Genomic DNA, 57671 nt, shown 5'->3' with positions numbered 1-57671 from the left:
TACAAGATTTACCTTATTTAAAAGAAGAATTTCAGTTTCCTAGCATAAAAGTTTTTTGACAAAGAATTAAAACGCTAGAAACTAAATTAACTGCGGAACAAAAAGAAACTAAAAAATTGAGGTCTGAAGTTCAAAAAGAAAGACATAAAAATGAAGAGGAAAAAGCCAAACTAGAACAAAAAATTAAAGATGCAAAATTCCAAGAGCGAGAAAAGCACCTCACCGAAATAAATGATTTACAAAAAAGAGTGAAAGAACTAGAATACAGTTTGAAAATTGGCATTCAAACTTCTGAAAAAACTATCCAAACAGAATTTAGTTGAAACGAAGAATTAAGACAAAGAGATTTGAAAATAGAAAGGTTTCAACAACAATTAAACAAGCAAAACAGATCATCCATTAAAACTATTCCTCAACTAATAATTTCTAATCCAGGAGATGCAAGTTGAGCAAACTTATCGACAGAAACCGGAAATAAACCTTTAAGCCCTTCACAAATTAGAGCCAGAGAAAAGCAAAAAAGGCAGAGTCAGGAGCAAGTAGTTCAGATTCAAACTAGTTTCCCACCGAAAATTTCTAAATAGGAACATAAAAATAATTACTATGACGACCTTACAAGAATATTTAGATGAAAAGTATTTTACTCGGAAAGAAAAAGTTAGAGAGATTGATATTACTAAAATCAACGAAAAAATACATATTAATTATAAACTAGACGGGGGAGAATTAGATTTGAGGGAATATGTGAATGTGGAGCGTGTAAATGTGATAATGGGGCAGTTTGTTAATGAACTTTATCTACATTGTTTAAAATCCCCTTTGACTAAACTAATCTTGGGAGAGTTGCCACAATTGGAGATGCTCCGTTGCCAAAATAATCAACTCACTTCCTTAGATTTGTCAGGTTGTAATAATTTGGAATGAATTTTCTGCTATAATAATCCTCTAGCCAATCTAGAATATCCCCCAAACTGAATTTGAAAAACCTGAACCAAAATCCGAGACGACACCAAACCCCAAATACCAGGACTAGAAAAATTAATTGATATTTCTGACTTAGATAACTGAGTAGGAAATTATGACGAAAGTAAAGTTGGTGATGTTGAGTATCATAAAATTTGTGGTAGCAAAAGTGAATTTATCCTTATTGATTATTATTCTATCAGCAACCTCAGCAAAAAAGTTATTGCTCGCAAATTGATTATCCTTGCTCGTTTACTAAACAGCCGAAGAGTCTTTAGAACTCGAAAATTCAAAGAATATGAGGAAAAAACGAACCAATTAGCCGAAGAGGAAGGAATGTTTTGCTCCATGCGTTCCTGAGAATTTTGAACCAATGAAGAACAACAAGAAGCAGCAGTTAATGAAGCCCTAAATGGAGACATAGAATTATTAAGCAGATTACAAGATTTACCTTATTTAAATCCTAAATTTAATTTTAGCAAAAATCCCCAGCTAGTCCTCAAAGAAATTCTAAACTTGCGGCAACAACTAAAAGCAGTAGAAACTGACCGCGACACAACAATAAATGAAATTGTAGAAACTGGAAAAAAATGACGAGAACAACAATTAAAAGAATTAAGAGAAGAAAAAGATAAAGAGATAACTGAATTAAAAAAACAAGTATCCCAATTAGAAATTCAACAAAAACCACAAACCGAAACTAGAATTGAAAATTTTCTTAGGAAATATTGAACTGATAAAAAATGATAAAAAAGAATATACTAACTTTTCATTTATCAACTCAATAATAAACCTTATTTCTCGCATTTTTTGGTAACTTGGCTCTCTCTCTCTCTCTCTCTCTCTCTCTCTCTCTCTCTCTCTCTCTCTCCGTATTATTCTATAGCATAAAAGTATTAAAAATATAATATAACACAAAAATATGAATGATTATGAAATAATAAAAATAAGAAAAGAAAAATCAAAAAACGGATTTGAAGTTCTTGAATTTGAATTTACAGACAGTGATGGTAATTCCAAAAAGCCCAGTGGAATAATTTTTTTTTCAAATCTAGAAGGAAAATTGCGACAACAAGCAGAAAATGAAGCAGGAAGCAAAGAAAGAGAGAAAATAAAAACAGAAATTGAAAAATTAGACAAAGAAATAGAGAAGAAAGAGTTAGAATTAAATACTCTTAATGAAAAAAATCTCGAAGGACAATTGGAACAAAAACAAGCAGATTTAAAAAAATTAAAAGAACCCAAAAAAGAAAAAGAAGAAAAAAAAGGTTGAAGAAAGAAGATTGCTGCTGTTTCTTCTTTTTCTTTATGGGGAAGTAAAAAAGAGAATAGTGGTGATAATGAGGAAAATATAAAAAATAAAATTGAAAATCTCGAAGCAGAAATTAAAGGAAAAAATGAGCTCAATGATTCGATAAAAAAAGACCAAGAATTAAAAACTCAGTTAAATTCTCAGTATAATGACCTTAGTCCAATAGACATATCATTTTCTCCAAATGAACAGGCTAAATTGGAAATGTTGAAAACTTTTGAAAAAGGAGAAGTTGGTCAAAAATTCAAAATTAGTTTTAAGGGCAGATCTACAAAATTCAATTCTGAGACTAATGCTTTAACGATAGAAGAAATTGAAAAACTTGAAACGATAGAACTGGCTGAATGAGAGAAAAAATTGATAAAATCAACTTTAGTAATTGAAGAAGAGAAAAGAAAATTAAAAGTAGACAAAACTAAGAAGGAAATAAAAGAATTATTAAAAGAAAGAAAAGCAGAAAAAGAGCCTGCTGTTTCCATTGAAGACTTGGATAATAAAGACTTCTGAGAAGGTTGAGAAAAAAGTTTAGAAAAATTAACCATCCCAGAAATCAATAATTTTTATCAAGATGCTAAAACGCAAATTAAAGCAAAGAAAGAAGAATTAAAAATCTTAGCAAAACCACCAAAAATAATAGGAGTTATAAAGTTAAGTAGTGAAGGAAAAAAAACCGTTGAGTCAATAAAAAAAAACCAAATAAAAGTTAAATTTTCATTAAACATAGAAGAAAAAATTAAAGAACTAAAACAGCAAAAATCAAGAGAAAATAATGAAATAAAAAAAGAGTCATTAAAAACACAATTAGATGAATTAGAAAGAGATTTAGAAAACGGAACAAAAGAAAAAGAAGTAGAAAAAGAAATTCAACTTGAACGCGGTTATATCTATTACCAAGTTGATACTAGAATTATTTTAAATTTTAAAGATTATGGAGAAGAGAAAAAGGTAAAAGAGTTAGAGAAAGTTCACTATATAGCTTTACCAGAAGAAAGTAAGTTTGTTAATGAAGAAAACGAAGACTTTATTGATAAACACAAAGAAGAGACAAAACTAAGTTTTAAATTTAGACTAGCAGAATGTAAAGTTGTAAAAAAGATCCCCCCTTGATAAAAGTAATTTTTCTAAGAATTTTTTATTTTTTGAAGAAGTTGGAGATTTAGAGATAAATAAAGTAGATGATTTGGAATCCTTAAAAAGTGACCCTCTCCAAAATGCCCGAGAAGCAGCTATTAAAGCCGTTAAAGACCATTGAGAGAAGCAAGCCGACTCCGATGGTAAAATCAATAATAAACCAATATCGACATTTCTAGGTCCAATTTGGGAAAAAAGAATTAAAAATTCTGGGAACGCCGAAAAAATTAATGAGGAAAGAGATGATTTAATAGAAATGATTGATGATGAAATTAAATTAACCAGCCCAACCATCAACGACACAAATGCTTCGGTAAACAGCAGCACGCCAGCAACTTCATCGTCTGATGATGTTCCACCTCCGCCGCCTCCTCCTCCATCAAAAGGAAATTTACCTCCTCCACCTCCGCCGCCTCCTCCTCCATCAAAAGGAACTCCACTTCCTTCGCCTAATAATTTAAAACCTAAGCTAAAACAACCACCACAGAGAACAGATAATAGCAACAAAAAAGTTAGTGAAGAGAAGTCTTCTCTTTTCAAGGAAATGGCAATAACTTCGCCTTTTGTAGTCGAAAAACTTGATAAAAAAGCAACTGATTCAGAAAGGAAATTAGGATTTAGTCCTAATTCTAACTTTGATTACTTCAAAATTACTAATGCGGAAATAGGAGGAAAAGGAGTAAATTGAGTGGCTTTCAAAAAAAGCCGCGAACTTGAAGATGAAGTTAAGAAATTTTCAGAAGCCAATAAAGGTTCAACAATCGAAATTAACGATATTAGCCCAGAAGTCGAATTTGCCGGTTTAAAAGAACTTTATGATCAAGTTATTGAAGAAATAAACGACTTTTGAAGTTTGAGTGAAGACAAAAAGATTAAAGAGCTAGTAGACAATAAAAAAGGTTTAGAAGCCAATGATAATTTTTTTATAAACAGGGTTAAGTTAGAACTAATAAAAAAAGAAATTAAAAAATTGAGAGATGGTAAATTAAGAGAAAAGAATAATGAAATATTAAAATTACAAATAACAATCAAAAATTATGAAAAAAAATTAGAAAAGTTAAAAGATTCATTAAGCGAAGATGCCGACTTAAACGACAGAATTGACTCCTTGGAAACCAAAATAAGCGAAAATAATAAAAAAATTAAAGATTTAAGAGCCAAAACCATTACTCTAAATGATAACGAAATAGATGGAATTATTTCCTTAAATGAGGAAAAGTTAGCAAAGGCAATACAAATTGCTAGAGAGACAGAACCCAATTCAATTATTTTTAAAAATGAAAGCGAACTGGAAGATAAAGAATTAAAAGCAGCATTAACAAAAGAATTAAAAGAATTTAATAATTTCAATATAGAAAACCTCCAAGAAAAATCTTTTGGCAAAGATTGAAAAGAAGAATTAGGAAAGAAAAATTGGAAAAGTGAAATTGACAATTATAAACAAGAATTAATTGGAAAAATTGACCATTCAAAAAGTGGTAGTTTAACAGAGGATAATAAAAACAGGCTTTATTGTAAAATGTTTCGTAAACAACCCGAACATATTTTATACTTAAATGAGTATAGTTTCAATGTAATTTCAACTAGTTCAAGGAAAAAGAAAAAAAAAATTGATGTTAACACTGAAAAATTAATTACTTCATTAGCCAAACTCATTAGAGAAAGCAGGCTTAATATACAAGAAATGACCAACCAAGGACAAGCAGATGGTTATTGAGGAAGTGATTTTGATTGAAAAAATTGTTTAAGGGGAAACATTAAAATCACTAATGAAAAAACTCAAAAAGTTAACACGATTGAAGACCGACGCACCGCAGCCATTGCCGCAGTGAACCAGCACTGAGATAACAACCAAACGGGCGGACAATTAAACAGCAAAGATAAAGCCGCCATTTTGGGTAACGCTTGAGAAGCGAAAATTAACACTCTCACCGAGCAAGAAACCATTAACACTGAAAAAGTTAATTTAATTGGCTTGATTGACAATGAAAAAGTTTTAGATAACGCTGTTAAAAAAAGAAGATTCTTTTTACTCTTGACTAATTCTCTACTTACTAAATTAACAACTCCGCCTAAAAATAGAGAATTCACACGAGAAGAATTAATTGATTTGTCTAATAAAATTTTAACTTATCAACAAGCATATAAACCTGAACTAAATGAATTTTTAAATATAACTATAACTAATGTTATTGAAAAAATAGCAAATAAATTAGAAAAAAGAGAAGAAACGGTTGAAAGTTCTAGTCTTTTTGAAACTCCTCTATCAATAGACTTAGATATTTACGATAAAGAAGAGACTGTTCATAAATCAATTGAAGAAGGAAGCACTGAACAAACTAGTAGGACAGAACCAAGTGGACCAGAACCGACCCCGCTCGGTGAGGAAGAAATTAACAAAGAAAATTCAAAAACAAATGATGATGCTAGAACTCGGTCTAACTGACAAAACATAGCCATTAAAGCAGTAAACCAGCACTGAATTGACAACGAAACTGATGGACTAAGAGACAAAAACACTGTGCTGGGCGGTAATAACTGGCAAGACGCCTTTAACACTCTCATCACCCAAACCGACATTAACCGTGAACGAGACCGCTTAAAAGGCTCAATCGACAATGAATTGAATAATTGAAAAAGGAACAAAGAAATTGAGTTAGATAGAAAAAAAGCCAAATTTAGTTTCGTATTTGAAAAAGTAAGGAAATTAGGAAAATCTGAGAAAGATAATTTAAAACTTGAAGACGAAAATTTTATAGATGAATTAGAGGAAAGCGATGTATTTGAAGTTAAAGTTATTTATGAGTCAGGAAGAGTTTCCTCAGCTTTTATATCTTTAAAAAGACCAGATGAAGATGGGTGAGATGACGATAATGAGAATTTAATCAAAAATAATAAACTGATAAATGAAGTTCAAGAAGGTAAAAGGTTATTTTTTGCTAGTCAATTTTACCTAGACGAAAGAAAGGAAACAAGAGAAAGTGAAGTTGTAAAGTTTGAAGATAAGATAAAAAATGATGAACAAAATCGTTCTTTGTTTTTTATATATGAAAGTCATGGAACAGTTTTACTTAATTATTGAGAAAACATTTATGATATTTTACTGAATGATATCAATCAAGCAACCGAAAAAGCCATTAATACTTTTGATGACCGGATAAACAAATTAGACTATACAAATTTACCAAAGAGTAAAACTCGCTTAGTTTTAGAAAATGCTTGAAAAAGTCGTCAAGAAGAATTAGTTAAAACCAATGAAGGAAGCTTCACATCTCTTTTACAGTCAAGTCAACAAGAAAATAGTAAAACAATTTCTATAAACAGTGAACCAGAATCAAGCAGTTCAAATTCTTTTACTTCTCCTAGTAGTTCATCAGGCTCTTATGATTGAAAAGACATTAATTCTAACTTTACCACTCAGTCAGCCGAAGCCTGACAAAAAAATGGCTTCACTTATGAACAAACTCGTGATTGAAACAATATTCATGCTTCTAATGACCAAGAACAAGCCATCAAAGAACCTGAATTTTATGCTTATTTGCGCGATGAGATAGTACTATCTCCCGAACAAGTTTTAAATGATAATAGCATTAGTTTAGCTGATTTAAAAGATAAATTTAGAGAATATACTGCTAATGAGAATAATAGATGATTAATGGGTGATGACATAAAAAAAGCCTATGATTCCTTCAAGGAAAACAGAGAATTAAGAAATGTATTTTTATTGGATCCACTTTATTTAGGAGATTTAGCAAGTGGAAATAGTCGAGAGGAGAAAGAACGAAAAATCGATACTTTAATCAACAAAAGATTAAATGAAAATGAGTTAGTTTTTCTTCCTGCCAATAAAGAGAATAATCATTGGTCTTTGTTTGTTTATGAAAAGAGTAAAAAGACTCTTCACTATTATGATTCATATGGTAATTCCAGTTTTCCCTATTTTAAACCTCTTTGTAAAGAAATATTTGCTAAACTGGGCATTTCAGCTGGAGAAATTGAAAATCATCTTAAAGTAGAAAAGATGCCTCAGCAAAATAATGGTTATGATTGTGGAGTTTATGTAATAGCCGCTACCCGTGCTTTGTTAGAAAGATACCGGCAAGATAAAGAATTTAATGATTGAAGTCTAGACGACAAAGAAGACTTTAAATTTTCTATCGAAGAAGAAAGAGAATTATTAAAAACTCAAAATACTTTTAGTAACTTTTCTGATGAGACTAACAAAAACAAAAACAAAGCAAATAAGGGAAATAGAGAAACGGAACAACAAGAAGAACGGGTTAGAGAACAAAACGAAAAAGTCGCAGAAACCAACACTGTTAACGGTTGACGCAACGCAGCCATTGCCGCTGTAAACCGGCACTGAGATGACAACAAAACGGGTGAAGAAGTGAACGGCCGAAACAAAGCCGACGTTCTGGGTAACACTTGAGAAAACACTATTCGGGCTTTAACCACCGAAAACACTATTAACGCTCAACGGGAACACCTAAAAGGCTTAATCGATGATGAAAAACTTTTAGAAGAGGGTGCAACAGAAGGAATGGCTGGAGATTTCTTTGCTTGAACTGAAGCCGAAGCTGAACAGGACGAAAAGAAACGAAAAATTGCCCTTAAAATCCTGTCAATGGCTAGACTCCGTTGATGAAAGACTGCTATTGCGGCGGTGAATACTTACTGAATTGCTAATCAAAACAATAATCACATTAATGGTCAAACATTAATTGAAATCTTGGGTGTTAATTGGCAAAACAGAATTCAAACTAAAACTACTGCAACTGAGATTAATCAAGAACGTAATCATTTAATTGATTTGTTGAATAGAGCAAAGATGAACGAAATTTCTCGTCAGGAAGCTGAAAGACTAGCCCGAGAAGCAACAGAGAAAGAAAAACAAACAGCCGAACGGTTAAACAGAGAAAAAGCCGAGCAGGAAACCCGTAAAAAACAAGAACAAGAAGAAAAAGATAGACATGAAAAAGAATTAGCACAACGCGAGCAAACCTATGATGATTTATTAAAAGAAATTGAACTTAGTGATAACCCTGAAAAAGTTTCCTTAGACCAGTTAAATTATCAAGATTTGCGTGATGGTCGCACACGGGAAAAACTAGAAACTGCCAAAAGAAATCGCCAAGCAAAGTTAGAAAACGAAAAATTAGCCAGGGAAGAAGCACAGAAAGAATACTATGAGAAAATTAGCGACTTGCAGGAAACAGCAGTTAAACAAATTGAAACTGAATGGAAAAACAAGAAAATCAATGGTAAATCTCTAGACCAAATAATTCCAACTGATTGACAAGAAAGAATTCTCTTTGAAACTGATGAAGAAGAAATTAATAGATTGTTAGAATTTTACTTAAAAGCTATCGTTAAGGAAGAAGAAAAAATTCCCGAAACACAAAATCAAGAAGTTTCCGGAGATGACTTAGAAAAAGTTAAAAAAGAAGCACAGAATATTCTTGAAAAACCAGTTGAAGAAGAATTAAAAACTAAAATCAACGAACTAAATAATTTGGCTAATTCAAATAAACAAGAATGGATAAAACAAGAAAAAGAAAATGAACAACTGCTTCTCACCATGGTTTGCGAATTAATCAAGAAAAGCCCTTCTTTAACCCAAAGCAAACAAGTTTCCAAGGAATTTATTCAAAAACTTTGTCAACGAAATAATTTAAAATTACCTGATGATAATTGAAAAGAATTAGAACAAATAACTTTACAACAAGAAGTAGTCGCTTACACACAAAAAATGCAAAGCCTTATTCTTAATAAACAAATTGAAGAAACAAAAGCATCATCTACTTCTCACTTAGAAAAAAGCAATCATGCGTTTATATGAGGAGGGCTAGGAATCGCTGCTTTAGGAGGAATTATTGCTATTTCTGTAATAAAAATAAAAAATTATAAAAAAGTTAGTTAAAAGCCTTATTTCTTTTTTAACCTATAGCTGGGAAGCAAAGAACACTCAAAGAACGGAACAACTTTTTCTTATAAAATAGCCCGAATGAGGCTGTGTAACTGAGAAAAATGTTCAACTTGTCATTCGGAATCAGAATTAGAGATATTTTAAAAACCCAATAACCAAAATAATTTCATTAAAAATCTCTATTATGATAAGAAATGTGAGAAAAAGCAAAAAGCAGCATGAATTTCCCTCAGAAAAAGAAATTGAAAGGATTAGTAACTACTTTTCAGACCCTAATTGCCAAGAAATAAATATCGGCTTAATGCCTGATGCTAGTGAAACCGACAAGGCTAAATATAATGTTTGTCAAAGTATTTCACGTTATAAGAGAATAAATAACCTTACTCCTTCTCAACTAGCCAAAAAAATAGGCATTAATCAAACTAAAACTAATGATGTTTTATTTGGTCGGTTGGCTAATCTTAATTTAGAGGAACTTATTTCTTATACGGAAAAACTAGCAGGACATTGTGAAGTAAAAGTTTGTTATGATAACGAAAAAATTGGTTTCCAAGTCCGATAAAATAAGCCGTTTTTATAAAATCAATGCTACAATCAAGGAAATAAAAAGAAGTGAACTTCAAATTAGTTATCATTACCAAAAAAGAAATAAAGAATATTTAAAAGGTTGTAAAAAAAGAAGAGTTAAACCTGATAAAAATAGATTATTTAACAATAAAGTAATTTGTGACATGGTTCAACAACTCCATGAAAAAGAATTAGAAAGCCGAGGAACCCATCCTAAAAAAAAGCACTGAAAATATTATGCTTATGAGCCAGTTATTGATAAAAGAAGCAACTTAACTTATAAGATAATTATTTTTTTGGATGATTATGAACCTAATTTTGTTGGTTTTATCAATTTACTTTATCGTGATAAAAAAGAGAAAAAAACTAATTAAAAAGTAAAAACAGGATGAGACTTAACGAGAAAAGCATTTTTAGAAACTTGACATTATAAATGAGTGTTTGCTTATTTAGGAATGGCCAAAGGTTATAATGCCATTTGTTGAGCCAAGAAACCATAGAATAATTTAAATAAAATATGGAACCAAAGAAAGATAACGGTTTTTGAATAGAATTAACCGAAACAAAAGGAGGATTGGAAAAACTTTCTTGTCAAATCAATGGTCAACATTACATTGGCTTTTTGGGAAGCAAAGAACACTCAAAGAACGGAACAACTTTTTCTTATAAAATAGCCCGAATGAGGCTGTGTAACTGAGAAAAATGTTCAACTTGTCATTCGGAATCAGAATTAGAGGAGATATTTTAATTTAGTGCAAAAATTAACTATCATGATTATGGAAAAAAAACAAACAAAAATCTTAAATATTGTGCCTCTTTCTTTGGCTAAATACTTTTATGAAAAAGGAATTGAGGATATTGGCGTTATTCAAGACTTAATTTATTTAACTTATTTAGAAGTATTAAAGAAAGAAAATATTTTGTTATTTAGTGAAGAATGACAGGCATGGAATAGTGGTCCAGTTATCGAAAGTGTTTTCTATGCCATGAATGAGAACTGAAAAGATAAAGACAGGAAAAAATTATTCCAGAAAACTCTTCCTTTGACTCAAAAAAACATTATTAAGCATTGTGAAAAACAAATAAAAGATTATCAAATTATCGAACAAGAAAAAGACCAATATAAACTTTTAGGAGCAGTGCAAACTGAACCTTGAAAACTGGCTCGTCGTAATCTTGATAATGAATTAGAAAAGAATAAGATTGAAACTGCTGATATTATTAGATTTGCCCAACAACAAATAAGAATATAAAATGAAGTTTAGTTTTGGTTATCTTTATCTTCATTGTATTCATGAAACAGATTTCACCAATTCCATACAGCAGGATAGTTCTTTTCAATTGGCTTTTCTTCAAATGTTAAATGATTATTCAAATAAATCTTGACCAGAAATCAAAAAAATAAGTGGTCATTGACACTTGGTTAAAGAAAATGACCGGCGAAGACTTGGCAAATACATGCAAATGAGTGAGAGAAAAATTAACAACTTGGTGAAATTATACAGTGTTTATCAAATAGCCATTGAGGAAGAAGGAACTGGGAGAGTTTATGGAGTTTTGAAAGAATTTGGCAATGACCATTTATTTGAATTTCTTTTTCTTGACCCTAATCATTTGTTTCATTATAATTTTAAAAAGAGCAATTATCCTAGTGGAGCCGAAGCCAAGTGTTTTCTAAAAACTGTTACTTGTAATAAAGTTTGGACGGTTAAATGAAAAAAACAAAACAAAAAACTAATTAAAAAGTAAAATAATAATTATAAAACTGAATGCTTGGTTTACCAAATTATGACAACAGCACAGCAATCAGTTATTGACCCTTTTCAGTTATTAAATACTTATAATACTTATAAAGAAGACACTTTTTTTGCTTTTGATGATTATTGCCGAATAGTAAAAGACCAATTTTTAAATTATTATATTGGCATCTCTGATTTACGCTGTGAAGGCAAATTTAAAGAAAGAAAAGATAAAATAGAGTAAAATTAGTTATATGTTTGACCAGTTATGAAAAAAAACTATTCTTCGCAAATTTGGTCGTTTGCAAAAGGAAATTTTAACTCGTCAAAAGAAAACCAGTCTTTTAACTAATGAAGAATTACAAAAAAAAGTTGTGATTCTGCAAGAAAAAATTCGTAAAAGCAAAGACCTGAACAAATATTTAGTGCCAGTTTTTGCCTTGGTGAGAGAAGTTATTCACCGAAAAATTGGTCTTTTGCTTTTTCCTACGCAAGTCTTTGGGGGAATTGTGCTTCATTATGGTAATATTGCCCAAATGAACACCGGGGAAGGAAAAACCCTTACTGCTCTTTTGCCAATCTGCTTAAATGCTCTGTCTGGTAAGCCGGTTTATGTAATCACGGTTAATGAATATCTAGCTAATCGTGATTGAAATTTAGGTAAACTAATTTTCGATTTTTTTGGTATTACTTCCGGATTTAATTCTAATACTCACAGTTCCGAAGAAAAAAAAGAACTTTATGATAATTGTAAAATTATTTACACTACGGGCAGTGAACTAGGCTTTGATTATCTGCGAAATAATTTGATAACCCGAATTGAAGATAAAAATAACTTACGCTTTTCCTATGCCCTGTTAGACGAAGTAGATTCTATTTTAATTGATGAATCCCAAAATCCTTTAATCATTTCACAGAGATGAGGGGGTGATGAATCAGAAGTCAAGGAAAAACACCAAAAATCTACTTATCTGGCTCAGCAATTAGTCGAAAAAATAGATTACAAAACTGACAATAAAGAAAAAGAACTTTGATTAACCACTAAAGGAATCAAAAGAACCGAAACGTTTTACGGAATTGATAACCTTTTTTCTTTTAAGCACCACGAAACTAATTTTCTACTCCATAATTCTCTAAAAGCAAAGCATTTCTATCAAAATGGAGTAGAATATATTGTTGATTACGAAAGAAAAAAAATTGTCATTATTGATGCTTTAACGGGACGGTTAGTGCCAAACCGAGTGTACAGTGCAGGTATTCAACAAGCGGTCGAAAGCAAAGAAGGAATTCCTATTAGTCCGCCTAGTAAATCATCAGCAGTAATTACTTACCAGAATTTTTTTCGTCTTTTTGATAAAGTGGCCGGCATGACTGGGACGGCAATGACCGAAGCCGAAGAATTTCGTCAAGTTTACGGAATGGAAGTAATTGCTATTCGCCCTTACAGAAAACTAATCCGCAAAGACCGTGATGATTTAATTTTTTTAAATAAAAAAAGCAAGTATCAAGCAATTATTCAAAGAATTAAAAAAAACGAACAGACCAAAAAACGACCAATTTTAGTGGGCTCTCCCAGTGTGGATGTTTCGGAGTACATTTCAACCTTGCTTACCAAAGAAGGAATTTTTCACCATAAGTTAAACGCTGTTAACCATTGAGAAGAAGCCCAAATTATTAAACGAGCTGGAGAATTAGGAGCCGTAACTATTTCAACTAATATGGCCGGACGGGGAACTGATATTGTTTTAACCGAAGAAAGCCGCAAAGCGGGTGGTCTATTAGTAATTGGAGTAGAACGAAACTTTAGCCGTCGAATTGATAATCAATTGCGAGGAAGAGCTGGAAGGCAAGGGGATCCTGGAGAGAGCCAATTTTACGTTTCCTTAGAAGATGAATTAATTAAAAACTACAAAGTAAAAGAACAAATTGCTAGAATTTTTCAGGGCAGTAGTTTACGAGAACTTTTTCGCAAACCTTTAAGCGGCAAATGATTTAATATGATGGTGTCTGAACCACAGGAGATGCTTCGTAATGCCCATGCTTCTGGACGCCAATACACCTTAAATTATGACCTTTTAATTAATCACCAAAGACAAACAATTTACAGTTATCGTCAAAAAGTGCTGACTAGTCCCAATATCTTTGCCACGGTTTTGCAGCAAAAGTTGACAACTAATCAGTCAGAATCTCAACAATACTTAAAGTCGCAATTGGTGCGGGAAATCGACTTTTCCTGAGCTAATTATTTAGAAAGTTTGGAAAAAGTTCGCTTCTTAGTATATGTCAGGCAATGGCTTCCCCAAGACCCTCAAGAAGCCTTTTTTTGAGAAACTTCGGAACTTTTCCAAGTTACCCGTCGCCATATTCACAAAAAAATGCGACAAATTCTGCTAAATAGTTTGCCTAAATCTCCTGCGAGTTAGCAATAAAATAAAACAAGAAAAAAACCAGGCAATTAAATTAATCTTTAAAAACTTCAAAAAAACAATACACAATCAGGAAAGATTTACTAATGCTGAATAATCAACAACCAAAAAACTACCTGACAAACAGGAAACTTCCGCTTTTTCCCTACTCTTCAACCTGAACTTCCTTTTTAGGTTCGATTTTCATTGCTACCTTTTGTTGATTTTGCTTGGTTAAAATACGAGCAATTTCTTTTCTGATTTTTTTAATTTGGTGAGTTTTTAACAACCGACCAGCTTTCTGTTCTAATTTAAGAACAAATAAGGCTTGTTGCAATTCGTTTAGACTAGGTAATCCTAGTTTTTTTTTGTCTTTTGATTTACTTACTTTCATTTTTTTCAACAATTTTGTAATGATATTTAATATTTTTGTCCCTTTTTTTATTTTTAGGTAATTTGTAAGTGATAGCTTTTAAGGCTTGATTAGCTACTTCTTTGCTTACTTCTTTCAATTCAAACATAATAGTCCCATTTTTTGCTACTGCTACTCAGTTATCAATGGAGCCTTTTCCGGAACCCATTCTGACTTCCAAAGGCTTTTTAGTACGGGAGAGATGGGGGAAAATATTAATTCGCATTTTTCCTTCCTTACGAAGGAAACGGACGATTACTTTCCGTGCTGCTTCAATTTGGTTATTCTTAATTCACGCTCCTACTTGAATTTGGAGACCGTATTCCCCTCATGTGAGTTCTTTGTTTCCTTTAACTTTTCCCTCATAAGAGATTTTGTGGGGAAAGCGATATTTAGTTTTTTTAGGTATTAACATATTTTAATTTTTTCTTTTTTCCTTTGTAAGTTTTAACCTTAATTCCGATTTGACCATGAAGAGTATGAGCTTCAGCTTTCGCTTCTTCAACTAAACCAATTAAAGTGCTGGAAGGCATTCTCCCTTGACTGGTTTTCTTACGTTGGGCTATTCCTCCTTTTTCTAAACAGCCCTTTATTTGAATTTTAATGCCTTTTATTTCTTTTTCATAAGCAATTTTTCTGAGGAGATCATGGCGAAGCGAGTTTCAAGCAATCCGACTTTCCAGTTTGCGAGCTAAATCATTAGCAATGGCTTGTGCTAAGTCTTTTTCTTCTGTTAAGTGCAACTTAATAATATTTTTTTTATCGTTAACAATGTTGACAATTTTAGTTAAAATTTGGTCTGAATTGTCATTACTTTCACCAGTAATTAAACTAACATTCGGAGAATGAACAAAAATAAATAATTCAACTTCGGTCCGTTCAATTCTAATTTTAGTGATTTCTGGAAAACGAAAAAAAAGATACTTACGAATTAATCAGTCTTGTTGCAATAAATAGGCTTGTTTTTTCTTGACCGGAAAATAATTGCTCTGCCAGGGCTGATTGAGTCCTAAACGCAAGGCGTAAGCACTAGCCTTTTGTCCCATTATTTACCTTCCTCCTTTGGACTTAAGCATAGAAATAAGTGAGAAGTGGCTTGTCGGAGAGTATTAGCACTTCCCTTAGCACGGATTATTAATTTTTTGCGAATGCTTCCTTGGTCAACTCTAATTTGGCTAATGTAAAAGATTTTTTTTTCTTTTTCCGGCTTTTTGCCTACTTGTTTAGACGCACCTTGAAGAATTTTATGAAGTATCCGTGCTCCTTTCTGAGGTAAAAAATGCAAAGTGTTTAAAGAATAATCAATTTCTTTTTTTCTGACTAAATTTACTATTGGGCGCATTTTTTGGGGAGAAATTGCTAAAGAATGACAACGAATAATTAAACTTTCAGGAGAAGACGAATTTTTTCTCATACTTTATTTTTAGTGAGTTCCTGCCTTTCCATGCTTGCCAACTTTTCGAGTAGGAGCAAACTCACCAAAATGAAAACCAATATGTTCATTAGTAATTTCAAGGGTAAAGAAAGTTTTACCATTATGAATACGAAACTTGTGACCAACCATCTTATCACTAATCACACTTCCTCTTTTGCGAGTTTCTAAGATAACTACTTTCCCGGCTCGATTAGCTTCTTCGCACTTTTTTTCTAATTCTGGATCAACATTTAGCAATTTTCAAGAAGAACGTGTCATATATTATTATTTTACTTTGCTTTGTGTCGAGAACGCACAACAAATTTATTGGATGGTTTATTTTTCCGACGAGTTTTTTTGCCCAAAGTCTTTTTGCCTCAGGGGCTAAGGGGAGATTTTCGACCAATAGGAGCCTTTCCTTCTCCACCACCATGGGGGTGGTCAACCGGATTCATAGCCGAACCTCGTACAGTAGGGCGAATGCCTCGTCAACGATTCCTGCCAGCTTTTCCTTTTTTCACTAAGTTATTTTCCGCATTACTCATTTTTCCAATAGTTGCTCGACACTCACCAAGAACTTTTCTAACTTCTCCGGAAGGCAATTTAACTTGGATATATCTTTTATCCTCATCAGAACCACGAACAACCGCGTAGTTTCCGGCACTTCTCGCTAATTGACCGCCTTTTTTGGGTTTTAATTCAATGTTATGAATAAAAGTGCCAGCAGGAATATATTTTAAAAGCAAATTATTTCCGGTCTGAATAGGAATATTTTCACTATTACCACTTAAAATTTTATCACCTATTTTTAATCCTTCAGGAGCAAGAATAAGAGCATTACTGCCATCACGATAACTAATAAAGCAAAGAAAAGAAGTATGATAAGGGCTATATTTAAACCCTTTGATTGTTCCTTCAATGTTGTCTTTTGAATAACGTTTGAAATCAACAGTGGGGTATTTTCTTTTGTGTCCGCCTCCACGATGGCGAGTAGTAATTATGCCTTGGTTATTTCTTCCGGCATGCGAAGGAAGTTTTTTAAATAAGTTGCGAGGGTATTTTTTAACCTCCGAATGAAGTTTTTGCCGATAATCAATTAAAATAGTGTTTCTTTGAGCGTTGTTAGTTGGCTTTAGAGTTTTCATTAGAGTATAAATATATTTTTAATGCAAACACAACCATCAGTTTAAAAAATCATTATGAATTCTCATTAACTAAAATAAAACAAGTATCTAAAACGAAAACCTCCAATTTAAATGTTGATGAATGAATTGTTTAATTAAGTATAATTTTACTAATGACGCTTCTTCTTGTTCTACAAAAATGTGTTAATGCATGAAAATAAGCATAATTAGAAAAGAGAAGTGTAAAATATAATATGTATGAAACGAACATATCAACCCAGTAAAATTAAAAGGGCAAGAAAATGCGGTTTTCGCAAAAGAATGAAAAAAAACTATTGTGTAATTGTTAGACGTCGCCAAAAAGGTCGCTGACAATTAACAGTTTAATTTATATATGGGTAAAGAAGAAAATCAACAAGGCGAAGAATTGAAAAAGAAAAAATTAGCCTTTGAGGAAATAAGAGATAAATTTAATAGTTGACGATTTAACATGTATTTATGTTTAGGTCTTTATGTTGTCTTTTTCATTCTTATTCGAGGAATTGACAGTCTCCTTAAAGAAAAGATGAGTAGTTGGCTAAGTGCTAAAGAATATTGAGTGGTTGCCATTGCAGCAACCGTCTTAGGAATTTGTTTTATCGCTGATAGCATTGTTACTTCTTATTTAAAAACTCCTCTCCAACGTTTAGCTCTAAAAATAGATGATTCACCAATGAAAGACAAACAAAAAAGCGAAATGATGAGACTTACCCAAGAAACAAATGAACTTTTTAAAGAAACCTTAAAAAAATTTGGTATTTTGGTTATTCCACTTATAATTTACAATGTAATTGATAGTCCAACAACATATAAAATAGTTGATATAAATAATAATGAAAGCAAGAAATGAAAAATAGAAAAAATAGAAGGACAAAAACGTAGTGAATGACTTTTATTTTACATTTGTTATTTAATTCCAGTTCTTTTTGCTACTTGACGGGTGGTACAGTTTATTCAAAAACTAAACAAAATTGAAAAAAAAATCTTAAATGAACAAAAAAAACATCTCAGTAATTAGAACCCGCTTTGCTCCTAGCCCTACCGGAGAATTACATTTGGGTGGAGCCCGAACTGCTTTATTTAATTATCTTTTAGCCAAAAAAAGTCAAGGGAAATTTATTTTGCGAATTGAGGATACCGACCAAGAAAGAAGCAAAGAAGAATATATTAATAACCAATACAATGATTTGTTATGACTAGGACTAAAACCAGATGAATCTCCTTTTTTTGAAAGCAAACATGGACCATACCAACAAACTAAGAGACTCGATATTTATCAAAAATACGCCCAAGAACTACTAGACAAGAAAAAAGTTTATTATTGCTTTTGTAGCAAAGAAGAATTAGCCAAGGAAAAAGAAGAATATTTGGTCAAAAAAAAGGCTAATTACCAATATTCTCGTAAGTGTTTACAATTAAGCCCAGAACAAATTCAAAATTTTCTTCAAACAAAAAAACCTTATGTTTTGCGTTTAAAAGTTCCTCAAGAAAAGGATTATGGTTTTCAAGATTTAGTTAGAGGAAAAATTACCTTTCAAGGAAAAGATATTGAAGACTTTGTAATCTTTCGAAGCAATGGTTTTCCTTTGCTAAATTTTGCGGTAGTTATTGACGACCATTTAATGGGAATTAGCCATGTTTTGCGCGGAGAAGAACACATATCAAATACTGCTAAACAATTAGTTTTATACAAGGCTCTTGGTTGAAACTCCCCACAATTTGGTCATCTTTCCATAATTCTCAACAAAGAAAGACAAAAACTTTCTAAAAGAGACCAGACCACCAGTGAATTTCAAATGATTTATCAATTACGCCAAAAAGGATATTTACCTCAAGCAATAATTAATTACTTGCTTTTTTTAGGCTGGCATCCAGGAAGAGGAATAACTCAAGAAATTTTTAACTTAAAAGAAGCCATTGAAAACTTTAATTTAAAAGGTTTACACACCCAAGGAGCAGTTTTTACTTTGGAAAAACTTAATTGATACAATAACTATTATATTCAACAATTAGAGGAAAAAGAATTTGAAAAACAGTCTTGAAAAGTATTACAAAAAGAATACCAATTAGCCGAAGAAAAAAAAGAATGGGTTCAAAAAATTGCCTTTTTGTTTCGTCCTCGATTGAATTGTTTCCAAGAATTAATTAATTTAAGCAGATATTTTTTCCAAGAGCCACTGCAAATTGATTTGGACTTACCCCTATCTCAATTAGAAAAATTAAAAGAAACAAAAGAATTATTAACAAATTTAGAAGATTGAAAAGAAGAAAGTGTTCGTCAAGCCCTCCAAACTGTTAAAAATTTATTTCCCTTGATAAGAAGAAAGTTGACCGGACAAAAATCAGGTCCTGAATTACCAAAAATCATTTATTTACTAGGGAAAGAAAAAGTTTTGAAGCGATTAAAATTAAAATCATAATGTCACAACACACACACACACACACACAAAATTGAAAAAACTAGATTTTTGAACCCTGTTTAAAAAATTTCGGCCAAAAGTAATTCGCAATTATTTAGTTGCCATATCAGCAGTATTAGCATGATGACCTATTATGCTTACTATCACTAATATTGTTCGCTCTTCAAATCTTAACGAAGCAATAGGAGAGAACAACAACTACGCCCTTTTACTTCCCGATTTTCTCCAAAAATTTATTATTAAATTAAGTAGTAGGGAATATTTCCTTTTAGCATTATCCTGATTGACATTTAGTTTTTTTCTTGAATACCTTTTAGGATTATGAGAAGAAGAATTAAAAATTAAAGGTTCTAATTATGTAGAAAGCAAGTTGTTAAATAAATTTCGCCGTTTAACTTTTGAAGAAAAATCCAGTCATGGTAAGGAATTAAGCCTACTAATTGAAACAGACGCCCAAAATGTCGGTAATAATTGAGAATTTTTAGTGCGGGATACTTTGGTGGCTACTACTTTGGTTATTCTTTACTTTATTAGCATTTACGTAGGGGGAATAAGTTTTATTTTCCTAGGCTGAATGATTTTGATTGCGATAATTCTTTATTTTTTTGGTCGAGCCATTGCTAATAATGAAAAAAAATACAAAGAGAAACGAACTAAATACTCCTTATTGATTAATGAAGAAGTTAACAAAGGAAATTTAATTGAGGGAATGGGACTAAATTCTCATTATGAAAAACAAGAAAAACATTTACGCAAAAAAAATGAGAAATTTAAACTTTCTTCTAATAGGCTTCTTTCTCTTAGGAATAATTTACCTTTTCGTCTAATGATTGCTTTCCCTCTGTTGATAGTTAGCATTCTGACCGGATTAAATTTAGTTTTATTTTGGTCTATCGGTTACTGGTTTGGTATAATTATTACTAATTGTTTAACTTATGGAAATTACAGTGCTTCGGTTCAGAGAATTAATAACTTTCTCCAACTACCAGAAAAAAACGATAATTTAGAGAAATTAAAATTAACTAGTGAAATTAAATCTATTAGTTTCAAAAATGTAAGTTTTAAGTATAAATCCAGCCAAAATTGAGTTCTCCAAAACTATAATGAAACTTTTTGGGTTAAAAAAATAAATCGATTAAGTGGTGAAAATGGAAAAGGCAAAAGCACAATTATTTATCTTATTTTGGGCTTAGTAAATCCCGACAGCGGGGAAGTAATAATTACGGACATTCAAGGTAAAAATTATAACCTCCACCAAGATATAAATTTAAAACATTGGCGAGAAATTAATACTACTTATTGTGCCCATGATAATTTAATTGAAGGTGTTTCAACAGGACAAAAGCAGTTAGCCAATATTGATAGCGTTCTGAAAACCAAGAAAAATGCCGCGATTTTTCTTTTTGATGAGGCGGATAATGCTTTGGATAGGGAAAAACAAACAAAATTTTACCAGCAATTAGAGGAGTTGGCAAAAATTAAGTTAATTATTTATGTTAAACATGAGACAGATAAAGAAATTTAATAAAATCAAGAAATTGATTTATTAAGTTTAGAAAAAATTGAAAACCAACTAATAAATTTTCCTGGGCCAATTTTGGCAACCTCCCACGACCGCTACTTTATCCAAAAAGTTTGTAACCGAGTAATAATCTTGGAAAACAAAATTTTCTAAAACTGATTAATATGGGATTTTTTTCAGAAACAAATCAAGACTATCTTGAAAAAAAACCTACTAAAAACCAAATTAACATCAGTTGAAAGTGATTTGTTAAAAATTACTGAAAGAAAATAATAGCATTGATTTTTCTAGCCACGATCAGCACTGTTTCTTTTCTTCTTCTCATCAAAAATGGGGCTGAGAAAATTTATTCTTTATTAAAACCAGAACTTAGCCAAGAATCTACTAAATATACTTTTTACTCTTTTGGAAAAAAGCCCTTAATCAACTTTGGTGAAAACTGAAAAAATTATCTACTATTTGCCTTTTTCTTTATTGCCATAAGTTGCTTTTTTTTTCTATTTTCAATTTATTACCGTCGTTTCTTTGCTAATCAAGTTATCAATGACCTCAAAAAAAAAAGTATCAATAAATTATTTAAATTAGAAGAAAAAGCAGCCGGAGGAAAAGAAAAAGAATCATTTGGAATTATCTATAATTGATCAAAAGAGTTGGGCTCTCATTTCGTTTTTTTTTTCGATAGTTTTTATATTTTCTTTTTGACTCTGGCTTTTGTTTTTTATGAAATGAAATTTGCTTCTAATAAAGCAACAATTTGGGCTGGTCTAATTTATTTTGGCCTAATGAGTTTGCTTTTATTGTATTTTAATCGACAAATTTATCAAAAAAGGTCTAAGCTGCAACAAGCAATTGAAAAACAAACGGATTGCGAAAATGAACTAATTAACAATCGACAGTTAATTATCAAAAAAGGGTTGTTAAACGACTCACTAAAAAAATACACTCACGTTTTGCAAACCACACAAAAAAAAGCCAATAATGAAGCTCTTTTTAATTCCCTTTACAGAACAATTTTTACTCATTTAATTCGTTTGAACAAATTTTTTCTTTTACTAATTGTTTTGATATTTGTCCCTGGTGCTAACGACTTTGTTGTCTTTGGATTGTTTACTAGATTAATAACTCCTCTTAATTACCTAATAAAAGGAATAAGAAAGCATTCTTACCTTTCTTCTACTCGAAAGAATTTAAGCAATTTTTTTGCTTTGCCCGAAAGAAATGATATCCAAAAAAACATAACTATTAATGAACAAGTTATCAAAATAGAATTAAAAGAAATTTCCTTTACTTACCAAGAAAACAAACCGGTGTTTAAAAAATTAGACTTGGTGTTTGAGAAAGGAAAAATGAATTATTTCCAAGCTCCTAATGGATTTGGCAAGACTACTATTGTTAATATGCTTTTTGGTCTTTATAGGCCAATAGGAGGAGAAATTATTATTAATGAAAAATATAAAATTAACGAGTTAAATTTAAAAAAATGGTGAAATAAGATTGCTTATGCTGAATCCCAAAATCTTATCAAGACTAATCTGTCTGCTGGACAAACTCAACTACTTGATTTACAAGAGACACTTAAAAAGGAAAAAGAAATTTATATTTTTGATGAAGCAAATGCCAATCTTGATAAAGATAACGAAAGTATTTTCTGGAAAAAAATAGAAGCACTTGGCCAAAAGAAATTAGTAATTGTAATGTCAGCAAAAGAACCCGTGCTATTTAAGAATTCGCAAGATAAAAAATCGAGAGGTAAAGTTAATAAGTAACCAAATATAATAGGAATTTTTGGGCAAAAATCACACAAAAATTCACCTTAAATTTTCCCCTCTTTTTTAAACTCGCGCACGCATATTCATTATATATAGAGGAAAAGAAAAATTTATAAATTTGGTGAACCAAATTATATAAAAAAAGATTTTTGGTGTAAAATATATATATAAAGGTAAAAAAATATGAAAAGTTGAAAATGATTATTTATTACCAGTGGCAGAAAAGTCCAGCACCAGTAGGTGCGTTTAGTTTAAGATTTGGTTAGAACAAAAAACAAAACGGTTAACTAGCCGTGATGAAGAATTAACCATGAGAACTAGTTGGTGTAGAATATGGCGAAGTATATCAAGGAACAAATGCGTTTGATTAATAAAAATGAAAGAAATTAAAACTTTTGAATTCACTGACTTAAAATTTAAAAGAAAAAGTGATGGTAAAGTAATTGAATTTGGCAAAAAGCAAATACAAATAGAAATTGAGCAGCAAGGAAGCACAGGAAAGGGCGAAAAAGAAATTATTCTTGAAAAAGACGGTAAAGAATACAGACTAACTGTGAAAATAGAACTCTATATTGGATTGTGAAGGGATATAAAAAAAGCAATCAGTTTCCATGAACCTCCAAGTGTGGACTATGAATATTTTCATGGGTTTGATAGTCGTCAGACTGCCGAAAAACCAGAAGGAGAAGTTTATTTAGTTGAGGAACCAAGGCTTCTCCATCCTTGAAAAACTGGTCGACTAATCGGAATGGGAGTTTTTGTGTTGGTTGTTATTGGAATAGTGGGATTTGTTTTGTGGTGAAAGAAAAGAAAATAAAGTTTGTTCTACTTTCCCAAATTCCAGCAAAAACAAAACCTAGGCTGCTTTTTGCTGGTTGCCTACACTTCTAATATTTAGTTATGTGAGAAATTTTTTTACCTAGTTAAATATTAGTAAAAAGTTCTCGCCAAAGTTGACCATTAATTAACAAAAATAATTATAATGGACCCAAAAAAAATCAAAGATACTCTTTTTTTACCCAAGACAAATTTTCCTCTCAAAAATCTTAACCACCAAGAAATCGAAGACAAAATTCGTGAAAAGTGAGAAAAATACCAAGTTTATCAAAAATTGTTAGAAGAAAATAAAAAAGGACCTTCTTTTATTCTCCATTCTGGTCCTCCTTACGCAAATGGTAAACTTCATATCGGGCATTTTTTAAACTTTATTATTAAAGATATTATTATCCGTTTTCAGGCTTCACAAGGAAATTATACTCCTTTTTTACTTGGTTGGGACGCTCATGGCTTACCAATCGAACACAAAATGCTCGAAATTTATAAGGATAAAAAAATAGATTTGCGACCAGTTTGTCATCAATTTGCTCTTGAGCAAGCACAAATCCAGAGAGAACAATTAAAAAAATTAGGATTATTTACTGATTTTGAAAAGTATTATATTACTTCAAAAAAAGAGTATGAAGCCGAACAATTAAGAATTTTTGGAGAAATGGTGAAAAAAAATTTAATTTACCAAGGTTATCGTCCTATTCATTGGTCCTGCGGACACGAAACAGCCCTAGCAGAAGCCGAAATAGAATATTATGAAAAAAAAGATACTTCGCTTTATTTTAAAATTAAGTTAGCGGATAATTTTTTTGGTAAAGAAAATGTTAGTCTACTTGTCTGAACCACCCAGCCTTGAACTATTCCGGCTAATCAGTTAGTAGCCGTCAAAAAAAAGGCTTCTTACGCATTAATTAATTATAATGACGAGTACTTGCTAATTTTAGAAAGCAAAATTTCCCTTTTGGAAAAATGAAATGAAAAAAAAATAAAAGTAGAAAAAGTATTTTTGGGAGAAACATTGTTGGGATTAACTTATTTTCATCCTTATCGGAAAGACATAAAAGGATATATTGTTGATGGTAATGATTTTATTGAGGAAAAAGAAGGAACAGGAATAGTCCATTTAGCACCTGCTTTTGGAATGGAGGACTTTATGGCAGCAAAAAAGGAAAAATTAACAATTGAATGCCCGTTAGAACCTAATGGCTTATTTAATGAAAAAATTGCTGTTCCTGAATTGATTGGTAAACATTATTCAGAAGTTAATAAGTATGTTATTACTGATTTAGAAAAAAAGAATTTAATAGCAAAAAAAGCAGAAATTAGCCATAGTTATCCCCATGATTGACGAGATAAAAGTCCGTTAATTTATCGTTTAACCAAACAATGATTTATTAATATTCAAACAATTAAACCGGATTTATTAAAAAATATTGAAAAGGTAAAATGATATCCCTCCTGAACCAAAGAAAAAATGAAACAAGCCATTAGCAGTCGTGGTGATTGATGTATTTCTCGCCAAAGAAAATGAGGAGTTCCTATTCCAGTTTTATTTAATAATGACGAACCTTTATTAATTCCGGAAATTATTGATTATATTGCTGATATATTTGAAAAAAATGGTTCTGATTGTTGATTTGATGGCACAATTTTACCACCATTACAAGAAAAGTTTCCCCAACTAATTAATAAAAATACTAAACTAGGAACTGATATTATGGATGTTTGATTTGATAGTGGTGTTTCTCATTGGTGTGTTTTGAAAAAACAAAAAAAGTAAAATTTAATTAAAAATGTTATTTAAATTAACCGAAGAAGATTTTAAAAAATGAATAGATGTTAAGTTGAAAGAAAAAGGGTGAAAACTATTCGGACCAAATAAAAATGTTTATTACGAACATTATCAAGCCAAAGGACGTTCTGATTATGTGCTTATTCCGAAAGACTGAACTAATCCTTTGATTGTTATTGAAGCCAAAAGAATAGGCAAAGATTTGAACGAAACTTGGGAACAAGTTAAAAAATATGCCCGCGAACGACAGGCTCCTATTGCTTATGTGGTTATTGGCAATAAAATAATTAAAACTCTTCATTTAGCCAGTGGCAAACCCTTATATTACAACGGCAAAGAAGTAGATTTTTTTCTGGATGAAAAAACCGCTGGCAATTTTATTGATAAAAATGAATACCATCCCCAAAAAGAAATTGTCATTGCTTCTTGAAAACAGTTAATTCAAGTATTTAGTTTTGCTAATAATCAGTTAAGGGCAGATGGATTGACCCAAGGCGACGAGAGATTTAGTGAGTTTTGCAGTATTCTTTTTTTGAAATTATTGAGCGAGCAAGAAGAACAGGACGAAAAAGACAAAAGACGCTCGCCAAGCAAAATAATTCCTTGACGACTAAGATGAACTTCTTTTCAAGATAAGCAAGGTGAAGAACTGTTGAACTACATTAATAACGCTTTAACCTGCCCGGGCAAACACGAAGAAAAGCAATTTTGCTGTTTTCAAAAAAAATACGGTCAAGATATTTTTCAACCTCTCCAAATTCAAAATCCCGCTATTTTAAAAAGAATTATTGACAAGCTTACTCCTTTGCAATTAACCAATATTGAATCAGATATTAAAGGAGACGCTTTTGAATACTTTCTTAAAGAATCCTTAGCCACTGAAAAAAGAGACTTAGGACAATACTTTACTCCGCGGCACATTGTAGATTTTTTAGTAAAATTAGCCAATCCGGGCATTAACGAAACTGTTTATGACCCTTTTTGTGGCACTGGAGGAATATTAATTAAGGCTTTTCGTCATATTGCGGAAAAAATACCAAAAAACGACAAAGAAAAGTTAAAGAAATTAAAAAAAGAAAGTATTTTTGGCAGTGAAATTACTAAAACGGCTCGGGTTGCCAAAATGAATATGATTTTAACCGGCGACGGACACAATAACATTCAAAGATTAGATAGTTTAAAAAACCCAGTGCGGGGAAAATTTGACTTAGTTATTACCAATATGCCTTTTTCTTTAAAAGGTCCTTTTGACGAATATCAAGACCTTTATTTTTTAGGCAAAGGTAATGGGAATAGTTTATGTGTCGAACATTGCTTAGACGCGGTTAATCCTAATTATCAAGATAGAAGAATTGTTTTAATAACTTTGGAAGGAATATTATTTGACAAAAAGTTCACCAAACTGCGAGAGCATATTTACACCAATTATTATGTGAAGTATATTATTTCGCTTCCCGCAGGAGCTTTTAAACCTTATGCCAATGCCAAAGCCACTATTCTCTATTTAACTTATCCTCGAGAACAAAAATATGTTTGACATTATACCATCAAAAATGATGGCTATACTCTTGATACCAAAAGAAAGAAAAAAAATGGTGAAAATGATTTGGATATTTTTTGAAAGTTTAAAGATAGCAGTGAAGAAGAAAAGTTGAAAGTGGGATTTCAAAAGTTAGCCATTGAGGAAATAAAACAAAATAATTATGTTAGTATTCCCAACATTTACCAAAAATTCGATTTTTCTAGCAAAAATGAAATGGTTAATTTAAGTGAATTAGTCGAGGAAATAAATATTAAAAATAAAATGAAAGCCCCGGTTTGAAGTTTAACTCGCGGTCAAGGTTTTATTAATCAAGAAAAAAGATTTAGTGAAAGAATTGCTTCTGAAAATACCAGTCATTATAAAATAGTTTTGCCTAATTCTTTCGCTTATGACCCAATTCGAGTTAGCAAAGGTGCCTTTAATTTTAATTCCAGTCAAAAAACCGGCTGCGTTAGTCCGATTTATATAACTTTCCGTGTAAAGAATGAAAAGAAAATTTTCCCCCAATATCTTTTTTGTTTGTTTCAATCAGAGGAATTTATTAAGCAGGCTCAAATTTACTCGGCACTGCTCGCCCTACTCTTAACTTTGCTAATTTCTGCAAAATAAAAATCCCCGTTCCGTCCTTAGCAGAACAAGAAAAAGTAATAGAAGAGTTAGCCAAAATCAAACAAAACATTAAAAATTCGCAACAAATTATCGATAATCTCAATAATCGTCTCTCTCTCTCTCTCTCTCTCTCTTATGGAACGACAAAGACTAGAAAATTGGGAGAAATTGCCACTTTTGAATATGGATATACTACCACTGCCGGCGAGCAAGGGGAATTTAGATATATTAGAATTACAGACATAGATGATTACGGAAATATTTCAGATAAAGATAAAAAATATGCTAATTTATTAGAAAGTAAAGATAAAGAAAAATATTTGTTGAAAGAAAACAATATCATTATGGCTCGAATAGGTTCTGTGGGAAAAACTGCCCTTTTTGAAAGTAATGAAAAAGCAATTTTCGCTTCTTACTTGATAAGGATTAACCTTAATAAAGAAATTATCTTGCCGAAATATTACTGATATTTCACTAAATCCCAAGAATATTGAGAACAAGTGGAAGAGTTAGTCAAAGGCACAATCCAACCCCAATTTAACGCTAACTCTCTCAAAGAAATATTAATGTCAATTCCCAATCTTACTGAGCAAGAAAAAGTTATTATTGAACTAGAACAAGAAAGAAAGATAGTGATAATCCAAAAAGAAATTATTGATTATTTTAAACACAAGGAAGAAAAAGTTTTAAATAACCTTTGGCATAATTAGGAGGATTTATTTATTTCTTTTTTAATTCTGGTGATTTCTTGTTCTTTATTACGACACCAATCGCGGGATAAAATACGGATTATTTTTCAACCTTTATTTTCTAATAACTGCTGCCGATAAATGTCTCTTTCAATGTTTTCTAATTTACCATGTCAATATTCACCATCACACTCAATCCCTAAAATATACTGTTGAATTTGGTTATTCCAAATTGCCAAGTCGATACGATAACCTATACTTTTTACTTGCCGATGAATTTCATAACCATTATTTTGCTTTAAATAACGAACCAAATTCTCCTTGCTCTTCATTTTTTTCATAAAGAGAAGTATTAACTATTTTTGGTAATGACTTTTCTAATATCTCTTGAATTTTTTCAAACTGCTTTTCTCCACAGTAATAAGCATATTCTAAATATTTTTTGAACAATTTAAGTCCTAGTTTACGATTTTCATCTTCTTCAACAATTCGGCTTAAATCACTTGGTAAGAGGCTAGTTACAATAATTATTTTTTCACGGGCTCGACTTATAGCAACATTGAGCCGTTTTTCTCCGCCTTCGTTTATTAGAGGACCAAAATTAAGCCTTATTTTTCTTTCTTCATTAGGTCCATAACCGACCGAAAAAATAATAATGTCCCGTTCATCTCCTTGAACTTCCTCCAAACTTTTGATAAATAGATTTTTGCAATTGTGTCCCTCTCCAATCATATCAGTTATTAAATCTCGTTGCTTGGCATTAAAAGTAATAATTCCAACTTCTTTATCAGATGAAAGAGTTCTTAGTAAATCAACAATATAACGAGCCTCCGTTTGATTTTCAGTATTTATTCAAAGTCCTTTTTCTTGATAGTGATATTCAATAGGTAGATAGTTTTTTTTCTTTAATTCGCTGGCGGAGACAATTTGTAAAATACCATTGTAAAATGCTTGGTTAGAAAATTCAATTAATTCGGGATATTTAGAACGATAATGATACAATAAAGTTAATTTTTCTCTGCCACGAGCATATTTTTTAGCATAACTTAGCAAATTACTATTTTTCTCTAAGTCATCGATTTCCAAGTTAAGACTTTTTTGTTCGCTAGTTAACTTTTCCTTTTCTTCTTCCTCTTGCTCTCAAATTTCTTCGTCAGTTTCTAAATGACTTTTAAAAAAATCAGTGGGTGGTAATTGCTGCTCATCACCAATAACAATACATTTCTTGGCTCGGGCTCAGAGGGGAATGGCTTTTTCTAAGGGCATTTGGGAAGCCTCATCAAAAACCAAAAAATCAAAAGTCGGTTTTTGTAGGTTAGTTATCGCCGCAATAACTTTGGGAGTAGTTAATCAGATAGGAAAATAATCAACTAATAATGGAAAAAGTTTTTTCAAAGAAGTAATTCTTCTTTTTTTGCTTAACTCATTTTTAATAGATTGGTTGGAAGATAATTTATTTAAGTTTTCTTTTTGTTGTTTTTTCAAGATATTTTTTACCAAACTACTTTTTCTTCTCGTAATTTCTCTTTGTTCTTGCTGGATTCTAATTAGCTCGTCTTGATTTCAGTTGGCTAAAATTTCTTTATTTTCATTTTCTACTTCTTTTATTCAATTAAAATAAATCGACTGCTCGAGATTTTCTTTATAACTATTTAAATAGTTTAATTCTTGGTCAAGCAAAATTTTTCGGAGCAAGTAATTAATATTTTTTCTAGTGTTATAACTGAATTTAGTTAGAGCAAAATGAAGTTCACCAATAGTTAAAAACTCTTCGGAAATAAATTGCTGGATAGTAAGTAAAAATTCTTTATCACTACATCTTTGTCAAAAATCAACAAACTTTTCTACTTGTAAAAAAGCGAAAAAGTTTTGATAATTATTTTCGGCTCGTAATTCCTCTAATTCTTTTAACTTAGTTTCCAATAAATAGGAAGAATTATGGATTTTACTATATTCATGGAAAAAGTTTGCTCGTCAAATTCGGGTTAGCAAATTAATTTCGGTTTTTTTTCCTTCTAACTCTTTTAAAATACTACTAATTAGTTGTTGGAAATTGTTTCTATTGTCCTCATTAAATTCAAACTCTCAGAAATTATTCAAAAATAGGTCTTTTAATTGGAGACAAATTGATTTTCAGGAAATAAATATTCTATTAAATTTGCTAATATAATTTTCTAAATCAGATTTTAAAGTTTCTAATTGTTTCCTGTTTAGAACGTTTTTATTTAGTTCAACTAATATTGGAGATAACTGGTGCTTCCGATTAAATTTTAAGTAAACTTCCTGTAAAGAAATTTGGTGATTATTTTGAAATCCATTTTCTACTTTACAATAATTAGCAATCTTTCTTAAATTAGAGGCTTGTTTTTCCTCTAAATCGGCAATTTGTTTGGTGTTAAAATAATCATATTGTTTAGTTCTTTCTTGTTGGTTATTATTTTCTAAATGGTTTAATATATCCCGATAGATTTGAAGAGTTTGAGCCAATTCATTTATTTTTATAACTGAACGACTGAGACCAATTTCACTTAACTTATCATAAAGAACTTTTAAGGCGACTTCTTTTTCACAGACTACTAAGACTTTTTTTTGATAAGCCAAAGCATTAGCAAGTAAATTACATATCAACTGACTTTTTCCTGTTCCGGGTGGACCATCGATGCAGAGAGCATTTTCCGAAAAGTCCTGAAAAATTACTTTTAAAATTCGAGTTTGTGAGGGGTCGCTATCAAAAGGAGTATAGAGATATTTTGCTGGTTGGCTACTCTCTTTGGATTCCGGATAACTAAGCACGCTTTCGGTTTCGCCCTTTAACAAACTCAGAGCCGACTGCGACCAATTGATTTTTTTTCCTTTATCTTGGGAATATTCCTCAATAATTTTCTCAAAATCACGGAACAGACTTAAACTTGGTTCGTCGTCAATAGTTAAACAAAAATTACTAGCTATTTCTAACTGGTTTTCAGGATAATTTTCTGGTTTATTCTTCAAAGTTAATTTCATGAATGGTTCGGGAAAAAAATTATTTAATTCTTGTCTTTTAGTGGGTAAATAAGCCAAGTTATTTTCTACTGACAAAGGTTTAATTTTAACTTGACTACTAGAAACTAATTGTTGAAGTTCGTTGTTAAGAAAAAATAAATAACTTTTCTGGTCGGTAGTCATTTGTTTCTGGTCGCTACCTTCCAATTTGCTTAAAAAATCAGTAATTTTTTCTTTTGCTAGACCTAATTCTTTTTGTAAGTAGTAAAGCAAACTATAATTAATCTTTCTTTCTGACTCAAAAACTAAACTTAAGTTTTTAACTTTTTCTAAATTACAAGGAAGCAAAAACAAAGGAGCATTAACTAAACGAAGAATATTTTTGTTACTGTAAAAATAACCCCGCACAAAGATAACTCCCAAAAAAAGAACCTTATATCCTTTTTCTTGCTGAACGGCCAAGTTTTTCTTTTGGAGATGAATTATTTTTTTTTGAAATTTTAAAACTTCTTGGGAAGTTAATGGCTGAAAAAATGGCTCCAAGTTAAACGAAATATTTTCTTTTTTTTCTTCGGAATTAGTTAACAAATTTAAAACCAAAGAGGAAAAATTAGCAATCAATTTCGGGTCATTGTTAGCAAACAATTCAGTCAAATCTCATGTTAAACGCTCGCTAGTATAAAATCTTATTTTTCGATTATAAAGAGGGCTTAGATTTAGTAACTTATCTTTTAATTTTCTTAGTCCTAGTAATTTTTTTGTTTTTTCTAACTCCATTGTTTTTTTATTAAAAGTATTTTAAAGGCTAAAATGTTATATTATGAATGAAAAGAATTTATTTGATTTATTAAAAAAAGACTTAGAAAATGATTTAAACTATCTAAAAAAGCAAAAGAATGAGGAACAAGAAAAACAGCGTTTAGAGAAGATTAATGACTTAGAAAAGATAAAAACCGAATTAACTAAATCGATTGAAGAAAAAATAGATAAAACATTAGAAAAGAAATTGAAAACTTTTTATTACTGACTTTTTGGTGTTTCTTTATTTCTTTTAATAGTTATAATCGGAGTATTTTTTTACTTACGAAATTCCTTTATAAAATAAAATGAACCCATTACCAGGAGGATTTAAATTTACTACTTTAGATAAACAAATAAATAACCAAGCCATTTTGCAAATGGAAAGAACCGAATTAATTGATACCATTATTGCTAGCCGAATTGATAAATACCAACAAAAATATCAAGGATTACAAGTTCTTAAAGACCAAAAATATAATTATTTAATTGCTAAAAATGCCAATAATGAAAGATTTTTTTTAGTTTGAAACGGACCTAATCAAAATGCTAATTTTATCAAAAAAGTTTACGAAAAAATAGTTCAAGAAGCCAAGAATAATAATTTAAAAACTCCTTATCATGTTTATGCTCAGTTATATTGTTAATTTTTACCAAATTCCGGATAGTATTTTATTAGATTTTGGTTTTGATTTAGAAAAAGATAGATTTAATTAATAAAAACTCATTGCCTAGTTAAGCAAGTAAAATATAATATTATGGCAGGACGCAACGCAAATATCTATTTTCCCGAAAAAACTTATAACAAACTTCGCCAAGTAGCCGGACCAAAAATTAGTCGTTTTGTGAGTGAAGCAGTGGAGGAAAAAATTAAAAGAGAAGAGCAGCACAAAAAAGAGGAATTTCAAAAAAAACTCATTGCTGGCTATAAGAAAGTAGCCCAGAATAAAAAAAATCAAAAAGAAATGGAAATCTGAGACGAAACTATTAGTGATATGTGAAGGAAAGAAAACAATAATACTTCCTCCGCGAGAAAGAAAAGAAAATAGTATGAGTAGCAAAATTTTTTCCAAAGAAGGAAAAACACAGAGCATTCCCCGTGAGGGCGATATCTGATTAGTAAAGTTTGAGAAATTAAAAGAATTTTCTAAACCTTATCGTCCTTGTTTAGTAGTTAGCAATGATTTTCAGAATGAATTTGATGATAAAATAGTAGTAGTCCCAACCACCACCGATGATATTGAGGACATTCAGCCTTTTGAAGTTTTTATTGAAAATACTCCTGAAACTGGCTTGGATTTTCCCAGCAAACTTTTATGTAATTATCCTCATACTATTTATAAAAAACTGCGTTTAGCAGATAAGCAATGTCTTGGAATAGTCAGTCCAGAAATAATGAAAAAGGTAAAAAAGGCCTTAAAAATAGTACTTAATTTAGAAAATTAGAAAACAAGGTTAAAACATTTATAATAATGTAAAATTATAACATATATTATGAAAGAAAGTAAAGAAATCCGAATGACTAATTGTTCATTTGATAAAAGAACTAATAAATTATCTTTCACCATTAAACTTTATACATGAACTCCAAAAATAGCAAGATATGTTCAGAGAAATTATGCTAGAACTCCAATATATGAGGGTTATTCAGAAAGAATAAAAGTAATAAAAAAATTTGATAAGGTAATTAACCCCATAAGATTTGTGAATAAAGACATTTTAGAATTAGATTTAGAAAAACGTTTTATTTTGTCTATTATTGAAAAGATTTCGATAATTCCAGAATGACGAAAAAAAGAATTAGAGTTAGAAAGAATTTTAAGTTTAATAAATACTACAAAACGACGCATTCGCAATTATCACAATGAAAAAAAGACATATCAGTTTAAAAAAACAGATTTTAATGAAGAACCAAGCAACTTTTGACTTCGCTTAATTTTTGCTTTTTTTACTTTTGGTCTTTCATTTATCGGCTATAACAGTGAAAAAAATGCTTCACTAAACAAGAAAATTAATAAAAATAACAAAGAGTGGAATGCGGGTCATAAAATAAAAATTGACCAAGAAAACTCTCTTCTTTTAGGAGAAATAACATCATTTAATAAAAGAATGGATAACATTATTTCTTTTAATTGAAACTTGTATAGAGAAACAAAGAACAAGGAAATAAATTATTGATATAAAGAATGATGATGGTTGAAAGGATTTAAGGCATTCTTCCAACTTTTCTTTTTCTTATCTTAACGATAAAAAAGGAGTTTATATTATACGAAATAAAACAAAGGATAAATATTATGTAGGGCAGGCTAAAAGTTTAGGTGTAAGATTAAATCAGCATTTTTCAAGTGGCGAGGTTAGAAATGTTAAATTTGTGAGAGATTGAGATGCTGGTGATTATTTTTGTTATAAATATATTCCTTGTCAAACAAAAGATGAGTTAGATGCTTTAGAAAAACAAAAAATTGAGGAATTTAATGCGTTTGATAAGGGTTATAATGGCACTGGTGGAAATAAATAAGTTTAAAAATTCCTCCATCCAAAAATGAAAAGGAGAAATAATCACCTCGCAACTAAACAAATTAGAATCTGAATTCGCCCAAGAATTAGACAAGTTTCCGATAAAATGGTGTCGCAATCCCTCCCGTAGTGGTTATGCTATTCCTTTAATTACTCGTGGTTCTACCCAAAACTTTTATCCTGATTTTTTGGTTTGGCACAAGAATAATATTGTTGCTATTGATACCAGCGGCGAACATTTAATTAAAGACAAAACTGACCGTAAATTACTAAATATCTTATCCTCCAATAAATCTCAAATATTCGTTTGCTTTATTTCCCAAGGAAAATGGAATAAAGAAGTAGAAAAAAAGACTTCTTCTCCTTTAACTTTTTAAGTAAACATATGCTTAATCAGATTTGACCAGTAAGTTAAAAAGAGCATTAATTACCTTTTCAGCACCGTATTTTTCGTTTAATTTTTCTATTTTTTCATTGTGGCCTTGAAAAGTTTTATCTTTTTCTAAATTATTAATTATCTTTTCCAACAACTTGTCTTCCAAGATTTGCTCGATTTGGTCTTTGCTTGGTAGATTTAATGATTCAATTTTGTATCCTCTTTGTTTTGCTAGAGAAAACAATAATTTTTTTTCTTTGGGAGAACTAATAAAAGTTATGGCTTGACCGCTGGCTCCGGCTCGACCAGTACGACCAATTCGGTGAATGTAAAATTCTGAACTTTGGGGAAAATCATAGTTAATAACGTAAGCAATATCATTAACATGTAGTCCCCGAGCAGCAACGTCAGTAGCAACTAATACAGATATTTGCTTAGTTCTAAACTTATTAAAAACTCTGGTTCGGCGATTTTGGGACAAATCGCTATTAATATAATCAACTTTTAGTTTTTCTTTGCTTAATTTTTCGTTGATTTGTTCCACTCTTTTTTTGGTATTCACGAAAATAAGAATTAATTCGGAACTATGAAGACGAATAAAATCAAGCAAAAACAAATTTTTTTGCCGGGGGGCGGTTTCTAAATAATAATGTTTAATTTCATTTTCTGGCAAAATTGCTGTTTCTCCACTAATCCGCACGGGATTTTTCAAATAAAGTTTGGCAAACTGTGCTACTGGCGTAGTAATAGTGGCAGAAAAGAGCAAGGTTTGTCTCTCACTTGGAGTCATTTTAATTATTTCTTTAATATTGGCTAAAAAACCTTTGTTAATCATTTCGTCAGCCTCATCAAGGACGACAAAAATTAAACTGGTTAGTTTTAGAGTTTTTCTTGCCAGATGGTCCAGTACTCTTCCGGGAGTGCCAATTACTACATCAGCACCAGAACGTAGTGAACGCAACTGATCTTGCATGGAAGCACCACCATAAACTGCTAATATCCGTAATTTGCTGCCCCGAGATAATTTTTCTGTTTCTTCACTAACTTGTAAAGCTAGTTCTCGCGTTGGCACTAAAACTAAAATTTGGGGTTTAGCAATTGGCTTTATTTTTTCTAAACTGGGAATAATAAAAGCCGCAGTTTTTCCAGTCCCAGTTCGGGATTGAGCAATAATATCTTTTCCTTCCAAGATTAGTGGGATAACTTTTTTCTGAATGTCAGTTAATTCATTATAACCAATTGCTTGTAAATTTTTTTTTGTCCTCTCTGAGAGGAAATTATTTGTTGATTCCATATATTTATTTGTTCCTAAGGCATTTTAACTAATAATTTTAGCAATGTAAATGCTTATTAATTAACGCTTAGAGTATTGAGTAGCTTTGCGGGCCTTCTTCAAGCCAATTTTTTTTCTTTCTACTCGGCGCGGGTCACGGGTCAATAAGCCAAATCCTTTTAAGGTGGTTCGGTATTCCGAAGAAACTTCTAAAAGTGCTTTGGCTATTCCTAATCTAATGGCTTCTAATTGTCCGGTTGTTCCCCCCCCTTCTACTCTAATTTTTAAGTCATAATCATTTTGTTTATTCAAAATTTCTAATGGTCTTAAAATCTCTTTTTTGTTAAGTAATGAATTAGTAAAATACTCGTCTAAATCTTTTTTTTCTTTTTTGCCTCTTTTGCTGATTTCTATTTTTCCTGTGCCACCAGATTTTAAATAAACTGTTGCGCTAGCGGTTTTTCTTCTTCCTACGCCAATATAATAATTATTATTTTCTCTATTCATTACTTTTTATCTTTCTTCCTACTCATCAAATAAACCACAACTCCTATAACCACTAATAAAACCGCACCAGGAATTACTACATATAATCAGTTAAATTTATTGTCTTGGTTATTAGATTGCTGACTGTTATCTGTTTGCTGATTATTTTTAACTGGGTTGGTTTTGCTTTTATTCTTTTCTTGGTTAACTTGGCTTTGTTTTTTACTTAATTCACTTTGGATTTGTTGCTTTTGGCTTTCTAATGCTTCTATTTTTTTAGTGATTTCTGGATTAGCAGAGTTATCTTTATTTTGATTTTGTTTTAATTCTGCTATTTGGGCTTGGAGTTCAGTGATAGTTTGTTTTAAAGAATTAATTTCATTTTGGAGAGATTGGATTTTTTGTTGGTCTTGGGAATTTGGTTTATTAGTAGAGCCAGAAGAACCAAGTTTTTTTCTTTGTTCTTGGATGAAGGATTTTAGTTGTTCATTGGCTTTTTTCATTTCGACAACACCTTCGTTGTTTTTATTAATTTCTCCTTCTCTTTCTCTGATAACTTTATCGATTGTTTTTGGAAACTCGTCGGCGATTTCTTGTAAAAAATCTAGTTCTTCATGAGTAGAAGGATAGCCATTTACCGGAACTTCGTCGGGTTCCATAACTAGTGATAATGCTCCTTCGGCAATTTTTACTAAAATATCCTCTTTGGACATTTCAGCGGCTTTGGCTAATCATTCTGGTCGAGAAATGTTTGCTCTCTTTTTGGTTTGTTCCCAAATTTCTTTAACTGCTTGTCAAGAAAAATTACTTTTATCAAGTTCTTTTTGTTGGTCTCAAATATCAGCAAATTCTCTTTTTACTTGAACTAATTTTTGAGCTTCTTTTATACTTTCTTTGGTGTCATTAATATAATTATTTCCTTTTTCTTTAACTATTTCAGGGTAATTTTTAAGTGAGTCAATGGTTTCTAAAATTTCTTTTAAATTGTTTTCTAATTTGTCTAAAATTTCGCTAGTGCCAGTCATTTTTCCGGCGTGTAATTTATTATATTCCTTTTTGGTTTTATCTACAAACACACTAAAAATTCATGCCATTAAGGTTTTAGTTTCGTCTGTTTTTTCTTTTTCTTTTGTTTTAGTTTCGTCTGTTTTTTCTTTTTCTTTTGATTCTAAACATTTTTCATTTGCTTTATTCCAATGAAAAAAAGCCATATAACTTTTATCTTTCATTATGTCAATGTGAATTTGCCGCAATTGGCTTTCTAAATCATTCATGTTTATATATTAATTTTAACAAAATCCTTTTCTTGGGCTTGCAAATTATGTTTTTGGTCAGGAAAAATAAATAGTCTATTCATTCGCCTTTTTCGTAATCTATTTGGCGGCAACATTCCTTTAACAGTGCTTTCCATTAACTTAATAGGATTTTTTTCTAGCATTATTTTAGCACTTGTTTCTTTTAATCCTCCTGGATAACCGGAGTGTCTATAATAGTGTTTGTCATTAAGTTTTTTTCCAGTAAATTTAACTTTGCTAGCGTTTACCAAAACAACACGAATTTCACGGTCAAAATTAGGAAATCAGTCCACTTCTTTTTTTCCTTGTAAATATGGGGATATTTCAGCAGCAATTCTTCCCGGGGCTTTATTTTCTACTTCATTTACATCAATAAAATATCATTTCTCTTCTTGGGAAACGGGGAGAATGGTAGTTTTTTGACTGTTGATTTCTATTTTTTCTTTTGAACTCATATTTATTTTTATTTTTTATTCTTGTCGTCAGGAGGAATAAGAGCGATAAAGAGCAAAAAGAAAAACAGCGGTAAACCCTAAAATACCTTTTCTTTTATAAGCCCAAATGAGCAACCAAATTCAAAGTGCTATAAACAGAATAAACATTAAAATAATTAGTGCTCATGCTCACCCAGCTATTTGCAAATCTTTTATTTCCATATGTATAATTTTAATCCTTTGTTCGAATTTAAATTTTACAATTCCTCATTTTTTTAAGTATTTAATGCATTTCTGTTAACTTTTTCAAATAAAAAAAAGCAGTTTTGGGTGATAAACGCTATTTAACTCCTTTTCTACTCTATAAAAAGATTTTAAGTGTTGTCATAATAGGCTAAAAATTTATCATAAACATGCCTATTTCTTTTTCTCATTTTCTCGCTGAAATTAACCAAGAATATTTCGCATCCAAAGACGAAAAAATTGAATTTATAACTTTTCCTGCCACTCTCTCCTTAGAAATTGTTGCTCCTTCTTATTTGGAAATAAAAGAATTAGAAAAAATATTTTATTTACTCTACAATAAGCTATTTTATTTATTTAATTATTTAGACTATCAGGTTAAGTTTGCTGCTTTTTCTGAAATAAATGAAACAAAATTAAAAAGTTATTTTAGTTTTCTTTATTTTAACCCTTTTTTATGAAAAGATAAACAATTAGGATTAATTATTAACCAGTGACAACTAAACGAAAAAATTACTCTGCGGCGAGACACTTTACAACTGCTAAATATTGACAAAAAAGAAGACAATGTACGTTCTGATATTTTAATGCTAAAAAAGGCTCTTAAAAATCTTGGTTGGGAAAAATTAGGCATTACTTCTCCCCAAATTAAAAAAACTCTTTCCCAGTCTGATAAAAAATCGTTTTCAGTTAAAGAAAAAAAAAACAACACTAAAAAAAGCCCAGAAAAAATTACAGAAGAAACAGAAAAAGTAATAAATGAACCAAAAAAAAAAGAGCCTCCAATTAACCAAAAAATTCCTATTACTAACCAATTAGGAGCAAATGAAAAGCCATCCAAAGTTAAAAAAAATCCTCTGAACCAAGAAATCATTGCTCAATGAGAGAAAAAAAAATTAATTGAATTAGGTATTCATACCCGGTTTAGCACTCTGGATGGTGTAAGCAGTCCAGTTGAATATATTAAAGTAGCCCAAGAAAAAGGATATGGTGCTTTGGGAATCACCGAGCATTATAATGCACAGTCTTTTCCCGAATTTTGGCAATTTCATAATCCTAATCTTAAACTAATTTATGGCTGTGAAATGGAAATGTTGGAAGACAAATTACCTCCTTATGTTTTTAACCGTGGTCCAAAATCTCGCGAATTTTTGAACCAAAATATTGAAGATTTAACTTATTGTATTTTTGACTTGGAGACAACCGGATTTTTTTCAGAATATAATGAAATAATTGAAATTGGTTATGTCATTTGAAAAAAAGGCAAAATCCTTAAAGAAAAATCCTATTTAGTTTGTCCAGAAAAAGAAATTACGGCTGAGGTGCTAAAATCTTGGTACACCGACATTGACCCAAAAAAACTAAAAAAAGAAAAGAAACTCAAACAGATTTTACCGGAAATTCGCCAAGACTGAAAAAATTGTGTTTTAGTGGCCCATAATGCTCGCAACTTCGATTTTACTTTTGTCAATAAGGTTTGGAAAGAAACTTTTCGAGAAGACTTAACACACCCAGTAATTGATACTTTACCACTAGCCTGAATAATTTTGCCAGAAAGAAGGTCATATAGTTTAGAAAAATTAAGCCGTTCCACCGGAAAAGGCAAAATTCACCAAACCCACCGAGCTTTGGATGACAGTAAGTTATTAACTGATTTATTTATTAAATTATTAAAATCCCTGCAAGAACAGGGAATTAAACAGTGAAAAGAAGTTGAAGGCTTGATTAATCACCAGTATTTTCCCAACCGAGGCTATAAAGTCAAAATTTTAGCAAAAAACCAAGCCGGATTAAGTAATTTATACCAGTTAATTACTCTTTCTCATACTGACAACCTTTTTAAAGTGCCTTGTGTTTTTCGTTCCGATTTAGAAAAACACCGACTCAATTTGCTAATTGGAACTGCCGGAAACCGGGAAGGAGAAATATTTTCTCTTTTTAGTGCTTTTAACTCTGAAACAGATCGACAAAAGGCAATGAAATTTTACGATTATATTGAAGTAAACAGTCCTAGTAGTTTTCGGCACCTTTGACTAAACGGACGAATGGGAGAAATTGAATTAAAAAAAATTACTGCCAAGATAATTCAAACTGCCAGGTCTTTAAATATCCCAATGATTGCTAATCATAATGTTCATTATTGCCAACCTGAGCAAAAAATTATCAAGCAAATCATTGTCGCTAACGAAGGAATGAATGGTGCCAGACACCCTTTATACAACGAAGCCACTTTGGACGGCAAAGAAGACCGTTTTAGCAACCTCCCAGAACAGCATTTACGCAATCGAAAAGAAATAATTGAAGATTGAAAGTTTTTGCAAGATGCTGATTTAATAGAAGAAATAATTTTCACCAACCCCCAAGAAATTGTTAACCAGACTGAGAATATTGTTATCTTTGACGGGCAAATTCAGTATCCTGATTTTTCGGAGAACGAAAAAAAGTTGGTTCAAGTGTACCAAAAAAAAGCCCAAGAATTATTTGGTGATAATTTGCCTCAACCAGTAAAACAAAGAATGGAAAAAGAATGAAAAATTATTCGCGAAAATTACCTTTCTATTTACTGATTAGCTTATCAAATTGTTCAAAAAACTCACCAAGATGGCTTTATTGTTGGTTCTCGGGGCTCGGTAGGCTCTTCTTTTATTGCTTACCTCCTTGGCATTACTGACCTTAATCCTTTATCTCCTTACTACTTTTGCCAAAATTGTAAATATTTCGAGCCTTATCAAACTGACCAAAAAGTCTTTTCTTGCTATGATATTAATGAACTTCTGAATTGTCCACAATGTAAAAATCAATTAATTTTGGAAGGGCATAACTTACCTTTTGAAACTTTTTTTGGTTGAAAAGGAGAAAAAACTCCGGATATTGACTTAAATTTTTCTGGTGAATACCAAAAGGTTGCTCATGATTACGTTCGGGAACTTTTAGGAGAAAAATATGTTTATCGCATTGGCACAATTAATAAACTATCCCAACAAACTGCGGAAATATTTTTACGAGAATACAAAAAATTAAAAAAAGAACTTAATCCTAAATTTAATTCTTATGCTAATGGTGATGACGAAAAATTGCTAGAACAATTAAAAGGAATCAAACGCACTACTGGTCAACATCCTGGCGGATTATTAATTATCCCTCAAAATATTGATATTTGCAATTATACTCCCTTAAACTACCCAGCGGATAACAAGCAGGCAGAATGAAAAACTACTCACTTTGAATATAGCTTTTTAGCCAAAATCTTTCTCAAACTAGATATTTTGGGACATGATGAACCTACTGTTTTACAAAAATTATATGAGTTAACAAAAGCAAATCCAGCCGCTGTTTCCTTTCATGATAAAAAAATTATGGAAATTTTCACCCAAGCGGATACTTTGGGAATTCCGGAATTTGGCACTGATTTCGTGAAAAGGAACTTTCTCAAATCTTTAAAGCCAAATAAATTTTCCCAATTAGTACAAATTTCCGGTTTCTCTCATGGAACTGATGTTTGGACCCAAAACCAACAAAGTCATTATAAAGAAGGCATGAAATTAGAAGAATTAATTGCTTGCCGAGAAGACATTTGAACTTTTTTGGTTTCTTGGGGAGTAGATAACAAAATTGCTTTTTTGGCTAGTGAATACATTCGTAAGGGCAAATGGACTAGTCTAAAAACTGAAACCAAAAAAGCAATCCGGGAAAAATTAGGCTTGTCTGACGAGAATATTGCTGATATAATAAAAAATTTGACTAATAAGCAAAATAATTTAATTGATAAAATTAGTCAAGAATTAGCAAAATTAGAGGAAAGTAGCTTGATTAATTTGCTCCAAAAGTTAAGCGAGACTTTAAATGAATTGACAAGCAAAAAATAGGTTGTTTAGTAAGAAGTCTGATGTTAACTGTTAATTTACCAAAAAATGCCATAGGTTTTTCCTGGATAGCAAAATCATCTAAAATTCACCTCTTTCGCGCGCGCATCATTATAAACTTATATAACACTAATAAACATTATATAAAAAAATTTTTTGGTGTAAAAATATATATATGAGGTAAATATTATGAATGAAATTAGAAATATATTATTAATAGGTCGCACTGGCGGCGGAAAAAGCACATTAGGAAATGTGTTAATAAACAAAGATAATGAGTTTGAGGAAGTGTTTAAAGAAAGCGATGGTTCGGTTAGTGCAACTAAAAATGTTAAAGAAGCAAAAGCAGAAATTGATTTAAGTAGAGATGGCAGTGAAAAAATAAAGTATCGCATAATTGACACGATTGGCATTGGCGATACTAATTTAACTCCCCAGGGGGTATTAGTTAGATTAGCCGAGATAGCAAACCGAGTGAAAAATGAAGGTTTAAGTCATATTTTATTCGTGACCCAAGGAAGGTTCACCAAGGAAGAAACCGAGGCTTATGGTCTGTTAAGTTCGATTATTTTTGATAAGGATGTTCTTAAATATACAACAGTTATTCGCACTAACTTTTCTCGTTTTGAAAATGAAGAAGCATGTGCTAACGACCGGCAATCATTAAGAATGGAAAATGCTGACTTAGCTCATATCCTTAATGCTGTCAATATTATTTATGTCGATAATCCTCCTTTGGAGGGACGTCCAAGAGTGGTAGAGGTAAATAAAGAAATTCGGGGAGAGTCTCGCACAAGATTATTAACTTACTTGGCAGGTTGTCGAGGAAATTACCGACCAAGTAATATTGACACTTTGGATGAGAGGGTTAATGATTACAAAACCCACGAGGAAAAACTTAAAGAAAAAATGAAAGAGATTGAAGCGGACAGAAAACGCCAAGAAGAAGAATTTCGTAAGAAAATTGTTGAAATGAAAGAAGAACAAGCCCGAGAATTGCGGGAAAATCGCATTAAGTTTGAAGAGGATATTCGCAAGGTAAAAGTAGAGGGTGATGAAAAATTACACAAAACTAAAATCGAAATGGAAGAAAAACAGCGTCGTGATATGGCGGATTTGGAACGCCGAAATCAAGAGCGGGAAGGACGCTCACGAACGGGAAGCGAGCGAGGAGTATCCGAGAAGCAGGAGAACAACAGATGCGAACTCTCCAAACCCAAATTCAGCAAAGCAATCAGGAAACGGAAAAGTTACGCCGAGAATTATCCGAAAAAAGCAGTTCTTCCAATTCTGATATAGCGGCTTTAATTGCCCAAATGCATTTAGAAAGCCAAAAACAAGATGAGAAAAGAGAGCAGCAAAGGCAAGATTACGAAGCACGCCGAGAAGACCAGCAATGGCAATTTCAGCAACAGCAAACAAAATTAGAAGAAAAACGCATCGAGGCAGATAAAGAAATAGCAAAACAGCGCCTTCAAACTGAAGTAGCAGCAAGAAATGAAGCCCAAAAAAGAGAAGACCGTTATCAGTCAGATATGAAGACATTACAGTCAGAATCAAATAGGAAAGTAAGAGAACAGGAAAGAGAAAATGAAAGGTTAGCAGAAGAAAGACAAAAAGAGGCTAAATGACAAGAAGACAACAGACGATATTTGATAGAACAAAGAAGTTTGTGACCTCCCCAAAGAGACCCCAATTGACAAGCTGGTCTCCCAAGACCAAAATAAATTATTATAGAGAGAGAGAGAGAGAGAGTGTGAACCTAAAAAATGAATTATTAGAAATTGCCCACCAAATTCGTGGACTTGCTGGTAAAGATTTTTCTTGAAAAAAAATTAAAGAATTATTGGAAGAAGCAAAAGAAAAAGTTCGTTCTTCTAGCGAAGAGATTAGCAAAGAAATTGAAAGGCAAGAAGCAAATATTTTTTTCGAAGCCCTTGAAATGGCTAGTTGTTTTTCCGAACTCGAAGTGCGAGCCGAAGTACCTGCCAGCGATGATGATTTAAATTTTCTCCAAGAAATTGCTGAAAATGCTCCAAAAATGATTGATTGAGCCGAAAAAGAAAGTCCAGCACAAACAGAAGAGGAAAAAAAAGGATACTTAGAAGCAAAAGAAAGAGCAGAAAAATTAAAAAAAGCAGTTCAAGAAGAAAAACAACGCCGTAAACAGGGCAACCAATCCAGTTCTTCAAGTGATACAAGTAGCAATTCTTCTCGTTCTCCTTCACCAACTTCTTCAGAGAGTTCGCAAACTTCTGATAGTTCTTCAAAAAGTAGAAATGAAAAACAACTCCAAAATGAAATTAATTCTTTAAAACAAACAATCACTGAACTCCAAGCCCAAATAGCCGAATTAAAACAAAATCAAAATAAAGATAATGCTGATAACCCAGAAATCACTAAAAAGATAGAAACATTAGAAAACCAAAAACAACAAACCCAAAGTGAATTAAATAAAAAACAAAGTCAAGTTAATCAGGCCAAGGATAAAAGCAAAACCAACCCAGTTAAAAGTAATCAGCAAACAGATAACAACCAACAATCTAATAATAAAGATAATGGATTTAAATGGTGATATGTTGCTATTCCTGCTGGTGTTTTATTAGTAGTAATGGGGATAGTTATTGCTTATTTGATGGGTAAGAATAAAGAAAAAAAATAAATCCATTTAAAAAATTTAATAATTTAGTAGTTAAAACTAATCTAAATTTATTAAAATATATATATGAGGTAAATAATTATGAAAAATGATAAAGAATTAAAAACAACAAAAAAACAATTTAAAATTCAACCAAATATTCTTAAAACGGAAAACTAGGTTAATAGTTGAGAATTTATATCCTGATTTAGGTTATAATGATATCAGCGAACAAGGAGGATATGGACCTTGCACTATTTCTGGTTGTTCCTATCCTAACCGTTGTTTTTATTTAGAAGTAGGATTTTGGCAAGGAGACGATAATCTTTTATTAGATAAATGGCGTTTTGAAAATAACAGTGGCGAGTTTAAGTCATTAGTAATGAATAATGTAGAAGAGGCACGAGAAGCAGTAAGAAAACTTAAAAGCGAAGTTTATAGAGTAAAAAGCAAATCAGGATGAGATACAAGTGTTAGAAATAAGCAAGAAGTAGTGATATCTAAAATTCGTAGTTTTATTGTTTCACATGAAAGAGGTAATAATGTTTATGAAACACATTTAGAACTTGGTAGTATGACTGATATTGAAAATGTTCCAGAAGAAAGTTCGGATAGAAACAGAGGAGAAAAAAGCGAAAGAGATGAAGCATATATAAGAGACCAAATGAACAAACCTCCATGAAAAAGAGATGCTAATTGAAGAGAAAAAGGCGGATATTCAACTTCGGAACGGGATAAATTTCCTTGACAAAGAGAAAAAGGTTGAAGAGACAAGTAAAATTCTTAATGTTTAACATGCTAAAAGAAAAAGTGGTAGATATTGGTAAACAATTAAAGGAAAAAAAAGAAACAATTTCTTTGTCAGAAATAAAGGAACTATGTGAAGAAGTAGGCAGCAGATATACACGTGCCAAAGAAAGAGAAAAAACCGAAGAAGTTGACCTCCAAATTTCAGAAATTTTTTTAGATGTGATTGATATAGTATTTAAAACTGCTAATGAATGAAAGACGAAAAAAATTTTTCTTACCAATGAGGAATTAAATCTTCTGGATGGATTGCTTGAAAATGAAATGACAGGAATTTTTCAATGGCTTGATGATAATCCTTTGCCAAAAATTAAAGATAGTAATTTTCTACAAGAAACAAACAAAAATAGAAAAGAAATAATGCAGTCTATTCAGAAAGAAAAAACTCATCTTTTACATCAACAAAAAACAAAAAAAGATAACAAGAAACAACTAGTTAACTACCAGAAATCTAGGGAATTCAACTGGTTGTATATAGCAATTCCTTTAGGAGCAATAACTATAATTTTGGGTATAATTATTGCTTACCTTCTAGGTAAAAAAAGAATACAAGATATTTACACGCATATGAGAAGACTTGAATTTAACCATGGTTTTTTTACCTATAAGTATATTTTATGGTATACCAAAAAAAAACTATATATAACTCCCCAGTAAACTATATATAGAAAACTAAACAAACTCAAAACAATTTAAGCAAACTTTATCCACAATGCGTGTTTTTCTCTTAAACTCCTCTATCTCCTTAAAAGTTAAATCACAGCCTATAAATTCCCTGTTAGTTTCTTGGCAAGCCTCTAAAACAATGAAACTACCAGCACAAGGGTCAATAATTAAGTCTCCTTCTTGGGTGGTGGCTTCTATGAGGGCTTTAATTAACTCTTTGGGTTTCTGATGCGGATGCTTTCGCTGATTAGCAGGTAAACTATCCTCAGTTCACACATTTCCAAAACTTCGGTTCTTAAATAATTTGCTATTAGTAGGCTGCTTTTGGAGTAAAAAAGCAAACTCTGCTTGGCTTCTTAATCAAGAACCTAAACCAAAACGGGACTTGTTTCACACTAGCAAATCAACTATTTTTAACTGAGATGCTTGGAGTAATCAATTTGGCACTCGGTCAGTTCCTAAGATGGTTTTGTTTACTCACAGCAGACAAAAGCCACTGGGTTTTAATACTCTCTCAATTTCTTTTAAGATGTGGCTAATTTGATAATCAGATTGGAAATGTAAAGGGTAATCTAACTTTAAAACAGTGCTAACTTTCTCGTATTGAGGGTCAAGAAAAACCAAACTAGCACTATTTTTTGGTAAAGAAGTCAATAACCCTAAGGCTTCTCCTTGCTGGGGAGTGTTAAATTGATAATTACTCTCTCTCTCTCTCTCTCTCTNGTTTTTTTACCTATAAGTATATTTTATGGTATACCAAAAAAAAACTATATATAACTCCCCAGTAAACTATATATAGAAAACTAAACAAACTCAAAACAATTTAAGCAAACTTTATCCACAATGCGTGTTTTTCTCTTAAACTCCTCTATCTCCTTAAAAGTTAAATCACAGCCTATAAATTCCCTGTTAGTTTCTTGGCAAGCCTCTAAAACAATGAAACTACCAGCACAAGGGTCAATAATTAAGTCTCCTTCTTGGGTGGTGGCTTCTATGAGGGCTTTAATTAACTCTTTGGGTTTCTGATGCGGATGCTTTCGCTGATTAGCAGGTAAACTATCCTCAGTTCACACATTTCCAAAACTTCGGTTCTTAAATAATTTGCTATTAGTAGGCTGCTTTTGGAGTAAAAAAGCAAACTCTGCTTGGCTTCTTAATCAAGAACCTAAACCAAAACGGGACTTGTTTCACACTAGCAAATCAACTATTTTTAACTGAGATGCTTGGAGTAATCAATTTGGCACTCGGTCAGTTCCTAAGATGGTTTTGTTTACTCACAGCAGACAAAAGCCACTGGGTTTTAATACTCTCTCAATTTCTTTTAAGATGTGGCTAATTTGATAATCAGATTGGAAATGTAAAGGGTAATCTAACTTTAAAACAGTGCTAACTTTCTCGTATTGAGGGTCAAGAAAAACCAAACTAGCACTATTTTTTGGTAAAGAAGTCAATAACCCTAAGGCTTCTCCTTGCTGGGGAGTGTTAAATTGATAATTACTCTCTCTCTCTCTCTCTCTCTGGAAATGAAACATATTGATTTTATTTTTAGGAAAATTAAGTATTATTTAGTATTTACTTTTAAAAAGTAGTCTGGAAATAAAGGATTTTTTGAGTTGGTATACCATAAAATTATTTATTATGGTTAATGCTCAAGAATGATTAGATGAAAATTATCCCAAGGAAGGAAGAAAAGAAATAAAAAGATTAGGTATTAATAATAAAGATTTAGAGGGTAACTTAGATTTAAACGACTTTGTTAATTTAGAGGAACTTAGATGTTATACTAATAAACTCACTCAACTTGAATTGAGTAATTTGAGTCAATTATCTATGGTTTATTGTGATTCTAATAATCTAAAAAACATAAAGTTTTCTCACTACATAGAAAAATTAACTTGATTAAGTGTAACAGACAATAACTTCTCTAAACAAGATTTGCCTCTGTTTAGCTATTCAGTTAATTTGAAAACATTATATATTGATAACAATAGTTTTAGTGGTAGTTTAAAGCCTTTAAGAAATATGAGCAGTTTGAATTACTTAAACATTAAAAACACTGATATTGATAGTGGTCTAGAATATTTACCAGAAAATTTAACAAGTCTTTATTGCAATGATTGATGTGCTGAGCAATTAAAAAATTATGATAATTACCAAGCTTGAAGAAAAGATAACTTATATTGAATTAACAAAATTTATTCTTTAGAAGAGCAATTAATTGGAAATCAAACTATTATTAATAATTTTCAACACGAACTAAATAATACTCAATCCCAATTATCAGAAACTAATCAGCAGCTGAATAAAACTCTTTATCAGTTAAACGATACTAACACTCAATTAAACTCCTGAAAAATTCCTTACTTTTGACCGCAACTTTCTTGAAACCAACCCAATTCAGCAGTCACTTTTCGCACTCAGTTAAATTCTTTTGATATAGGTACAATAGGAGGAACCGTGGGACTTGGTATTATAGCTCGATATCTTTATCGCGAGTATAAGAATAGAAGACAAACCTTTCCTCAAGATGAAGAAAGACAACCTTTGCTTCAACAAGAAGTAGAAAGATACTCAGGTTCAGAATTGAACCAAATTAGAAATACTCTTCAGGAACAAAACCAAATAGCAGAAATTGCTAAAATAATTTCTCTTAATGAACAACCAGAGTTTACTACTCTTAAACAAGAAATAACTCGCTTAAAAGTTCAAGAACTTAGCCCGCAAGTTGGAGAAGAAAAAGCCAAATTAGAGCAATTAATCACTAATGCTAAAAATAAGGCTGGTAATTCAGAGAAAATTGTTGATTTATTGTTGGAAACTCACAGGAAACTAGCACAAATTAACGAAACTTCCCAAAAAGATAAATTAAGTGGCAAAATAGAAGCTTATCAGGATATTCTTAAAGTCAATCTAACTCAGGAAGAAATCCGAAACCTACTTACTAAACAAACAGAACTTAGTCAACTAGAAAAACATTTGGAGAGTTTGCAGGGAAATCAGGTCGAAAACTTTCAAGCCCAAATCATCCAACCAACTTACGGAACCCCTGGTTCTAGTAAAGGAGGGAACAACTAATGCTCTCTCTCTCTCTCTCTCTCTCTCTCTCTCTGTAAAGGAGGCTATTTATGAATAATGATGAACAAAGAAAATATTTGGCAAAATTTAATGAATATTTTCCTATTGATGACCAAGAAAATGGTGTCATAAAACAAATCAAAGAAGACATAGAAAGAATCAAAGAAATTACTAACTTGGAAGAAAAATGTCATGAATCTAATCTTGCTTTATCAATACATTGCGAGAAAGAACTACATGTTGATTATATTTATACTAAAGGAAAATTAGGAAAACTTGGTATCGTTTATGAAGATACAGTCGAAAAATATCACGAATTAATCAGGGAATTAAGAACACTAGACATTGAAACCATAAAAGAACTAGAAAAAAATAAAACTAAACCCAAAAAACAAAACAAGAAATCTGATAAGCAGTCAGAAAAACAAGAAGAACCAATTCGCTGTTCAGGATTAGCTTGTTATAAAGAAATCAAACTAGGAACCAGATATTATTATCACAAAACTAAAAATGATGGCAAGAAATTTTGTTCTGATGAATGCTATGTAGACTACTATGGAGAATACTGTCATGGATGTATGAATAAATTCTTAGTCGAAGAACTTTATGTTCCTAATGCCAATAATCCCAAATATTTGCTTTGTTTTAATTGTTGAAAGAAAGAAAAACAAGAGCAACGAGAGTGAGAGGAAAGTCAAAAGTCTTATTGTGAACTCTGTGGAGCAGAATTGACAGGTGAAAATGTTTTTTCCCTATATTGTGCCTCTTGCTGAGAAAAAGAAACTGAAAAAGTTCAAAAGAGAAAAAGAAAAGAGGAGTCTAAAAAGAATAAACAGTTTGACAGAGAGAGAGAGAGAGAGAGAGAGAGAGAGCAAACCTGAACACAATTCGCCTAATGACCAGCCTATCATTAATAATCCTCAATTAAACCAATTCTTCTCCAAAGCTAAACAGAAAATTATTCAGATTTATGGAGAGAATTCCAAAGAATATCAAGAGTTATTAGAACAACAGCAATTATTATCTAATGCTTCCAGAGAAGAACAAAAACAGTTCCTCAATCTAGCCCAAGAATTAAGTAAACTAGAAAGTAAATTAATTTTTAATCCTGAAACTAAAGTTATGGATTTATCTAAACTTAGCCCTGAAGAGCAAGCTAAATATTCTCAAATAATCCAAGAAATCAGTGAGTTATTAACTAAATTAAAACAAAAACAAGCCAAACAGGAACAAAAGTCTGATAACCTTAAATTAGCTTTATGGATAGGAGGAAGTTTTATATTAGGTGCTGGTTTAGTTGGCTTAATTGTTTTGTTAGTAGTGAGGAAGAAAAAAGACTAATTAATACCTCCTATCATCTTTAATAGCAATTTGCCATACGGCATAGATAGCCAAGCATATTAGGATGTTTTCCAGAGTAAGAAATGCCATAATTCCCTTCTTATCTTTACCATTAGAACCTGAGCCAACCGAAGTGATATTTTTGTTGTTATCTTTAATTCTGTCTTCTAAGTCTTTTATTTCGTTGAGGAGGTTTTTACTTTTGTCTTTGCCTTGATTTAATTCACCTTCCAAAACAACTACTCTGTTTCTTCAATAGGTTCTATCTTCTTCACTTAAGTTAGGGTCATTCGCTTTGTTTCTAGCTTCTTCTAGTTCTTTTTCTTTTTGCTTGTTTATTTTTTCTTGTTGTTCGTGTCTGTTCTTTAGTTCATTGATTTCAGTATGGGCTTTTTCATTATCTTTCTTCAAAGTCTCAATAGTTTGACCTCTGATTTCAAGGTCTTTAGCTTGATTTTTAGTTTTGGTTTCTTCTTGGTCTAATTTACTACCAATAAGATTTCCGGCAATAGCTCCTCCTCCACTAGCTATAAGTAAAGGCACTACTACTGCAGAAGCTGTTCCTCCAGTCATAATTACACAAGCTGCACCAATAGCACAACCAGCACAAGTGCAAAGTGTTTGCCAAAGTCCCATTATTTGGTGGCTCCTTTCGTGTTTTTTTCTTTCATATTTAGTTCTTTTTTTAGTAAAGCAAGTTGGTTAGTGAATTCTTTTAATTGTAAGTGATATTTACCAATTAAATTGGCTCAAGATTTAAGGGAAGCTTTGGTGTTTTGGATGAGGGATTCAATTTGGATTATTTTTTCTTGGATTTGTTTATTATTGTTTTTATNAGAGAGAGAGAGAGAGAGAGAGAGAGAGAGCAAACCTGAACACAATTCGCCTAATGACCAGCCTATCATTAATAATCCTCAATTAAACCAATTCTTCTCCAAAGCTAAACAGAAAATTATTCAGATTTATGGAGAGAATTCCAAAGAATATCAAGAGTTATTAGAACAACAGCAATTATTATCTAATGCTTCCAGAGAAGAACAAAAACAGTTCCTCAATCTAGCCCAAGAATTAAGTAAACTAGAAAGTAAATTAATTTTTAATCCTGAAACTAAAGTTATGGATTTATCTAAACTTAGCCCTGAAGAGCAAGCTAAATATTCTCAAATAATCCAAGAAATCAGTGAGTTATTAACTAAATTAAAACAAAAACAAGCCAAACAGGAACAAAAGTCTGATAACCTTAAATTAGCTTTATGGATAGGAGGAAGTTTTATATTAGGTGCTGGTTTAGTTGGCTTAATTGTTTTGTTAGTAGTGAGGAAGAAAAAAGACTAATTAATACCTCCTATCATCTTTAATAGCAATTTGCCATACGGCATAGATAGCCAAGCATATTAGGATGTTTTCCAGAGTAAGAAATGCCATAATTCCCTTCTTATCTTTACCATTAGAACCTGAGCCAACCGAAGTGATATTTTTGTTGTTATCTTTAATTCTGTCTTCTAAGTCTTTTATTTCGTTGAGGAGGTTTTTACTTTTGTCTTTGCCTTGATTTAATTCACCTTCCAAAACAACTACTCTGTTTCTTCAATAGGTTCTATCTTCTTCACTTAAGTTAGGGTCATTCGCTTTGTTTCTAGCTTCTTCTAGTTCTTTTTCTTTTTGCTTGTTTATTTTTTCTTGTTGTTCGTGTCTGTTCTTTAGTTCATTGATTTCAGTATGGGCTTTTTCATTATCTTTCTTCAAAGTCTCAATAGTTTGACCTCTGATTTCAAGGTCTTTAGCTTGATTTTTAGTTTTGGTTTCTTCTTGGTCTAATTTACTACCAATAAGATTTCCGGCAATAGCTCCTCCTCCACTAGCTATAAGTAAAGGCACTACTACTGCAGAAGCTGTTCCTCCAGTCATAATTACACAAGCTGCACCAATAGCACAACCAGCACAAGTGCAAAGTGTTTGCCAAAGTCCCATTATTTGGTGGCTCCTTTCGTGTTTTTTTCTTTCATATTTAGTTCTTTTTTTAGTAAAGCAAGTTGGTTAGTGAATTCTTTTAATTGTAAGTGATATTTACCAATTAAATTGGCTCAAGATTTAAGGGAAGCTTTGGTGTTTTGGATGAGGGATTCAATTTGGATTATTTTTTCTTGGATTTGTTTATTATTGTTTTTATTCATANTGTTATCTTTAATTCTGTCTTCTAAGTCTTTTATTTCGTTGAGGAGGTTTTTACTTTTGTCTTTGCCTTGATTTAATTCACCTTCCAAAACAACTACTCTGTTTCTTCAATAGGTTCTATCTTCTTCACTTAAGTTAGGGTCATTCGCTTTGTTTCTAGCTTCTTCTAGTTCTTTTTCTTTTTGCTTGTTTATTTTTTCTTGTTGTTCGTGTCTGTTCTTTAGTTCATTGATTTCAGTATGGGCTTTTTCATTATCTTTCTTCAAAGTCTCAATAGTTTGACCTCTGATTTCAAGGTCTTTAGCTTGATTTTTAGTTTTGGTTTCTTCTTGGTCTAATTTACTACCAATAAGATTTCCGGCAATAGCTCCTCCTCCACTAGCTATAAGTAAAGGCACTACTACTGCAGAAGCTGTTCCTCCAGTCATAATTACACAAGCTGCACCAATAGCACAACCAGCACAAGTGCAAAGTGTTTGCCAAAGTCCCATTATTTGGTGGCTCCTTTCGTGTTTTTTTCTTTCATATTTAGTTCTTTTTTTAGTAAAGCAAGTTGGTTAGTGAATTCTTTTAATTGTAAGTGATATTTACCAATTAAATTGGCTCAAGATTTAAGGGAAGCTTTGGTGTTTTGGATGAGGGATTCAATTTGGATTATTTTTTCTTGGATTTGTTTATTATTGTTTTTATTCATAAATTTTTAATAGTTAAGCATTGGAGACAGGGATTGGTTATTAGAGAAAAGGATTTCTAGTTCTATCACTCATATTTCTTCCTATTTCTTGGAGACGATTTTTGATTTCCTCTAAGTTTCTACTAATAGTGCTGGACATAGCGGTTTGGCTATTTTGGATAGTCTGTCTAGTTTGGTTAGCAGTCTGGTCAAGTTCTTTAAGTCTGGTATCAATAGCTTTGCTGATATCTTCACTGATTTTATTGGCAGTTAGTTTCAAAGTATTTTCAACTTTTACAAGTACTTCTTCTATTTTTGGATTGCGAGGATTAATAAATTTACCTTCGAAGTTATCTAATTGTTTGCTGTCGTATAATCTTCAAAAAAACTCAAAGAACTCGCCTCATTTAATTTTTACTTTTTCATTGTTTTGATTACTACTGTTTCCTTGGTTAGTATCATCATCTTTATCAGGCTCATATTCAGCATTAGGATTACTGTTGATAAATTTGTTTCAAAATGGCAAAAAATGTCCATCAAAGATAATTTTATTGAATTCATTTATTCATTTATTGTCTTCATCATTTAAAGTTTTTGCTTCCATTCAGTGCTGAGGAAACTTATTACTAATACCTGCTTGGTCGGAATAATTTATGAATTCTCCTAGTGTTCAACTAAAACACAGAGGATTAGAAAGTCTACCTGCTTGATAAACAGCTTCATTGATGCTATCTAAATGATTAGTGGCAGCGATTCAGAGGTTTTTACTTTCTTCTGATTTGTTATCGCTACCCATACATTCTTTTAGGAAAGTTAATTGAATTGAAACTTGGCTAGGTGGTAGGAGGTTAGTTGTACATATTTGGTCAGCTTCATCGATAAGTAAAATATAACGAACCTCGCCATCCTCTTCTCTAGCAAAGCCATAATCATCTTCTAAATCATAACTTATGCTGCTAATAGTAAAAAAGAATTTTAAAGCAACATCTATATTATTTCTAGTATTAGCTTTGTTAGGAGTTAAAGTCGAGCCTTGAATTACCACTAGTGGATATCTATCAGCTTCATAAGCCAGTTTTTCTGCCATGATTGATTTACCAGTTCGTGGTGCTCCATAGAATAAGGCATTATTATCTAGATTACTCAAGTCATTAGGATCTATTTCTCCTCTTACTGGATTTACCTTTACTTTTTGTTCTCATTCTTCGATTAAAGGGCTAAATCTATAACCAGATACTTCATTTCTTAAAGTAAGTTCACTATGACCATTGGCTTTAGCTAGTTGTTTTTCCTTTTCAGATAAATCATTTCAGAGAGATGGAGGAAACTGTATTCGGTAAACTGCTCTCGCATCAAAATAAGGTGGATATGTTTTTCTTCCATCCTTTAACTTTTCTGCTAATTCGTTTCAAATACTGTCAAGACTTTGTTTATTTCTCATTAATCATCTGTCGGCTCAATTATGGGTCGGTATCAACCAATACAATCTTTTTCTTTTGTTTCTTTGCTCAAGAATAAGACTATTAGCTTCTTGTTGCACAGTAGATAAATCATCAATAGGCGTTTTATTAATTTTCTTGGTAAAATTTTCAATAGCCTTTTGGATATAGAGCAATTGGTCCTCGTTTTCTTCTAATGAGTTTTTTATATTCTTAATTGCTTCTTCTCTTAGTTTCTTGGGTTTTTCTCTCTCTTCTTCATCTAATTCTTCAGCTTTTCGTTCAATGGCTTTTAGCATTCTTTCACCAAAAGCTTTTACTTGCGAAGGTAAGAATAAAGAGTTTAAGTGTTCTTCTCAACTTTCTTTTTCTTCTCACAGAGATTTGTCTAGTTTTTCAGGGAACACCAAATAATTTTCTTTAAATGCTTCCTCTATTTCTTGCTTAATTCTGCTTCTCTCTTCCGGTAAATAGCCTAAAAAGTAATAAGTAATCCCTCCAATTAGGATTAGAGCAATTAGCATAGTGGCTTGTTTTTGTTTTTTCTTGCTTTTAGTTTCAGCAAGTTTTTGTTGTTCTTGTTCGTCAAATTCTTCGTAATACATAGCTTTATTCTCTTAATTTCTTTAAAAGCTCAACTCTTTTCAACACTCTTTCTTCCATAGCAGCTTCAGCTTTTTCTTTACGGCGTAAAACTTCGGCAGGGTCTTCTTGTTTAGTGAGGTAATAGATGATAAAGACTAAGAGGGCAAGAATTCCAATCAGGATTAGACCTCTTTTCCAGGGTTCTAATTCACCGTAATAAGGGTGGAAATTTGCTCAAGAATCACGAATTTTATCCTCTAACTTTTCAGTTTGTTCACCAAGTTTTTGTTTGATTTCTTCAGTGTCAATATCTAGGTTAAATTGTTTAGTCATAGTTAATAATGGTCATCATAGCGACTAGGTCTGGGTTGGCTATTGCTCTGGTTCATGAGGAGAAAAAGGACTACTAAGGCTACTACAGCAAAGATAATTAATTGCTGATTTGATTGGTTGTCATCATCTTTTTTTCTTTTGTTTTTTGGAGGTTTTTTATTATTTTTGTCAGGATCTTTATTATTATCATCACTATCGCTATCAAAAGGATTATTAGGGTTTTTTCGGTTACCACCTCCTCCGCTTTCGTTGTTATTGCCACTGTTTCCTGAGCCACCTCTATTTTTTCCTTCAATGGCTTTTTTCATACCCTCGATCATATCAGAAACATACTTGCTTGGATTAAATTTGTATTTATTGGAGTGTGCTTGGTGTTCTCTATATTTTTGTTGAAGTAATTTACCATCTTCCTCAATTGCTACTATGAGTGCTTGCTTTTTAGTGGGATCTTTTTCATTCATTGCTTTACGCTTATTTTCCTGCATTCTTTGCTCGATTTGGTCAATCTCAAATTGAATTCTTTTCAATTCTTCTACTCATTTGTAGGTTTCTCCTGTTAATTGACTTTTCAAAATATCAATCCCTCTTCGACATTCTTGCATTTTGCTTTCTACATAAGTACTCATCGCATCATCTGCTCAAATGATGCAAATACCAAACATGGCACTCGAAGCACCGGTTCTTACTTGCAAACCACTCTCGATTTCATTGATTTTTTGTAGCAAAATTGATTTTTGTGTATTAAACTCTTGCTCACTAGTAGTATTAGTTAATGCATCAGTAATTTTCTTACTATCCAAACTTTCCAACTTATCGAACCCTCTAGCTAAAGTTCCACAATCTTCTCGTAAGTTATGACTACCTCCTCAATTACAATGTCCTCCAGTTCAATAACCAGCATCGTTAGCATACTCTGAACCAACTCGCATAGAAGCTAGTCCACTAAATTCATTATACAAATAATCGGCAGTGTATCTAGCCATAACTAATTACTCTCTCCTTTCTTTAAAATTATCATTCAACTCATTAACCATTACCCCCTAAGTTTTCTAAACTACTACAAGTTCCCTTAATTCCTACTAAAAGATTACGGAGATTATTAATCCTTTCTCCAAGAGGAAGCAAATCACTACTTTCTTGAAGAAATGTATTATTTACAAAAATGGCAGAATCCATTTGGTATCTAATGGTTTCAAAACCATTTTGCATTCTTGTTATTTTATTCATTAACTCCATTTTATCCTTAGTTAATTCTTCTCTAGTTTGCTGGAAGTTATTTTTAGTTTGCAATACTTTAGGCTTTAATCTTTGCCATTCATTTCAAGTCTGTTCTCTAAGCATTATAAACTCCTCCCTAATTCTTGGAATTCTTTAATAAGTTTCTCTAATATCTTCTCATTTTCGGAGTTTTCTTTCATTTGGAGTTCTAATTTACGATTGCTTTCAGCTAACTTTTGGTTAGTTT

Annotated in this window: 58 protein-coding genes (1 of these 58 running past the window's edge); 36 read left to right on the top strand and 22 right to left on the bottom strand. The window is 31.5% G+C overall.

What is annotated here, in order from left to right:
* The 11 genes from GvMRE_RS08910 to GvMRE_RS08860 all read left to right on the top strand — a co-directional run.
* Positions 1 to 584, top strand: the final stretch of a protein-coding gene (locus GvMRE_RS08910) for a leucine-rich repeat domain-containing protein (protein WP_147410849.1). The gene continues 1105 nt to the left of window position 1, outside the view; only the last 584 of its 1689 coding nucleotides appear in the window; the start codon falls outside the window, past its left edge; it ends in the stop codon at positions 582 to 584.
* Between the two features lie 19 nt (positions 585 to 603).
* Positions 604 to 1713 (top strand): hypothetical protein, encoded by a 1110-nt coding sequence (locus tag GvMRE_RS08905; RefSeq protein ID WP_147410848.1) that lies wholly within the window; start codon positions 604 to 606, stop codon positions 1711 to 1713.
* Between the two features lie 172 nt (positions 1714 to 1885).
* The gene (locus GvMRE_RS08900; protein ID WP_147410847.1) at positions 1886 to 3385 is read left to right on the top strand and encodes a hypothetical protein; all 1500 of its coding nucleotides are present in this window, start codon (positions 1886 to 1888) and stop codon (positions 3383 to 3385) included.
* 70 nt (positions 3386 to 3455) lie between these two features.
* Complete coding sequence (locus tag GvMRE_RS08895) at positions 3456 to 9329, top strand: Ulp1 family isopeptidase (protein WP_147410846.1); 5874 nt, start codon at positions 3456 to 3458, stop codon at positions 9327 to 9329.
* Between the two features lie 190 nt (positions 9330 to 9519).
* Positions 9520 to 9897: a helix-turn-helix domain-containing protein gene (locus GvMRE_RS08890; RefSeq protein ID WP_147410845.1), complete on the top strand. Its 378-nt coding sequence runs from the start codon at positions 9520 to 9522 to the stop codon at positions 9895 to 9897.
* On the top strand, positions 9863 to 10276 hold the full coding sequence (locus GvMRE_RS08885) for a hypothetical protein (protein WP_216361642.1): 414 nt from the start codon (positions 9863 to 9865) through the stop codon (positions 10274 to 10276). Before GvMRE_RS08890 ends, GvMRE_RS08885 begins: the two co-directional genes overlap by 35 nt.
* A gap of 143 nt (positions 10277 to 10419) precedes the next feature.
* Positions 10420 to 10650, top strand: a complete 231-nt coding sequence (locus GvMRE_RS08880; RefSeq protein WP_147410843.1) for a hypothetical protein — start codon at positions 10420 to 10422, stop codon at positions 10648 to 10650.
* A 28-nt stretch (positions 10651 to 10678) separates the two neighbouring features.
* Positions 10679 to 11155 (top strand): Panacea domain-containing protein, encoded by a 477-nt coding sequence (locus tag GvMRE_RS08875; protein WP_147410842.1) that lies wholly within the window; start codon positions 10679 to 10681, stop codon positions 11153 to 11155.
* Position 11156: 1 nt separating this feature from the next.
* Positions 11157 to 11651: a hypothetical protein gene (locus tag GvMRE_RS08870; RefSeq protein ID WP_147410841.1), complete on the top strand. Its 495-nt coding sequence runs from the start codon at positions 11157 to 11159 to the stop codon at positions 11649 to 11651.
* 39 nt (positions 11652 to 11690) lie between these two features.
* Positions 11691 to 11885 (top strand): hypothetical protein, encoded by a 195-nt coding sequence (locus tag GvMRE_RS08865; protein ID WP_147410840.1) that lies wholly within the window; start codon positions 11691 to 11693, stop codon positions 11883 to 11885.
* 10 nt (positions 11886 to 11895) lie between these two features.
* Complete coding sequence (locus GvMRE_RS08860; protein ID WP_147410839.1) at positions 11896 to 14064, top strand: preprotein translocase subunit SecA; 2169 nt, start codon at positions 11896 to 11898, stop codon at positions 14062 to 14064.
* 148 nt (positions 14065 to 14212) lie between these two features.
* Here GvMRE_RS08860 and rpmC read toward each other — a convergent pair whose 3' ends face one another.
* Genes rpmC through rplB form a run of 6 tightly spaced genes read right to left on the bottom strand, consistent with a single transcriptional unit; the run spans position 14213 to position 17017 of the window.
* The gene (rpmC, locus tag GvMRE_RS08855; RefSeq protein ID WP_147410838.1) at positions 14213 to 14440 is read right to left on the bottom strand and encodes a 50S ribosomal protein L29; all 228 of its coding nucleotides are present in this window, start codon (positions 14438 to 14440) and stop codon (positions 14213 to 14215) included.
* On the bottom strand, positions 14427 to 14873 hold the full coding sequence (rplP, locus tag GvMRE_RS08850) for a 50S ribosomal protein L16 (protein WP_147410837.1): 447 nt from the start codon (positions 14871 to 14873) through the stop codon (positions 14427 to 14429). The genes rpmC and rplP overlap by 14 nt, the downstream gene beginning before the upstream one ends.
* Complete coding sequence (rpsC, locus tag GvMRE_RS08845; RefSeq protein WP_147410836.1) at positions 14860 to 15504, bottom strand: 30S ribosomal protein S3; 645 nt, start codon at positions 15502 to 15504, stop codon at positions 14860 to 14862. The genes rplP and rpsC overlap by 14 nt, the downstream gene beginning before the upstream one ends.
* Positions 15504 to 15872 (bottom strand): large ribosomal subunit protein uL22, encoded by a 369-nt coding sequence (locus tag GvMRE_RS08840; protein WP_147410835.1) that lies wholly within the window; start codon positions 15870 to 15872, stop codon positions 15504 to 15506. The genes rpsC and GvMRE_RS08840 overlap by 1 nt, the downstream gene beginning before the upstream one ends.
* A 9-nt stretch (positions 15873 to 15881) precedes the next feature.
* The gene (locus GvMRE_RS08835; RefSeq protein ID WP_147410834.1) at positions 15882 to 16151 is read right to left on the bottom strand and encodes a S19 family ribosomal protein; all 270 of its coding nucleotides are present in this window, start codon (positions 16149 to 16151) and stop codon (positions 15882 to 15884) included.
* Positions 16152 to 16162: 11 nt separating this feature from the next.
* Positions 16163 to 17017, bottom strand: a complete 855-nt coding sequence (rplB, locus tag GvMRE_RS08830) for a 50S ribosomal protein L2 (protein ID WP_147410833.1) — start codon at positions 17015 to 17017, stop codon at positions 16163 to 16165.
* 237 nt (positions 17018 to 17254) lie between these two features.
* Between rplB and rpmH the strand changes: the two genes are divergently transcribed.
* From rpmH to GvMRE_RS08785, 9 genes are all read left to right on the top strand, one after another.
* On the top strand, positions 17255 to 17383 hold the full coding sequence (gene rpmH, locus GvMRE_RS08825; protein ID WP_147410832.1) for a 50S ribosomal protein L34: 129 nt from the start codon (positions 17255 to 17257) through the stop codon (positions 17381 to 17383).
* A 7-nt stretch (positions 17384 to 17390) separates the two neighbouring features.
* Positions 17391 to 18053 carry a hypothetical protein gene (locus GvMRE_RS08820; protein WP_147410831.1) on the top strand — a complete coding sequence of 221 codons (663 nt, stop codon included), beginning with the start codon at positions 17391 to 17393 and terminating at the stop codon, positions 18051 to 18053.
* On the top strand, positions 18025 to 19455 hold the full coding sequence (gltX, locus tag GvMRE_RS08815; protein ID WP_147410830.1) for a glutamate--tRNA ligase: 1431 nt from the start codon (positions 18025 to 18027) through the stop codon (positions 19453 to 19455). The genes GvMRE_RS08820 and gltX overlap by 29 nt, the downstream gene beginning before the upstream one ends.
* 31 nt (positions 19456 to 19486) lie before the next feature.
* On the top strand, positions 19487 to 20980 hold the full coding sequence (locus GvMRE_RS08810) for an ATP-binding cassette domain-containing protein (RefSeq protein ID WP_147410829.1): 1494 nt from the start codon (positions 19487 to 19489) through the stop codon (positions 20978 to 20980).
* 161 nt (positions 20981 to 21141) lie between these two features.
* Entirely contained in the window at positions 21142 to 22743 is a 1602-nt protein-coding gene (locus GvMRE_RS08805) for an ABC transporter ATP-binding protein (protein ID WP_147410828.1), read from the top strand.
* A 379-nt stretch (positions 22744 to 23122) separates the two neighbouring features.
* A complete protein-coding gene (locus GvMRE_RS08800) occupies positions 23123 to 23563 on the top strand; it encodes a PepSY domain-containing protein (RefSeq protein WP_147410827.1) in 441 nt (146 codons plus the stop codon).
* Positions 23564 to 23728: 165 nt separating this feature from the next.
* Positions 23729 to 25354 carry a class I tRNA ligase family protein gene (locus GvMRE_RS08795; RefSeq protein ID WP_147410826.1) on the top strand — a complete coding sequence of 542 codons (1626 nt, stop codon included), beginning with the start codon at positions 23729 to 23731 and terminating at the stop codon, positions 25352 to 25354.
* Positions 25355 to 25367: 13 nt separating this feature from the next.
* The gene (locus tag GvMRE_RS08790) at positions 25368 to 27518 is read left to right on the top strand and encodes an HsdM family class I SAM-dependent methyltransferase (protein ID WP_147410825.1); all 2151 of its coding nucleotides are present in this window, start codon (positions 25368 to 25370) and stop codon (positions 27516 to 27518) included.
* The gene (locus GvMRE_RS08785) at positions 27467 to 28228 is read left to right on the top strand and encodes a restriction endonuclease subunit S (protein WP_425451144.1); all 762 of its coding nucleotides are present in this window, start codon (positions 27467 to 27469) and stop codon (positions 28226 to 28228) included. Before GvMRE_RS08790 ends, GvMRE_RS08785 begins: the two co-directional genes overlap by 52 nt.
* Here GvMRE_RS08785 and GvMRE_RS08780 read toward each other — a convergent pair.
* Positions 28225 to 28539: a DUF559 domain-containing protein gene (locus GvMRE_RS08780; RefSeq protein WP_147410823.1), complete on the bottom strand. Its 315-nt coding sequence runs from the start codon at positions 28537 to 28539 to the stop codon at positions 28225 to 28227. The genes GvMRE_RS08785 and GvMRE_RS08780 overlap by 4 nt on opposite strands.
* Positions 28496 to 31966: an AAA domain-containing protein gene (locus GvMRE_RS08775; RefSeq protein WP_147410822.1), complete on the bottom strand. Its 3471-nt coding sequence runs from the start codon at positions 31964 to 31966 to the stop codon at positions 28496 to 28498. Before GvMRE_RS08775 ends, GvMRE_RS08780 begins: the two co-directional genes overlap by 44 nt.
* A 43-nt stretch (positions 31967 to 32009) precedes the next feature.
* Here GvMRE_RS08775 and GvMRE_RS08770 point away from each other — a divergent pair, with 43 nt between their 5' ends.
* From GvMRE_RS08770 to GvMRE_RS08740, 7 genes are all read left to right on the top strand, one after another.
* Positions 32010 to 32294: a DUF2207 domain-containing protein gene (locus GvMRE_RS08770; RefSeq protein ID WP_147410821.1), complete on the top strand. Its 285-nt coding sequence runs from the start codon at positions 32010 to 32012 to the stop codon at positions 32292 to 32294.
* A 1-nt stretch (position 32295) separates the two neighbouring features.
* A complete protein-coding gene (locus tag GvMRE_RS08765; protein WP_147410820.1) occupies positions 32296 to 32634 on the top strand; it encodes a hypothetical protein in 339 nt (112 codons plus the stop codon).
* A 111-nt stretch (positions 32635 to 32745) separates the two neighbouring features.
* Complete coding sequence (locus GvMRE_RS08760) at positions 32746 to 33036, top strand: hypothetical protein (protein WP_147410819.1); 291 nt, start codon at positions 32746 to 32748, stop codon at positions 33034 to 33036.
* Position 33037: 1 nt separating this feature from the next.
* Positions 33038 to 33433: a type II toxin-antitoxin system PemK/MazF family toxin gene (locus tag GvMRE_RS08755; RefSeq protein WP_147410818.1), complete on the top strand. Its 396-nt coding sequence runs from the start codon at positions 33038 to 33040 to the stop codon at positions 33431 to 33433.
* Positions 33434 to 33481: 48 nt separating this feature from the next.
* Complete coding sequence (locus GvMRE_RS08750; RefSeq protein WP_147410817.1) at positions 33482 to 34231, top strand: hypothetical protein; 750 nt, start codon at positions 33482 to 33484, stop codon at positions 34229 to 34231.
* Entirely contained in the window at positions 34158 to 34505 is a 348-nt protein-coding gene (locus GvMRE_RS08745) for a GIY-YIG nuclease family protein (protein WP_342766882.1), read from the top strand. The genes GvMRE_RS08750 and GvMRE_RS08745 overlap by 74 nt, the downstream gene beginning before the upstream one ends.
* Positions 34492 to 34881 (top strand): hypothetical protein, encoded by a 390-nt coding sequence (locus tag GvMRE_RS08740; protein ID WP_147410815.1) that lies wholly within the window; start codon positions 34492 to 34494, stop codon positions 34879 to 34881. Before GvMRE_RS08745 ends, GvMRE_RS08740 begins: the two co-directional genes overlap by 14 nt.
* Before the next feature lie 12 nt (positions 34882 to 34893).
* Here GvMRE_RS08740 and GvMRE_RS08735 read toward each other — a convergent pair whose 3' ends face one another.
* From GvMRE_RS08735 to GvMRE_RS08715, 5 genes are read right to left on the bottom strand one after another with little or no spacing between them, the layout of a single operon-like run.
* Positions 34894 to 36174 carry a DEAD/DEAH box helicase gene (locus tag GvMRE_RS08735; RefSeq protein ID WP_147410814.1) on the bottom strand — a complete coding sequence of 427 codons (1281 nt, stop codon included), beginning with the start codon at positions 36172 to 36174 and terminating at the stop codon, positions 34894 to 34896.
* A 60-nt stretch (positions 36175 to 36234) separates the two neighbouring features.
* A complete protein-coding gene (gene rpsI, locus GvMRE_RS08730; protein ID WP_147410813.1) occupies positions 36235 to 36660 on the bottom strand; it encodes a 30S ribosomal protein S9 in 426 nt (141 codons plus the stop codon).
* Positions 36660 to 37913 (bottom strand): coiled-coil domain-containing protein, encoded by a 1254-nt coding sequence (locus GvMRE_RS08725; RefSeq protein ID WP_147410812.1) that lies wholly within the window; start codon positions 37911 to 37913, stop codon positions 36660 to 36662. Before GvMRE_RS08725 ends, rpsI begins: the two co-directional genes overlap by 1 nt.
* A 2-nt stretch (positions 37914 to 37915) precedes the next feature.
* Entirely contained in the window at positions 37916 to 38389 is a 474-nt protein-coding gene (gene rplM, locus GvMRE_RS08720) for a 50S ribosomal protein L13 (RefSeq protein WP_147410811.1), read from the bottom strand.
* 15 nt (positions 38390 to 38404) lie between these two features.
* Positions 38405 to 38590 (bottom strand): hypothetical protein, encoded by a 186-nt coding sequence (locus tag GvMRE_RS08715; protein WP_147410810.1) that lies wholly within the window; start codon positions 38588 to 38590, stop codon positions 38405 to 38407.
* A gap of 191 nt (positions 38591 to 38781) precedes the next feature.
* Here GvMRE_RS08715 and GvMRE_RS08710 point away from each other — a divergent pair, with 191 nt between their 5' ends.
* From GvMRE_RS08710 to GvMRE_RS08685, 6 genes are all read left to right on the top strand, one after another.
* Positions 38782 to 42477 (top strand): PolC-type DNA polymerase III, encoded by a 3696-nt coding sequence (locus tag GvMRE_RS08710; protein WP_147410809.1) that lies wholly within the window; start codon positions 38782 to 38784, stop codon positions 42475 to 42477.
* A 186-nt stretch (positions 42478 to 42663) separates the two neighbouring features.
* Positions 42664 to 43773, top strand: coding sequence for a GTPase (locus tag GvMRE_RS08705; protein ID WP_147410808.1), 1110 nt, complete (start codon positions 42664 to 42666; stop codon positions 43771 to 43773).
* Complete coding sequence (locus tag GvMRE_RS08700) at positions 43674 to 44201, top strand: hypothetical protein (protein ID WP_147410807.1); 528 nt, start codon at positions 43674 to 43676, stop codon at positions 44199 to 44201. Before GvMRE_RS08705 ends, GvMRE_RS08700 begins: the two co-directional genes overlap by 100 nt.
* Complete coding sequence (locus tag GvMRE_RS08695) at positions 44171 to 45136, top strand: hypothetical protein (RefSeq protein ID WP_147410806.1); 966 nt, start codon at positions 44171 to 44173, stop codon at positions 45134 to 45136. The genes GvMRE_RS08700 and GvMRE_RS08695 overlap by 31 nt, the downstream gene beginning before the upstream one ends.
* Positions 45137 to 45494: 358 nt before the next feature.
* On the top strand, positions 45495 to 45890 hold the full coding sequence (locus tag GvMRE_RS08690) for a hypothetical protein (protein ID WP_147410805.1): 396 nt from the start codon (positions 45495 to 45497) through the stop codon (positions 45888 to 45890).
* Between the two features lie 17 nt (positions 45891 to 45907).
* A complete protein-coding gene (locus tag GvMRE_RS08685) occupies positions 45908 to 46576 on the top strand; it encodes a hypothetical protein (RefSeq protein WP_147410804.1) in 669 nt (222 codons plus the stop codon).
* Between the two features lie 15 nt (positions 46577 to 46591).
* On the opposite strand, the gene GvMRE_RS08680 is transcribed toward GvMRE_RS08685, so the two are convergent.
* Entirely contained in the window at positions 46592 to 47239 is a 648-nt protein-coding gene (locus GvMRE_RS08680; protein ID WP_216361641.1) for a DNA-methyltransferase, read from the bottom strand.
* 149 nt (positions 47240 to 47388) lie between these two features.
* Entirely contained in the window at positions 47389 to 48117 is a 729-nt protein-coding gene (locus GvMRE_RS08675) for a DNA-methyltransferase (protein WP_147410802.1), read from the bottom strand.
* 106 nt (positions 48118 to 48223) lie between these two features.
* On the opposite strand from GvMRE_RS08675, the gene GvMRE_RS08670 reads away from it, so the two are divergent.
* Genes GvMRE_RS08670 through GvMRE_RS08660 form a run of 3 tightly spaced genes read left to right on the top strand, consistent with a single transcriptional unit; the run spans position 48224 to position 51001 of the window.
* Entirely contained in the window at positions 48224 to 49660 is a 1437-nt protein-coding gene (locus GvMRE_RS08670; RefSeq protein ID WP_147410801.1) for a hypothetical protein, read from the top strand.
* Between the two features lie 50 nt (positions 49661 to 49710).
* Complete coding sequence (locus GvMRE_RS08665; RefSeq protein WP_147410800.1) at positions 49711 to 50556, top strand: hypothetical protein; 846 nt, start codon at positions 49711 to 49713, stop codon at positions 50554 to 50556.
* Positions 50498 to 51001 carry a hypothetical protein gene (locus GvMRE_RS08660; RefSeq protein WP_147410799.1) on the top strand — a complete coding sequence of 168 codons (504 nt, stop codon included), beginning with the start codon at positions 50498 to 50500 and terminating at the stop codon, positions 50999 to 51001. Before GvMRE_RS08665 ends, GvMRE_RS08660 begins: the two co-directional genes overlap by 59 nt.
* On the opposite strand, the gene GvMRE_RS08655 is transcribed toward GvMRE_RS08660, so the two are convergent.
* From GvMRE_RS08655 to GvMRE_RS08615, 7 genes are all read right to left on the bottom strand, one after another.
* Positions 51002 to 51637: a hypothetical protein gene (locus tag GvMRE_RS08655; RefSeq protein WP_147410797.1), complete on the bottom strand. Its 636-nt coding sequence runs from the start codon at positions 51635 to 51637 to the stop codon at positions 51002 to 51004. It lies immediately after the preceding gene.
* Between the two features lie 699 nt (positions 51638 to 52336).
* On the bottom strand, positions 52337 to 52972 hold the full coding sequence (locus GvMRE_RS08645; protein ID WP_147410797.1) for a hypothetical protein: 636 nt from the start codon (positions 52970 to 52972) through the stop codon (positions 52337 to 52339).
* Positions 52973 to 53666: 694 nt separating this feature from the next.
* Positions 53667 to 53870: a hypothetical protein gene (locus GvMRE_RS08635; RefSeq protein ID WP_147409922.1), complete on the bottom strand. Its 204-nt coding sequence runs from the start codon at positions 53868 to 53870 to the stop codon at positions 53667 to 53669.
* Between the two features lie 40 nt (positions 53871 to 53910).
* Positions 53911 to 55893 (bottom strand): AAA family ATPase, encoded by a 1983-nt coding sequence (locus GvMRE_RS08630; RefSeq protein ID WP_147410795.1) that lies wholly within the window; start codon positions 55891 to 55893, stop codon positions 53911 to 53913.
* Between the two features lie 4 nt (positions 55894 to 55897).
* A complete protein-coding gene (locus tag GvMRE_RS08625) occupies positions 55898 to 56206 on the bottom strand; it encodes a hypothetical protein (protein ID WP_147410794.1) in 309 nt (102 codons plus the stop codon).
* Between the two features lie 2 nt (positions 56207 to 56208).
* The gene (locus tag GvMRE_RS08620; protein ID WP_147410793.1) at positions 56209 to 57189 is read right to left on the bottom strand and encodes a hypothetical protein; all 981 of its coding nucleotides are present in this window, start codon (positions 57187 to 57189) and stop codon (positions 56209 to 56211) included.
* A gap of 43 nt (positions 57190 to 57232) precedes the next feature.
* A complete protein-coding gene (locus GvMRE_RS08615; protein ID WP_147410792.1) occupies positions 57233 to 57547 on the bottom strand; it encodes a hypothetical protein in 315 nt (104 codons plus the stop codon).
* Positions 57548 to 57671: the final 124 nt, after the last annotated feature.

It is taken from the genome of endosymbiont GvMRE of Glomus versiforme (assembly GCF_003546845.1).
The sequence above is the reverse complement of the archived record's forward strand: the minus strand, read 5'-3'. Positions and strand labels throughout refer to the sequence as shown.